The organism is Saccharopolyspora ipomoeae, assembly GCF_029952525.1.
In the GTDB taxonomy this organism is placed as follows: domain Bacteria; phylum Actinomycetota; class Actinomycetes; order Mycobacteriales; family Pseudonocardiaceae; genus Saccharopolyspora; species Saccharopolyspora ipomoeae.
Genome location: NZ_JASAOF010000012.1, coordinates 114834 through 168387 on the forward strand (window position 1 = coordinate 114834; position 53554 = coordinate 168387).

The 53554-nt window shown below is 70.7% G+C and carries 50 protein-coding genes (1 of these 50 running past the window's edge); 13 read left to right on the forward strand and 37 right to left on the reverse strand.

Going from position 1 to position 53554, the window contains the following annotated elements:
- The 6 genes from cysS to QFW96_RS19010 all read right to left on the reverse strand — a co-directional run.
- Positions 1 to 157 carry the 5' portion of a cysteine--tRNA ligase gene (gene cysS / locus QFW96_RS18985; RefSeq protein ID WP_281457031.1) on the reverse strand. It extends 1232 nt beyond the left edge of the window, so the window shows 157 of its 1389 coding nt (coding positions 1-157); the start codon lies at positions 155 to 157; its stop codon lies beyond the left edge, outside the window.
- Between the two features lie 245 nt (positions 158 to 402).
- A complete protein-coding gene (locus QFW96_RS18990; protein ID WP_281457032.1) occupies positions 403 to 1083 on the reverse strand; it encodes an HAD family hydrolase in 681 nt (226 codons plus the stop codon).
- A 195-nt stretch (positions 1084 to 1278) separates the two neighbouring features.
- On the reverse strand, positions 1279 to 1521 hold the full coding sequence (locus tag QFW96_RS18995; protein WP_281457033.1) for a hypothetical protein: 243 nt from the start codon (positions 1519 to 1521) through the stop codon (positions 1279 to 1281).
- A gap of 100 nt (positions 1522 to 1621) precedes the next feature.
- Positions 1622 to 2098, reverse strand: a complete 477-nt coding sequence (gene ispF / locus QFW96_RS19000) for a 2-C-methyl-D-erythritol 2,4-cyclodiphosphate synthase (protein ID WP_281457034.1) — start codon at positions 2096 to 2098, stop codon at positions 1622 to 1624.
- The gene (ispD, locus tag QFW96_RS19005; RefSeq protein WP_281457035.1) at positions 2095 to 2787 is read right to left on the reverse strand and encodes a 2-C-methyl-D-erythritol 4-phosphate cytidylyltransferase; all 693 of its coding nucleotides are present in this window, start codon (positions 2785 to 2787) and stop codon (positions 2095 to 2097) included. Before ispD ends, ispF begins: the two co-directional genes overlap by 4 nt.
- Before the next feature lie 20 nt (positions 2788 to 2807).
- Complete coding sequence (locus QFW96_RS19010; RefSeq protein ID WP_132623361.1) at positions 2808 to 3296, reverse strand: CarD family transcriptional regulator; 489 nt, start codon at positions 3294 to 3296, stop codon at positions 2808 to 2810.
- Positions 3297 to 3594: 298 nt separating this feature from the next.
- On the opposite strand from QFW96_RS19010, the gene QFW96_RS19015 reads away from it, so the two are divergent.
- Both QFW96_RS19015 and radA read left to right on the forward strand, forming a co-directional pair.
- Positions 3595 to 4173: a copper chaperone PCu(A)C domain-containing protein gene (locus tag QFW96_RS19015; RefSeq protein ID WP_281457036.1), complete on the forward strand. Its 579-nt coding sequence runs from the start codon at positions 3595 to 3597 to the stop codon at positions 4171 to 4173.
- A gap of 179 nt (positions 4174 to 4352) precedes the next feature.
- Positions 4353 to 5738: a DNA repair protein RadA gene (gene radA / locus QFW96_RS19020; RefSeq protein WP_281457037.1), complete on the forward strand. Its 1386-nt coding sequence runs from the start codon at positions 4353 to 4355 to the stop codon at positions 5736 to 5738.
- Positions 5739 to 5829: 91 nt separating this feature from the next.
- Here radA and QFW96_RS19025 read toward each other — a convergent pair whose 3' ends face one another.
- A complete protein-coding gene (locus QFW96_RS19025; RefSeq protein ID WP_281457038.1) occupies positions 5830 to 6417 on the reverse strand; it encodes a hypothetical protein in 588 nt (195 codons plus the stop codon).
- A 137-nt stretch (positions 6418 to 6554) separates the two neighbouring features.
- Here QFW96_RS19025 and QFW96_RS19030 point away from each other — a divergent pair, with 137 nt between their 5' ends.
- The 5 genes from QFW96_RS19030 to QFW96_RS19050 all read left to right on the forward strand — a co-directional run bounded on the left by QFW96_RS19030 (position 6555) and on the right by QFW96_RS19050 (position 11308).
- Positions 6555 to 7457, forward strand: a complete 903-nt coding sequence (locus QFW96_RS19030; protein ID WP_281457039.1) for an HhH-GPD family protein — start codon at positions 6555 to 6557, stop codon at positions 7455 to 7457.
- On the forward strand, positions 7457 to 7966 hold the full coding sequence (locus QFW96_RS19035) for a 2'-5' RNA ligase family protein (protein ID WP_281457040.1): 510 nt from the start codon (positions 7457 to 7459) through the stop codon (positions 7964 to 7966). Before QFW96_RS19030 ends, QFW96_RS19035 begins: the two co-directional genes overlap by 1 nt.
- Before the next feature lie 189 nt (positions 7967 to 8155).
- Entirely contained in the window at positions 8156 to 8836 is a 681-nt protein-coding gene (locus tag QFW96_RS19040) for an ATP-binding cassette domain-containing protein (RefSeq protein WP_281457041.1), read from the forward strand.
- A complete protein-coding gene (locus QFW96_RS19045) occupies positions 8833 to 10773 on the forward strand; it encodes a YhgE/Pip family protein (RefSeq protein WP_281457042.1) in 1941 nt (646 codons plus the stop codon). Before QFW96_RS19040 ends, QFW96_RS19045 begins: the two co-directional genes overlap by 4 nt.
- A gap of 226 nt (positions 10774 to 10999) precedes the next feature.
- On the forward strand, positions 11000 to 11308 hold the full coding sequence (locus QFW96_RS19050) for an antibiotic biosynthesis monooxygenase family protein (RefSeq protein ID WP_281457043.1): 309 nt from the start codon (positions 11000 to 11002) through the stop codon (positions 11306 to 11308).
- Position 11309: 1 nt separating this feature from the next.
- On the opposite strand, the gene QFW96_RS19055 is transcribed toward QFW96_RS19050, so the two are convergent.
- The gene (locus QFW96_RS19055; protein WP_281457044.1) at positions 11310 to 12308 is read right to left on the reverse strand and encodes an endonuclease/exonuclease/phosphatase family protein; all 999 of its coding nucleotides are present in this window, start codon (positions 12306 to 12308) and stop codon (positions 11310 to 11312) included.
- 195 nt (positions 12309 to 12503) lie between these two features.
- Between QFW96_RS19055 and QFW96_RS19060 the strand changes: the two genes are divergently transcribed.
- On the forward strand, positions 12504 to 13229 hold the full coding sequence (locus tag QFW96_RS19060) for a DedA family protein (protein ID WP_281457045.1): 726 nt from the start codon (positions 12504 to 12506) through the stop codon (positions 13227 to 13229).
- A 183-nt stretch (positions 13230 to 13412) separates the two neighbouring features.
- Here the strand turns inward: QFW96_RS19060 and QFW96_RS19065 are convergent, their stop codons facing one another.
- From QFW96_RS19065 to dacB, 22 genes are all read right to left on the reverse strand, one after another.
- Positions 13413 to 15962: an ATP-dependent Clp protease ATP-binding subunit gene (locus QFW96_RS19065; protein ID WP_281457046.1), complete on the reverse strand. Its 2550-nt coding sequence runs from the start codon at positions 15960 to 15962 to the stop codon at positions 13413 to 13415.
- A gap of 248 nt (positions 15963 to 16210) precedes the next feature.
- Entirely contained in the window at positions 16211 to 17065 is an 855-nt protein-coding gene (locus QFW96_RS19070; protein ID WP_281457047.1) for an ABC transporter ATP-binding protein, read from the reverse strand.
- The gene (locus tag QFW96_RS19075) at positions 17062 to 18156 is read right to left on the reverse strand and encodes a FecCD family ABC transporter permease (protein WP_281457048.1); all 1095 of its coding nucleotides are present in this window, start codon (positions 18154 to 18156) and stop codon (positions 17062 to 17064) included. The genes QFW96_RS19070 and QFW96_RS19075 overlap by 4 nt, the downstream gene beginning before the upstream one ends.
- Positions 18153 to 19226 (reverse strand): FecCD family ABC transporter permease, encoded by a 1074-nt coding sequence (locus QFW96_RS19080; RefSeq protein WP_281457049.1) that lies wholly within the window; start codon positions 19224 to 19226, stop codon positions 18153 to 18155. Before QFW96_RS19080 ends, QFW96_RS19075 begins: the two co-directional genes overlap by 4 nt.
- Positions 19227 to 19515: 289 nt before the next feature.
- Positions 19516 to 19875 (reverse strand): histone-like nucleoid-structuring protein Lsr2, encoded by a 360-nt coding sequence (locus tag QFW96_RS19085; protein WP_281457050.1) that lies wholly within the window; start codon positions 19873 to 19875, stop codon positions 19516 to 19518.
- A 249-nt stretch (positions 19876 to 20124) separates the two neighbouring features.
- Positions 20125 to 21579, reverse strand: a complete 1455-nt coding sequence (gene lysS / locus QFW96_RS19090) for a lysine--tRNA ligase (RefSeq protein WP_281457081.1) — start codon at positions 21577 to 21579, stop codon at positions 20125 to 20127.
- A gap of 288 nt (positions 21580 to 21867) precedes the next feature.
- Positions 21868 to 22665: a type III pantothenate kinase gene (locus tag QFW96_RS19095; RefSeq protein ID WP_093415572.1), complete on the reverse strand. Its 798-nt coding sequence runs from the start codon at positions 22663 to 22665 to the stop codon at positions 21868 to 21870.
- Positions 22666 to 22885: 220 nt separating this feature from the next.
- Complete coding sequence (gene panD, locus QFW96_RS19100; RefSeq protein WP_281457051.1) at positions 22886 to 23350, reverse strand: aspartate 1-decarboxylase; 465 nt, start codon at positions 23348 to 23350, stop codon at positions 22886 to 22888.
- A gap of 24 nt (positions 23351 to 23374) precedes the next feature.
- The gene (gene panC / locus QFW96_RS19105; protein WP_281457052.1) at positions 23375 to 24244 is read right to left on the reverse strand and encodes a pantoate--beta-alanine ligase; all 870 of its coding nucleotides are present in this window, start codon (positions 24242 to 24244) and stop codon (positions 23375 to 23377) included.
- Positions 24245 to 24278: 34 nt separating this feature from the next.
- Complete coding sequence (locus QFW96_RS19110; protein ID WP_281457053.1) at positions 24279 to 25172, reverse strand: Rossmann-like and DUF2520 domain-containing protein; 894 nt, start codon at positions 25170 to 25172, stop codon at positions 24279 to 24281.
- Positions 25173 to 25307: 135 nt separating this feature from the next.
- Positions 25308 to 26540 (reverse strand): PrsW family intramembrane metalloprotease, encoded by a 1233-nt coding sequence (locus tag QFW96_RS19115; protein WP_281457054.1) that lies wholly within the window; start codon positions 26538 to 26540, stop codon positions 25308 to 25310.
- Positions 26541 to 26599: 59 nt separating this feature from the next.
- Positions 26600 to 27499: a DUF6779 domain-containing protein gene (locus QFW96_RS19120; RefSeq protein WP_281457055.1), complete on the reverse strand. Its 900-nt coding sequence runs from the start codon at positions 27497 to 27499 to the stop codon at positions 26600 to 26602.
- 118 nt (positions 27500 to 27617) lie between these two features.
- Positions 27618 to 28079 (reverse strand): DUF3180 domain-containing protein, encoded by a 462-nt coding sequence (locus tag QFW96_RS19125; RefSeq protein WP_281457056.1) that lies wholly within the window; start codon positions 28077 to 28079, stop codon positions 27618 to 27620.
- Between the two features lie 269 nt (positions 28080 to 28348).
- The gene (gene folK / locus QFW96_RS19130) at positions 28349 to 28843 is read right to left on the reverse strand and encodes a 2-amino-4-hydroxy-6-hydroxymethyldihydropteridine diphosphokinase (protein ID WP_281457057.1); all 495 of its coding nucleotides are present in this window, start codon (positions 28841 to 28843) and stop codon (positions 28349 to 28351) included.
- Entirely contained in the window at positions 28840 to 29229 is a 390-nt protein-coding gene (gene folB, locus QFW96_RS19135) for a dihydroneopterin aldolase (RefSeq protein ID WP_281457058.1), read from the reverse strand. Before folB ends, folK begins: the two co-directional genes overlap by 4 nt.
- Positions 29222 to 30070: a dihydropteroate synthase gene (gene folP / locus QFW96_RS19140; protein WP_281457059.1), complete on the reverse strand. Its 849-nt coding sequence runs from the start codon at positions 30068 to 30070 to the stop codon at positions 29222 to 29224. The genes folB and folP overlap by 8 nt, the downstream gene beginning before the upstream one ends.
- A complete protein-coding gene (gene folE / locus QFW96_RS19145; RefSeq protein WP_281457082.1) occupies positions 30070 to 30642 on the reverse strand; it encodes a GTP cyclohydrolase I FolE in 573 nt (190 codons plus the stop codon). Before folE ends, folP begins: the two co-directional genes overlap by 1 nt.
- A 118-nt stretch (positions 30643 to 30760) precedes the next feature.
- A complete protein-coding gene (gene ftsH, locus QFW96_RS19150; RefSeq protein WP_281457060.1) occupies positions 30761 to 33058 on the reverse strand; it encodes an ATP-dependent zinc metalloprotease FtsH in 2298 nt (765 codons plus the stop codon).
- Between the two features lie 201 nt (positions 33059 to 33259).
- The gene (gene hpt / locus QFW96_RS19155; protein ID WP_281457061.1) at positions 33260 to 33811 is read right to left on the reverse strand and encodes a hypoxanthine phosphoribosyltransferase; all 552 of its coding nucleotides are present in this window, start codon (positions 33809 to 33811) and stop codon (positions 33260 to 33262) included.
- A gap of 76 nt (positions 33812 to 33887) precedes the next feature.
- Positions 33888 to 34874, reverse strand: a complete 987-nt coding sequence (gene tilS, locus QFW96_RS19160; protein ID WP_281457062.1) for a tRNA lysidine(34) synthetase TilS — start codon at positions 34872 to 34874, stop codon at positions 33888 to 33890.
- 50 nt (positions 34875 to 34924) lie between these two features.
- Entirely contained in the window at positions 34925 to 36016 is a 1092-nt protein-coding gene (locus tag QFW96_RS19165) for a zinc-dependent metalloprotease (RefSeq protein ID WP_281457063.1), read from the reverse strand.
- Positions 36017 to 36168: 152 nt separating this feature from the next.
- Positions 36169 to 39480 (reverse strand): D-alanyl-D-alanine carboxypeptidase/D-alanyl-D-alanine endopeptidase, encoded by a 3312-nt coding sequence (gene dacB, locus QFW96_RS19170; protein WP_281457064.1) that lies wholly within the window; start codon positions 39478 to 39480, stop codon positions 36169 to 36171.
- A 146-nt stretch (positions 39481 to 39626) separates the two neighbouring features.
- Between dacB and QFW96_RS19175 the strand changes: the two genes are divergently transcribed.
- Positions 39627 to 40115, forward strand: a complete 489-nt coding sequence (locus QFW96_RS19175) for an inorganic diphosphatase (RefSeq protein WP_132674525.1) — start codon at positions 39627 to 39629, stop codon at positions 40113 to 40115.
- A gap of 164 nt (positions 40116 to 40279) precedes the next feature.
- Here QFW96_RS19175 and QFW96_RS19180 read toward each other — a convergent pair whose 3' ends face one another.
- Positions 40280 to 40540 carry a hypothetical protein gene (locus QFW96_RS19180; RefSeq protein WP_281457065.1) on the reverse strand — a complete coding sequence of 87 codons (261 nt, stop codon included), beginning with the start codon at positions 40538 to 40540 and terminating at the stop codon, positions 40280 to 40282.
- A gap of 155 nt (positions 40541 to 40695) precedes the next feature.
- Here QFW96_RS19180 and QFW96_RS19185 point away from each other — a divergent pair, with 155 nt between their 5' ends.
- Positions 40696 to 43266 (forward strand): PEP/pyruvate-binding domain-containing protein, encoded by a 2571-nt coding sequence (locus tag QFW96_RS19185; RefSeq protein WP_281457066.1) that lies wholly within the window; start codon positions 40696 to 40698, stop codon positions 43264 to 43266.
- Between the two features lie 240 nt (positions 43267 to 43506).
- Here the strand turns inward: QFW96_RS19185 and QFW96_RS19190 are convergent, their stop codons facing one another.
- From QFW96_RS19190 to QFW96_RS19200, 3 genes are all read right to left on the reverse strand, one after another.
- Positions 43507 to 44499 (reverse strand): hypothetical protein, encoded by a 993-nt coding sequence (locus tag QFW96_RS19190; RefSeq protein WP_281457067.1) that lies wholly within the window; start codon positions 44497 to 44499, stop codon positions 43507 to 43509.
- A gap of 164 nt (positions 44500 to 44663) precedes the next feature.
- Positions 44664 to 45494: a DUF4231 domain-containing protein gene (locus tag QFW96_RS19195; protein ID WP_281457068.1), complete on the reverse strand. Its 831-nt coding sequence runs from the start codon at positions 45492 to 45494 to the stop codon at positions 44664 to 44666.
- A 333-nt stretch (positions 45495 to 45827) separates the two neighbouring features.
- Positions 45828 to 46334, reverse strand: coding sequence for a M23 family metallopeptidase (locus QFW96_RS19200; RefSeq protein ID WP_281457069.1), 507 nt, complete (start codon positions 46332 to 46334; stop codon positions 45828 to 45830).
- 545 nt (positions 46335 to 46879) lie between these two features.
- Between QFW96_RS19200 and QFW96_RS19205 the strand changes: the two genes are divergently transcribed.
- From QFW96_RS19205 to QFW96_RS19215, 3 genes are all read left to right on the forward strand, one after another.
- Positions 46880 to 48034 carry a trans-sulfuration enzyme family protein gene (locus QFW96_RS19205; RefSeq protein ID WP_281457070.1) on the forward strand — a complete coding sequence of 385 codons (1155 nt, stop codon included), beginning with the start codon at positions 46880 to 46882 and terminating at the stop codon, positions 48032 to 48034.
- A gap of 86 nt (positions 48035 to 48120) precedes the next feature.
- Positions 48121 to 49416: a DUF1266 domain-containing protein gene (locus tag QFW96_RS19210; RefSeq protein ID WP_281457071.1), complete on the forward strand. Its 1296-nt coding sequence runs from the start codon at positions 48121 to 48123 to the stop codon at positions 49414 to 49416.
- Positions 49417 to 49592: 176 nt separating this feature from the next.
- Positions 49593 to 50666, forward strand: a complete 1074-nt coding sequence (locus QFW96_RS19215; protein ID WP_281457072.1) for a DUF2637 domain-containing protein — start codon at positions 49593 to 49595, stop codon at positions 50664 to 50666.
- A 14-nt stretch (positions 50667 to 50680) separates the two neighbouring features.
- Here the strand turns inward: QFW96_RS19215 and QFW96_RS19220 are convergent, their stop codons facing one another.
- The 3 genes from QFW96_RS19220 to QFW96_RS19230 are packed head-to-tail and all read right to left on the reverse strand — an operon-like array spanning position 50681 to position 53465.
- A complete protein-coding gene (locus QFW96_RS19220; protein ID WP_281457073.1) occupies positions 50681 to 51841 on the reverse strand; it encodes an NAD(P)/FAD-dependent oxidoreductase in 1161 nt (386 codons plus the stop codon).
- A 16-nt stretch (positions 51842 to 51857) separates the two neighbouring features.
- Positions 51858 to 52481: a TetR/AcrR family transcriptional regulator gene (locus tag QFW96_RS19225; RefSeq protein WP_281457074.1), complete on the reverse strand. Its 624-nt coding sequence runs from the start codon at positions 52479 to 52481 to the stop codon at positions 51858 to 51860.
- A 15-nt stretch (positions 52482 to 52496) separates the two neighbouring features.
- On the reverse strand, positions 52497 to 53465 hold the full coding sequence (locus QFW96_RS19230; RefSeq protein WP_281457075.1) for a threo-3-hydroxy-L-aspartate ammonia-lyase: 969 nt from the start codon (positions 53463 to 53465) through the stop codon (positions 52497 to 52499).
- Between the last annotated feature and the right edge of the window lie 89 nt (positions 53466 to 53554).

Here is a 53554-nt window from a genome sequence, read left to right on the forward strand (position 1 = left end):
GGCGCAGCACGTCGAAGTTCAGCCCGCTGCGGACGTGACCGACGTGCGGAACCCCCTGCACGGTGGCACCACAGACATAGATCGACGCCACTCCGTCGCAGCGCGGGTGGAACTCGCGCGTCGTGCGGGTCGCTGTGTCATGTAGGTGCAGGCTCACGACCCCGATGGTACGGGGAAGGGCTTCAGGGCAATCACGACAGGCCGACCGAGCTGATGGTGGTCACCCTGCTTGGCGGTGCGGGTAGCGGAACCTGAGCGCTGCCGTGGACTCCGTGCGCCGCTCCTTATGTATGCCAATACGCGGCGTCACGGCGTACTCGCCACGAAAGCGCTCAGAACCCGCGGCGGTGCAGGTTGCTTAGGTGGGGCACAGAGAAAGCACCTTCGGTGCTTGCCTGACGGTCAGCGCAGCAGATCGCCCACCGCGTCGATCAGGCCGGTCGGGCGTTCGCTGGTCGGAGCGGGGTCGACGATCGCGACCTCGCACCCGACACCGGCCGCGCCGCCGTCGGCCTCCTCGCTGTCGCCGACCATGAGCGCCTCCTCCGGGGCGACGCCGAGGCGCTCGCAGGCCCGCAGGAAGATCTTCGGATCCGGCTTGATCACCTCTTCGAGGTACGACAGCAGGAACTCGTCGACGTGCCGGCTGACGCCGAGGCGGTCGAAGGCCGGGCGGATGTCGAAGGCGATGTTGCTGATCACACCCACCTTCACGCCCTGCTCGGACAACCGGCGCAGCACCTCGGCGGCGTCCGGGTACGGGGTCCACTGGTCGGGGTCGATCAGCCGGGCGTAGAGGCCGTGCGCCTGCCGGTCCGGGACGCCGGAGCTGCGCAGGACCTCGACGTAGACCTTGCGGTGCAGCTCGGGGTCGAGGTCGCGCTTCTCCCACGCGTCCAGGAACTCATCGCCGAGCTCGACGATCCGGCCGGTCGGTGCGGTCATCCGCCGCATGATCTCGGCCTGGGCGGAGAGGTCGAAGGGGGTTCCGTCGGAGTCGGTGAGGTCGGAGTACCAGGACGGGTTCTCCTCCAGTCGGAACAGGGTGCCGGAGAAGTCGAAGATCACCGCTCGCAGAGTCACACGGCCACGGTATGCGCGCCGGGCGAACCCGACATGAACATGCGGCCTAGCTCACGACCAGGGGCGGAGATTTCCCCCGTTCGCCGGGCTCCCGGGTCGCCGGAGTACGGGTCTCCTGGGAATCGTCCCCGGCGAGAGGACAGTTTTAGCCAGAACTGTCCGGACAAAACGGACTTCGATCATGGGCAGTTCTGGCTAAAACTGCCCGCACTGGAGTGATGATTCCGCACTGCGGAAACGATCTCGGTCGGAGTCGTCGTTCTTCATCGGGAGGACGATGGCCGCGACGCTCGCCGCGGCGCTCAGCCACAGCAGCACGACCGCCAGCGCCAGGTCGAGCTCGTCGCCCAGCGACCACAGCACGACCGACACCGGCCACAACACCAGCGGCTGCACCACGAGCAGCCGACGCACCCACCGGTTCCGCTCGATCACCATGCTTCGAGGATCGCGCGCGGGCGCCCCCGATCAGAAGGGTGCGAGCCCTGAGTTTTCCCCGACTCCAACTACCCGTCACACCGGGGTAGCCGGCCGTTACTCAGCGGAAAACCAGCGCGGTCGCGACCGCCGCGATGCCCTCGCCGCGCCCGGTCAGACCGAGCCCGTCGGAAGTCGTGCCGGACACCGACACCGGCGCCCCGACCGCCTTCGACAGCACCTCCTGCGCCTCCTCGCGGCGCTTGCCGATGCGCGGCGCGTTGCCGATCACCTGCACCGTCGCGTTGCCGATCGCGAAGCCCTCGGCGGCGATCCGCGAGCGGACCTCCTCCAGCAGCTCCGCGCCGTGCGCGCCGGCCCAGCGATCGTCGCCGGTGCCGAACACCGCGCCCAGATCACCCAGGCCCGCGGCCGACAGCAGCGCGTCGCACAGCGCGTGCGAGGCGACGTCGCCGTCGGAGTGACCCGCGCAGCCGTCGGCGTCCGGCCACCGCAACCCGGCCATCCAGCACTCGCGTCCGGCCTGCACGGGGTGCACGTCGACGCCCTGCCCGACGAACGGCAGACGATCAGTCACTTCGGGGAACTCTCCTCGGCGGCCAGGACGGCCTCGGCGACCGCCAGGTCGAAGGCGGTGGTGATCTTCAGGGCGTCCGGGTGGCCGTCGACGGTGTGCACCTTGCCGCCGACGCGCTCGACCAGCCCGGCGTCGTCGGTGGCGATGTCGCCCGCGGCGGCGTAGGCCTGCCGCAGCACGTCGATGTTGAAGCCCTGAGGGGTCTGCACCGCTCGCAGCGGTGCGCGGTCGACGGTCTCCACGACCGCGCCCGACTCGTCGACCCGCTTGATCGTGTCGGTCACCGGCAGCACCGGGATCACGGCGGGCGCACCGGCCTCCACCGCGGACACGACATCGCGGATGACGCTCGCCGGCGTGAAGCACCTCGCGGCGTCGTGCACCAGCACGACGTGCGCGTCCGGGGCCACGTCGGCGACGGCGCCGAGCGCCAGGCGCACCGAGTCCGTTCGCTCGGCACCACCCGGCACCACGTGCGCGTTCGGCAGCGTGGCGAGCTCGGCCGCCACGACCTCGACCTGGTCGGGCGGCGAGGCCACCACGACGTGCTGCACGCGGTCCGAGCCCAGCAGGCCCCGGACCGCGCGCAGCAGCAGAGATTCACCTTTGACCGGAACCAGCGCCTTGGGCACGTTCAACCCCAGGCGCACCCCACGACCAGCGGCGGGGACCAGCGCGACAACGCTCACGCTCTAGCCGTTCCGATCACTCACACCGCAGCGGCGAGGACTTCGTCCAGCAGCGTTTCCGCTTTGCCCTCGTCAGTGCCCTCGGCCAGCGCCAGCTCGCTGACCAGGATCTGACGAGCCTTCGCCAGCATTCGCTTCTCGCCTGCGGACAGGCCACGATCCTTCTCGCGTCGCCAGAGGTCGCGCACCACTTCGGCCACCTTGTTCACATCGCCCGAGGCGAGTTTCTCCAGGTTGGCCTTGTACCGACGAGACCAGTTCGTGGGCTCCTCGGTGTGCGGGGCCCGCAGCACGTCGAAAACTCGATCCAGACCCTCTTGACCGACTACGTCCCGAACACCGACGATCTCGGCGTTGTCCGCGGGAACGCGCACCGTCAGGTCACCCTGCGCAACCTTGAGGACGAGGTACTGCTTCTCCTCGCCCTTGATCACACGAGTCTCGATTGCTTCGATGAGCGCGGCACCGTGGTGCGGGTAGACGACGGTCTCTCCGACCTTGAAAACCATGTGTCCTCTGCCCCTTTCGCTACCCCTACTTTAACACGTAGGGCAACCGGGCTTCGACCACCTCACCATCCGTAATCGCAGGTCAGAGCGTGGGCGGTACTTGACAAGAAGCGCTCCGACGTGCAAGGCAGCCCCTTTCGGCCCTGTGAAACCGTCCATAATGGACCGTCCGTACGGGTGGTTCTGCGGGCCTGTCGCAGCCGCCGATACGTAGTTCGGCAAGCCCCTGCGCGACCCCCGGCGGACGGGGACTAAGCTCCACGTGGTTGTCCGGCAATCAGGAAGGGACGCTGCAACCGTGAGCCGCCCTCAGCACCTCAAGGCCGTCCGCCTGCGGTTGATCCCGGCCGCACTCGGACTCGGCGCCGTCGTCGCCCTCGCCGGCTGCAGTGCCGGTCAGGTCACCGAGACCGACACGCAGGTTGCCGCCGTCAACGGCGGTAGCGGCGATGCGCAGCAGGTCGCCGTCCGCAACGCCACGCTCGCGTTCCCGACCGAGGGCGCGTTCTACCGCGCCGGCTCGTCGGCCCCGCTCGAGCTGGTCCTGAGCAACACCGGCCCGAACGACAAGCTCGTGCAGGTCACGAGCCCGTTCGCGGCGTCCGGCCAGGTCGGCGGCACGACCGACCTGCCGACCAACACCTCGCTGCACGCGTCGGGCCCGACGGCCAAGCCCGCGGGCAACGACCAGCGCACCGTGCAGATCGCGCTGAACGGCCTCAAGCAGGACATCACGCCCGGCGTGACGGTCCCGGTGACCTTCGTGTTCGAGAAGGCTGGCCCGGTCACCGTCCAGGTCCCGATCGGCGCGGACCACAACCCGCGCCCCGAGCACGGCAGCCCAGCCGAAGGCCAGCACGCCGGCGGCGGTCACTGACCCAGACCTTCCCAGCGCGAAGGCCCCCGGAGCCCGGCTCCGGGGGCCTTCGTCGTCCCCGCCCCCGTCACGTCGAAGCCCCCGGTTTCCACCGGTCGGATGTTGCGGTTCTCGACCTCCGGAGCGGTGCGGGTGAGTCGGTGGGGGTGATCGTCGGGGTGGGTGGATAGCCTCGCGGCGTGCCTCCCAAGACCTCTCGTTCCCGTCCTGCGTTCCGGTGTGCCGACTGCGGCCATGAGGTCGCCAAGTGGGTGGGGCGGTGTCCCGGATGCCAGGCGTGGGGGACGATCGAGGAGGCCGCTGCCGCCCGGCCCGCGCTGGCGAAGGTCTCCGCCGGGGCGCCGAGCACTCCGGCGCGGCCGATCGCCGAGGTGGACCTCGACTCGGCCCGATCCGTGTCGACCGGGATCGGCGAGCTGGACCGGGTGCTGGGCGGCGGGATCGTGCCCGGGGCCGTCGTGCTGCTGGCCGGCGAGCCCGGTGTGGGGAAGAGCACACTTCTGCTGGAGGTCGCGCACCGCTGGGCCTCCGGCGCCTCCCCCGGCGCTTCGCTGTACGTCACCGGTGAGGAATCCGCAGGTCAGGTGCGCCTTCGTGCGGAGCGGACCGACTCGGTGCACCCGGAGCTCTTCCTCGGCGCCGAGAGCGACCTGTCCGCGGTGCTGGGGCACGTCGACGCGGTCAAGCCCGGCCTGCTCATCGTCGACTCGGTGCAGACCGTCCAGTCCCCCGACGCCGACGGCAGCCCGGGCGGGGTGACGCAGGTGCGCGCGGTGACCACGGCGCTGGTGGCGCTGGCCAAGGAGCGCGGGCTGCCGGTCGTGCTGGTCGGGCACGTCACCAAGGACGGCGCGGTCGCCGGGCCGCGCGTGCTGGAGCACCTGGTGGACGTGGTGCTGCAGTTCGAGGGCGACCGGCACTCCTCGCTGCGGATGCTGCGCGGCGTGAAGAACCGCTTCGGCCCGTCCGACGAGGTCGGCTGCTTCGAGCAGCGCGATGACGGCATCGCCGAGGTCCCGGACCCGTCGGGCCTGTTCATCAACCGGCAGGAGGCCGCCGTGGACGGCACGGCGGTGACGGTCATGGTCGAGGGCAAGCGGCCGCTGCTGGTGGAGATCCAGGCGCTGCTGATGAAGACCGAGATGGCGATGCCGCGCCGCTCGGTGAGCGGCCTGGACTCGGCCCGGGTGTCGATGATGCTGGCGGTGCTGGGCAAGCACGGGCACATCCCGACCGGCTCGCACGACGTGTTCGCCGCGACCGTGGGCGGCACCAAGATCGGCGAACCGGCCGCGGACCTGGCGATCGCGATGGCGGTCGCGTCCTCGCAGACCGGCCGCCCGCTGCCGCCGAACCTGGTGGTGATCGGCGAGGTCGGGTTGGCGGGCGAGATCCGCCGCGTCAACGGCGTCGGGCGACGTCTCGCCGAGGCCGCCCGGCTCGGCTTCGACCGCGCCCTGGTCCCGCCTGACCCGGGCCCGCTGCCCAAGGGCATCAAGGTCACCGAAGTCGCCACGATCAAGGACGCGCTCAAGCTGGTCCGCCGCCGCAAGCAGGAGGACTAGGAGCTGTTGATCTCTCGCCCTGCGTGGCGGTGCGGGTGGCGGAGCCTGGGTGGCGGAAGAGAATGCGGCTCCGCCGCATGCCTCAACAGCCTCAGGGCACGACCTTGAACGGCACGGGTGCGCTGGTGATCGAGGTGAGGCGCGCGACGACCTGGTAGTCGCCCGGCGGGACGGGCTTCTGACCTTCGACGGCGCAGCCGGGAACCGAGGTCAGGCCGGACCACAGCACGTCGTTGCGGACGGGCTTGCCGGGTTCGAGGACGGGCTGCTCGTTGGTCGACTCGGCGTAGCAGTCGTTGCTGGACCACACGTGCCGTCCGGCGGGAGTGGTCACCTCGATCTCGCGGAGCATCCGGTTGAGGTCGCGCCCGCAGCGCTGCGGGCCGGTGTTGGTGACGGTGGCGGCCAGTCCGATCCGCTCACCGGCCCGGAAGGCGGGCTGCCCGACCTCGGCCGCGACGCGCACCACCTCGTCGGGACACGCCTGCGGCGCGGTGTCGGCGGCGATCGCCAGAGGCGCGCCCGCCGCCTGCGGGACCGGTTCGGGCTGGCCGGGCCCGGCGATCAGGGCGATCACGCCCCACCCGACGAGTCCGACCGCTAACAGGGCCGCCGAGACCGCCACGGCGCGGCGACGCCAGTACACCGCGGGTGGCAACGGACCGTTCGGATCAAACACGAACCGACAGTAACGTGTCGGATACTCTGAATGGACCCCTCAATGATCGCCCGATGGGGCGCATCCGTTGCCGCGCTCGGTGATCGCCGGGCTTCTTCCGGGTGATCATCGAGCGCCTGGCAGGATCTGCAGACGCCATGAACAGTCCCACCACCGCAGCCGACACCCGTCTCGACCTCGACGCGCTGTCCGACTGGTTCACCGCCACCGCCCGCCCGCTGCCGTGGCGCGCCGCCGGCGTGACCGGCTGGGGCGTGCTGGTCAGCGAGACGATGCTGCAGCAGACCCCGGTCAACCGCGTGCAGCCGATCTGGGAGGAGTGGATGCGCCGCTGGCCGCACCCCTCCGACCTGGCCGCCGAGCCGCAGGGCGAGGTCCTGCGCGCCTGGGGCAAGCTCGGCTACCCGCGCCGCGCGCTGCGGCTGCACGAGGCCGCCGCGACCATCGCCGCCGAGCACGACGACGTCGTTCCGTCCGATGTGGACACCCTGCTCGCGCTGCCCGGCATCGGGGCGTACACGGCCCGCGCCGTCGCGGCCTTCGCCTACGGCAGGCGCGCCCCGGTCGTCGACACCAACGTCCGCCGGGTGGTGGCGCGCGCGGTGCACGGCGCCGGTGACGCGGGCCCGCCGTCGACCAAGCGCGACCTGGCCGACGTGGACGCCCTGCTGCCCGACGAGGACGAGCCGGCCGCGCTGCTGTCGGCGGCGCTGATGGAGCTCGGGCAGGTCGTGTGCACGGTCCGCTCGCCGAGCTGCGAGGCGTGCCCGATCGCCGCGGACTGCGCGTGGCAGCACAACGGGCGCCCGGCCTACGCGGGACCGCCGAAGAAGGTGCAGAAGTTCGCGGGCACCGACCGCCAGGTGCGCGGCAGGCTGCTGGACGTGCTGCGCGGCTCGACCGGCCCGGTCACCCGCGAGCAGCTCGACGCGGCGTGGAACGAGGCCGGTCAGCGCGACCGGTGCCTGGACTCGCTGCTGGTGGACGGCCTGGTCGAGCAGACCGACGACGGCCGCTTCGCCCTGCCCGGGGAGCGCTGATGGCCGACGCGCTGGTCTGCCACTTCGACGACGAGACCGAGTCGAGCCTGCGCGCGCTGCGGGAACGGCTCGGCGAGGCGGGGATCGACGTCCCGGACGAGCGCCCGAGCGTGACGATGGCCCGGGCCGGGAGCATTCCCGCCGCCGCCCGCAAGGCGCTGCGCGGCGAGCTGGAGCTGCTGTCGATCCCGGACCTGTGGCTGCACGCCCTCGGCACGCTGCCCGGCGACGAGCGGATGCTGCTGCTGGGCGCGGTCGTCGACACCGAGCTGCTGGCGGTGCACTCGGCCGTGCACGACGCGCTGGCGGGCAAGGTGAAGAACCCGTCGGCCTACTACTTCCCCGGCGCCTGGATCCCCTACTGCGCGCTGGCGCGCGGTCTCGACACCGACCAGCTCGCCCGAGCGTTCACCGCCCTCCTGCCGCCCGAACCGGTCCGCGCGGCGGTGCGGGAGATCAGCGTCGTCGACACCAGGACCGGAGACGCGGAAACCCTCCTGACGCGCTGAGAAATGTTGAGGACCTGCGTTGCTCAGCGGTGCGGGTAGCGGAACCGGTGCCTCAGGTGGTGGAGGAGGATTCGGCTCCGCCACATCCATTGACCGCCCCCATGTCGGGCAGATCAATACGAGTTGCCGATCAGCCCTGCAGCGGCCACTTTGGACGTGCACTGCCTCCACGAGACCGGAGGAGGGTTCATGTACGTCCTCGGCGCGGGAATCCTCGCGCACGGGATCGCCGCGAAGGGCCCGGAAGGCGTGGTGTTCGCCAACCTGGATCTCCGCGTCGAGCCCGGTTCGCTGACCGTGGTGACCGGGCCCAGCGGTTCCGGGCGCACGTCGCTGCTGCTGGTGCTGTGCGGGCGGCTGCGGATCATCACCGGTGAGCTGGACGTGGACGGATTCCCGCTGCCGCGCAAGGCCGCTCGGGCGCGCAAGCTGATCCGCCCGGCGCGGCTGCGGCCCGGCTGCGAGCTGGAGGACCGGCACCGGGTCCGGGAGGCGATCACCGAGCGCAGGCTGATCAGCGGCACCAACAAGGCCTCCATCGAACTCGGCCTGGAGCTCGTCGGTCTGGACGTGGACCGGTCGCTGCTGATCGGCGAGCTGCCACCGGAGGAGCAGCTGCTGCTCGCCATCGGGCTCGCCGCGGCTCCGGCGCCCGCCGGGATCGTCGTGGACGACGTCGACGCCGGGCTCACCCGGGCCGGCCGGGCGCGGGTGTGGGCGGCGTTGCGCGAGGTCACCGGGATCGGCATGACGGTGATCGCCAGCACCACCGATCCCCCGGCGGGCGACCTCAACGTGGTGCGACTGCCCGCGGGGCGGTTCCCCGAGCCGACCGCGGAGATCGAGCTCCCGGGCAAGGCCGGCCGGTGAAGGCCGTCAGGCTCGCCTGGCTGGAACTGCGGCGCTTTCGCGGCTCGCTGCTCCGGCTGGTCCCGCTCGTGCTGATCCTGGTGCCGCTGCTGTACGGGGCGCTGTACCTGTGGTCGAACTGGGACCCCTACGGCAAGCTCGACCGGGTTCCGGTGGCGGTGGTCAACAACGACCGGGCGGTGGACGCGCGGGGCGAGCACCTGGACGCGGGCGTGCAGTTCGTCAAGCAGCTCAAGGTCAACGACGTCTTCGACTGGCGGTTCGTGCGCGGCACCGACGCGCGGCGCGGACTCGCCGAGGGGCGCTACTACTTCATCATCGAGGTCCCGACGGACTTCAGCGCGAAGCTCGCCGCCGCGGCCGACGGGAACCCGCAGCGGGCGGCGGTGCGGCTGACGAAGAACGACGCGAACGGCTACATCGCCGGGATCATGGCCGACACCGTCAAGACCGAGCTGCAGAACCAGATCAACGCCGCCGCGCACGCCAGCTACGCCCGCGCCCTCTACGGCGAGCTCGGGCAGATGCGGGAGAAGTTGCAGGTCGCCTCGGAGGCGTCGAAGCAGCTGGTGGACGGCACGGCGCTGAGCCAGCAGGGCACGGCCGCGCTCACCCGCGGGCTCGGCGGGGTGCGGGACGGAACGAGCCTGGTCTCGCGCGGGGTGGAGGACATCTCGCAGGCGACGGGCCAGTTGGACCGGCAGCTGGGCAGCATCGCCGACTTCGCCGCCGATCAGCTGCCGGGCGCGGTGAACTCGCTGGTCAACGCCAGCGGTGTGGCGGTGAGCAGCCTGACGTCGATCTCGACGGCCACGGCGATGATGGAGCAGCAGGCCGCCGACGGGTACTCGGCCGTGCAGGGGCTGGGCTCGGCGCACCCGGACCTGCGCGGCGATCCGGCCTACGAGCAGGCGCTGGACACCTCGCGCCGACTCGCCGCCGGCGCGTCGGAAACCGACTCGCGGGCGCGCGAGGCGCTGCGCACGGCGGAGGAGGCCAACCGCCGGGCCCGGGCGGTGCAGAGCAGCATGGGCCCGCTGCAGGAGCGGGTCCGGTCGATCACCGCGCCGGTGGACACGCTGCACTCCGGCACCACGCAGGTCACGTCGGGCTCGCAGGGCATCGCGGGCGGGCTGAACTCGCTGGTGGCGGGCAGCACCGTGCTGCAGAACGGGGCGGGTCAGCTCAACGACGGGTCGCGCGAGCTGCGGACGATGATCAACGACACGCTGAACAAGATCCCGCCGACGAACCCGACGGAGGTCTCCCGCGCAGCCGACGTGCTGGGCTCGCCGACCGAGATCCGCACCGACAACCTCAACCCGGCCCACGTCTACGGGCGCGGCCTGGCGCCGTTCTTCTTCGCGATCGCGCTGTGGGTGTTCGGGCTGTTCGCGTACCTGCTGCTCAAGCCGGTGAACCTGCGGGCGCTGGCGGACAAGGTCAACCCGTTCACCATCGCGCTGGCCGGGCTGCTGCCCGCCGCCGCGCTGGGGGTGATCGGCGGGATGGTGCTGTACCTGGTGGTCGACCTCGGCCTGGGTCTCGCGCCGGTGAGCATCGGCTGGACGATCGGGTTGCTGTCGCTGGCGGCGGTGACGTTCGTGGCGATCGACCACCTGCTGCGCACCGCGTTCGGCGCGGTCGGCGACCTGCTGTCGCTGGTGCTGCTGATCGTGCAGCTCACCGCGTGCGGCGGCCTGTACCCGATGGAGACGGCGCCGATGCCGTTCCAGGCCGTCCACCCGTTCCTGCCGATGACGTACCTGGTCGACGGCCTGCGGGTGACGATCTCCGGCGGCCTGGCCTCGCACCTCTACCGGGACCTGATCGTCCTCGGCGGCGTCCTGGCGGTGGTCCTGCTCCTCACGACCCTCGTGGTCCATCGACAGCGCACCTGGACCCTCGCCCGCCTCCACCCCCAGATCGAGATCTGAGGGTCGGGGAAGTTTTCATGAAAACTGTCCCCGCAGACGACCACGAGACACCCCTCGATGTCCTCCCGTCCCCACGAGAGGGGAAGTTTTCATGAAAACCTCCCGGTCTCCGGGGGTGGACGGTTTTCATGAAAACTGTCCCCTCCACGAGAGTCGGGAGGACTTCCACCTTCGGTGAGATCGAGGAGACAGGGTGCGCCGGGGCGTTCGCTCGTAGGGTGGGTCCATGGCTGTTGTGAAGATCAATGCGATCGAGGTCCCCGAAGGTTCCGGCCCGGAGCTGGAGAAGCGCTTCGCCTCCCGCCACGGCTCGGTCGACGACGCGCCCGGCTTCCTCGGGTTCGAGCTGCTGCGCCCCGTCCAGGGCGACAACCGCTACTTCGTCTACACGAAGTGGGAGACCGAGGAGGACTTCCAGAACTGGGCCAACGGCCCGGCCAAGGAGGCCCACGCGGGCGAGCGCAAGAACCCGGTGGCGTCCGGCTCCAACCTGCTGGAGTTCGAGGTCGTCCTGGGCTCCTACCCGGAGAAGTGAGTCACCCGGCGACGCGCAGGGTCGTGAACACGGCCCTGTGGTCGCTGCCGGGCACGTCGACGACCTCGTAGTCCTCCGGCCGCACCCCGCCGGAGGCGAGCACGTGGTCGATGGTGACCGGCGGCGCCGTCCAGCCCGACGGCCACGTCGGCGTCAGGCCCTGCCCCAGCGCTCCGGCGGCGTCGACGTAGCCGCGCCCGATGAGGTCCTTGAGCCGGGTGTGGTCGAGCGTGGCGTTGAAGTCGCCCGCCATCACCCGCGGCTGCCCGGTCAGCGACGGCTCGGGCAGCGCGGCCAGGTCGCGCGCCCAGACCTCCGCGGTGCCCTCCCCCATCGGGTAGAGCGGGTGCACCGCGACGAACTCCACGTCCCGCCCCACCGGCACGTCCACCAGCGCCGACGGCTGCGCCAGCGTCGTCGGCGGGACCAGCGCGAGCTCGCGCAGCGGGTGACGGGAGACGATGCCGGTGCCGTCGGCCTGCGGCCCGGCGTGCAGCACCCGGTTCGGCAGCGCGGCGAACAGGCCCGCGGCGTCCAGCTCGGCGACCATCTCCGGGGTGAGCTCCTGGAGGCTGAGCACGTCGACCCGCCGGGTCCGGACCTCGTCGACGATCGCGGCCGCGTCGGCGCGGCCGAAGTAGGTGTTGACCGACAGCACGCGCAGCGGCTCGCCCTCTGCGGCGATCCCGTCCGGGACCGCCCTCGGCGCGACCGTGTAGACGAGCGCGGCCGTGGCGAGCAGCGCGATGAGCACGTTCAGCCAGCGCCGCAGCACCATGCCCAGCAGCACCAGGACGACGCCGACGATCACCGCGTACTGCGCCAGGGCGGTCAGCGCGACCGTGTAGCGCTCGACGTCGAGCTCGACGACCGGTAGCGCCGCCCAGGCCGCGAAGGCCAGCGTGAGCAGCGACAGCAGGGCCGTCGCGCATCCTCCGCCTGGTCGGCGGGCGACGTCGTCCTCCACCTCGTCGGGCACCTCGTGCGCCACCCGCGTCATCGCCGCCTCCGTCTTCCCGGGCCCCGAACTCCGCCATGTGGACGTCCGACGTCCACGCATGGTTGTGCCACCAGACTTCCAGAGGTCAACGGACACGCCGGAGAGTGCCGCAGCTCACACCCGATCAAGGCGAAACGCCCGAATCCGCTGGAATCATGGAAGAAACGGACACTCGACCTCGGAGTTCAACCCCGCATGGATCTGACGACGACAGCCGCCACGTCCGCCCAGCCCACAGGCTTCACGGCCTGGGTGATCGGGGTGATGGAAACCCTCGGAGGCCCCGGCGCGGGCATGATCATCGCGCTGGAGAACCTCTTCCCGCCGATCCCGTCGGAGCTGATCCTGCCGCTGGCCGGGTTCACCGCGAGCCAGGGCGACATGTCGCTGCTCGGCGCGATCCTGTGGACCACGATCGGCTCGCTCGTCGGCGCCCTGGCGCTCTACGGGCTCGGCGCCTCGCTGGGCCGCGAGCGCACGCGGGCGATCGCCGCGAAGCTGCCGCTGGTGAAGCTCTCCGACGTGGACAAGACCGAGGCGTGGTTCGCCAAGCACGGGGTGAAGGCCGTGTTCTTCGGCCGGATGATCCCGCTGTTCCGCAGCTTCATCTCGCTGCCCGCCGGGGTCGAGCGGATGCGGCTGAGCACGTTCGCGCTGTTCACGACGTTGGGCAGCCTGATCTGGAACAGCGTTTTCGTGATCGCCGGCTACCTGCTCGGCCAGCACTGGTACCTCGTCGAGGAGTACGCGGGCCTGCTCTCGCGGGCGGTGGTGATCACCGCGGCGCTCACCGTCGTGGCGTTCGTGGCGATCCGCATCCGCAACAACCGCCGCGAGCAGGCGAGCGCTGAGGCCCCCACCGTCCAGTTCGCCCGCGTCCCGGCGGACCAGCCCACGGAGGAGATCCGCCGCCTCCGCTGATCCGGCTGGAGCCCTCCCGGGCGGCGGACAGTTTTAGCCATAATTGCCCATGATCAATGTCCGAAATGTCGGGACAATTATGGCTAAAACTGTCCCACTGCCCAGGGCTCGCGAGCCGCACCCCGGAACGCGAACGGCCCCCGCACCGAGGTGGTGCGGGGGCCGTCGTCGTGGGGTCCTGGGTCAGGACTCCGCGTTGCCGTTGTTCTGCTGGTCCTCGCCCTGGGCGGAGACGCCGACCGGCGGGGTGTCCGGGACCGCGGACGGCTTCGGCTCACCGCGGAAGGTGAACACGGCCTTGTCGTCCGGGCCTTCGCCTTCCCAGCCCTCGACGTCCACGATGACGATCTGCCCCGGCTCGACCTCGCCGAACAGGATCTTCTCGGACAGCTTGTCCTCGATCTCCCGCTGGATCGTCCGGCGCAGCGGCCGCGCACCCAGCACCGGGTCGAACCCGCGCTTGGCCAGCAGCTTCTTCGCGTTCTCGGTGAGCTCCAGGGCCATGTCCTTGCCCTTGAGCGCCTTCTCCACGCGCCCGGAGAGGAGATCGACCATCTGGATGATCTCGTTCTCGGTGAGCTGGTGGAAGACGATCACGTCGTCGATCCGGTTGAGGAACTCCGGCCGGAAGTGCTTCTTCATCTCCTCGTGGACCTTGGACTTCATCCGCTCGTAGTTGGACTCAGCGCCCTGACCACTGGAGAAGCCCAGTCCGACGGCCTTGGAGATGTCCTGCGTGCCGAGGTTCGAGGTGAAGATCAGCACCGTGTTCTTGAAGTCCACCGTGCGGCCCTGGCCGTCGGTCAGGCGACCGTCCTCCAGCACCTGCAGCAGCGTGTTGTAGATCTCCTGGTGGGCCTTCTCGATCTCGTCGAACAGGACCACGGAGAACGGCTTGCGGCGGACCTTCTCGGTGAGCTGGCCGCCCTCCTCGTAGCCGACGTACCCGGGCGGGGCGCCGAACAGCCGCGAGGCGGTGTAGCGGTCGTGGAACTCACCCATGTCGATCTGCACGAGCGCGTCGTCGTCGCCGAAGAGGAACTCCGCCAGCGCCTTGGACAGCTCGGTCTTACCGACACCGGACGGACCGGCGAAGATGAACGAACCGGACGGGCGCTTCGGGTCCTTCAGGCCGGCGCGGGTGCGGCGGATCGCCTGCGAGACGGCCTTGACCGCGTCGTCCTGGCCGATGATCCGCTTGTGCAGCTCGTCCTCCATGCGGAGCAGACGGGTGGTCTCCTCCTCGGTGAGCTTGAAGACGGGGATGCCGGTCCAGTTGGCCAGCACCTCGGCGATCTGCTCGTCGTCGACCTCGGCGACGACGTCCAGGTCACCGGCCTTCCACTGCTTCTCGCGCTCCTCCTTCTGGCCGAGGAGCTGCTTCTCCTCGTCCCGCAGGCGGGCGGCCCGCTCGAAGTCCTGCGCGTCGATCGCGGACTCCTTCTCGCGGCGGACCTCGGCGATCTTCTCGTCGAACTCGCGCAGGTCCGGCGGAGCGGTCATCCGGCGGATGCGCATCCGGGCACCGGCCTCGTCGATCAGGTCGATCGCCTTGTCCGGCAGGTACCGGTCGTTGATGTAGCGGTCGGCCAGGCTGGCCGCCGACACCAGCGCGCCGTCGGTGATCGACACGCGGTGGTGCGCCTCGTAGCGGTCCCGCAGGCCCTTGAGGATCTCGACCGTGTGCTCCAGCGACGGCTCGCCGACCTGGATCGGCTGGAAGCGGCGCTCCAGGGCCGGGTCCTTCTCGACGTACTTGCGGTACTCCTCCAACGTGGTGGCACCGATGGTCTGCAGCTCGCCGCGGGCCAGCATCGGCTTGAGGATGCTGGCGGCGTCGATCGCGCCCTCGGCGGCACCCGCACCGACCAGGGTGTGGATCTCGTCGATGAACAGGATGATGTCGCCGCGGGTCTTGATCTCCTTGAGCACCTTCTTCAGGCGCTCCTCGAAGTCACCGCGGTAGCGGGAACCGGCGACCAGCGAACCCAGGTCGAGGGTGTAGAGCTGCTTGTCCTTGAGGGTCTCGGGCACCTCGCCCTTGACGACCTGCGAGGCGAGGCCCTCCACGACGGCGGTCTTGCCCACACCGGCTTCACCGATGAGCACCGGGTTGTTCTTGGTGCGCCGCGAGAGGACCTGCATGATCCGCTCGATCTCCTTGTCCCGGCCGATGACCGGGTCGAGCTTGCCCTCGCGCGCCGCCTGGGTGAGGTTGCGTCCGAACTGGTCCAGCACCAGCGACGACGACGGGGTGCCCTCGCCGCGGCCGCCGGCCTCGGCGGGCTCCTTGCCCTGGTAGCCGGACAGCAGCTGCAGGACCTGCTGGCGCACGCGGTTGAGGTCCGCACCGAGCTTGACGAGCACCTGGGCGGCGACGCCCTCGCCCTCGCGGATCAGCCCGAGCAGGATGTGCTCGGTGCCGATGTAGTTGTGGCCGAGCTGCAGCGCCTCCCGAAGCGACAGCTCCAGCACCTTCTTGGCCCGTGGGGTGAACGGGATGTGTCCGCTGGGGGCCTGCTGCCCCTGGCCGATGATCTCCTCGACCTGCTGGCGCACGCCCTCCAGCGCGATACCCAGCGACTCCAGCGCCTTGGCGGCGACACCCTCACCCTCGTGGATCAAGCCCAGGAGAATGTGCTCGGTGCCGATGTAGTTGTGGTTGAGCATCCGGGCCTCTTCCTGGGCCAGGACAACCACCCGCCTCGCGCGGTCGGTGAACCTCTCGAACATTCGCACTCCCTGACTGCTGCGCCGGCGGTCTAGTTCCGGGACACGGCTTTAGCGCTACGCCGCGATCCACGACGGGTTCAGCACTCTTGGGGACCACTGTAGTAGCCAACCCCGGTCGCGGTCCGTGCCCGCTGCGCCACATTCTTGCGCGGCACACTGCCCAACGGCGCGTTGGCCTGCAGGATTCCTGATCTCGGCCCCGTTCCGCTGAGCGCGAACAGCGCGCGTCGGAACGTCACGCACCGTGTTCACGCCTCGGTCCCGACTCCTTCTCCGGCCCGCCGTCCCCCGATCGGGACCACCATCGGGGTACCCGCAACCGGATCGGGAATCACGCGGGCGCGAAGATCGAAAACGTCGGCCAGGAGCTCCTCGGTGAGCACATCGCCGGGCTCGCCGGACGCGACGACGGCGCCGTCCTTCATCGCGACCAGCCGGTCGGCGTAGCGGGCCGCCAGGTTGAGGTCGTGCAGCACCATCACCACGGTGCGCCCGCTCTCGTCGTGCAACCGGCCGACCAGCTCCAGCACGTCCACCTGGTGCGAGAGGTCGAGGTAGGTCGTCGGCTCGTCGAGCAGCAGCAGGTCCGTGCCCTGCGCCAGCGCCATCGACAGCCAGGCGCGCTGCCGCTGCCCGCCGGAGAGCTCGTCGAGGGTGCGCTCCGCGAGGTCGCCGATGCCGGTCATGGCCAGCGCCTCGGCCACCGCCGACTCGTCGTCGCTGGACCACTGCCGGTACCAGGACTGGTGCGGGTGCCGCCCGCGCGCGACCAGGTCGGCCACCGTCAGGCCCTCCGGGGCCTGCGGCGACTGCGGGAGGACGCCGAGGATCCGGGCGACCTCCTTGGTCGACATCTTGTGGATCTGCTTGCCGTCCAGCAGCACCTCGCCGCGCTGCGGCTGCAGCAACCGGCCCAGGGCGCGCAGCAGGGTCGACTTGCCGCAGCCGTTCGGGCCGATCACGGCGGTGATCGTGCCGCCCAGGACCTCGAAGTCGAGGCCGTCGACGACCACCCGGTCGCCGTAGCCCAGCTTGAGGTCGCGGGCCCGCAGGCGGTCGGTGGTCTGGGTCTGCTCGGTCTGGGCAGAGGTGGACGCGGTCATGCTCGGACCTCCCGGTACCGACGAACGAGCAGGTAGATCAGGTACGGGGCGCCCAGGATCGCGGTCACGATGCCGACCGGGAGCTCCAGGGTGCCGAACGCGGTCCGGGCGATGACGTCCGAACCGACCACCAGCGCCGCGCCGAGCACGGCCGACGTCAGCAGCGGCGGGCGCGAGGTGCGCGCGACCCGCAGCGCGATCTGCGGGGTGGCCAGCGCGACGAACTGGATCGGCCCGGCCGCCGCGGTGGCGATCGAGGCCAGCACGACCGAGGCGAACAGCAGGAAGCCGCGCGCCAGGTCCATCCGCACGCCCAGACCGCGCACCGTGTCGTCGTCGAACTGCAGCGCGCCCAGCACGTGGGCGCCGACGAGCGTGAGCGGGATCAGCACGGCCAGCGCGATGCCGGTGGGCACCACGTGCTCCCAGCCGCGCGCGTTGAGGCTGCCGGTCAGCCACACCATCGCCCGGCCCGCGTCGTTGACGTCGCCGACGGTCAGCAGCCAGTACACGGCGTTGCCCGCCAGCGCGCTGACGCCCACGCCGACCAGCACCAACCGGTAGGAGTCCACGCCGCGCCGGTAGGCCAGCAGGTAGACGGCGATGCCGGTGATCAGGCCGCCGGCCAGCGCCACCACCGGCAGCCCGTAGTCCGACAGCGCACCGGCGAGGCTGCCCGCGGTCCCGGCGAACACGATGATCGCGACCGCCGCGCACCCGGCGCCCCAGGTGATGCCGAGCATGTCCGGGCTGGCCAGCGGGTTGCGGGCGAGCGCCTGCATGATCGCGCCCGCCAGGCCGAGGGCGGCGCCGACGAACAGGGCGGTGAGCCCGCGCGGCATCCGCAGTTCCCAGATGATGATCGACTGCGCCCGGTCGCCGCCGCCGAACAGCGTGCTGAGCACCTCGGGCGGGCTGATCTGGTACTCGCCGATGCCGACGTCGAGGACGAACACCGCCAGCAGCACCGCCAGCCCACCGACGAGGGCCAGCATCGGCCGCATCCGGATCACGCCGGAGAACGGGCCGAGCCGCAGCGGTCGCCGCCCGGCGACCTGCTCGACCGGCCGGTCCTGAACGGTCGCCGTCATAGCCGCACCAACTTCCGGCGTCGCACGAGCGCGATGAAGAACGGGGCGCCGACCATCGCCAGCATCACGCCCACCTGCACCTCGGCGGGCCGGGCGACGACGCGGCCGAGCACGTCGGTCAGCAGCACCAGAGAGGCGCCGAGCAGCGCGGCGAAGGGCAGCAGCCAGCGGTAGTCGGCACCGGTGAAGTAGCGGGCCACGTGCGGCACGACCAGGCCGACGAAGCCGATCGGCCCGCAGATGGCGACCGCGGCGCCCACCAGGACGCTGACCGCGGCGATCCCGGCGCGCCGCGCCCAGGCCACCCGGTGGCCCAGCGAGCTGGCCACGTCGTCGCCCAGCGACAGCGCGTTGAGGCTGCTGGCGTTGGCCAGCCCCAGCACCAGGCCGATCACCAGGAACGGCGCGACCTGCGGCAGCACCGAGGCGTCGGTGATGGCGATCGAGCCGACCTTCCAGAACCGGTAGGTGTCCATCGTCTGCTGGTCGGTGAGCACCAGCGCGGAGGTGATGGCGTGCAGCAGCGAGCTGATCGCCGTGCCGGCCAGGGCCAGCGTCACCGGCGTGGGCCCGCCGCGACCCATCGAGCCGATCGCGAACACCGCGACGGCGCCGAGGAGCGATCCGGCGAAGCCGAACCAGATGAAGCCGAACAGGGTGGAGATGCCGAAGGTGTAGACGGCGAGCACGACGCCGAGGCCCGCGCCCTGGGTGATGCCGAGGATGCCGGGGTCGGCGAGCGGGTTGCGGGTGTGCCCCTGCATCAGCGCCCCGGCGAGGCCGAGCGCGACGCCGGCGAGCACGCCGGCCAGCGTCCGCGGGATCCGCAGCTCCTGGATGATCAGGTCGTTCTCGCTGCCGCCGGGCGCGACCAGGCCGCTCCAGACCTCCGCGAGCGGGATGGTCTTGGCACCGACCGCGACGCTCAGCACGGCGCTGACGACCAGCACGAGCACCAGGATCCCGATGCCGGTGAGGCGCCGGGAGCGCCTGCGCTGGAGGCGCTCGCCCGGTGCGGCGGACGCGGTTTCCGACGTGGGCGGCTCGGCGAGAGCCTCCGTTCGAGCCACGTCCCACTCCCCTTCGGTGTTCACCCGGACGTCGCCCAGGTTAGGACAACCTAAGCCACACCGACAGGGCGGGTTCGAATGTCCGCCGTCACAGTCGGACACCCGGAGTTGTTCCGCTCCAGGTCAGAAAAGATGAACAACCGTTGCGGAGCCGGCGCCCGGGCCGTCGGGGCGCCGATTTCCGGGAAAGTTGATCAATACCGGTTTCACCGTGGAAATGAGTTATCCGAACGCAACAAGAGGCGTTCACCGGGCCCCGACGGCCCGGCAAACGCCTCTTGTCCGCGATTCAGTTCGCCTGGTGGTACTGCTCGACGATGTCGGCCGGGATGCGACCGCGGTCGGAGACCTTCAGGCCCCGCTTCCGCGCCCATTCCCGAATGGCCTGGTTCTGCTCGCGGTCCGCGCTGGTGGAACCGCCACCAGCCGAGGAACGCTGCGCGGAACCCGGACGCGGGCCCGGCTTCTTCCGGCCTCCCGCGCGCCGCGCGTTGGAGACGTAGTTCGCCAGCGCCTCCCGCAGGTCTCCGGCATTGTCGGCGGAAAGGTCGATCTGGTACGACACGCCGTCCAATCCGAACTCAACGGTTTCGTCGGCCTGCCCACCGTCCAGATCGTCGACAAGGGTGACAGTGACCTTCTGCGCCATCTTCGAAGTCCTCCCCGAGCAAAATTGTGCATTAGCGGGACAGCAACCATCTGCCGGGAGCGGAAACCCCCTCGCCAGAACGCCAGCCGCACTTGGCGAGCACCTCGGCCGCACTTGTACGAGTGCGGCCGACACAAGGACAAGTACGTCAAAAGCCGTCGCCGACACATTCTGAGGTCAGGTTAGCGCAGCAACTCCGATAATGCACTCATCCTGTCCACAAAATTCTGTTGAGCCACCCTGATCGGGTCATTCCGGGCGGACCAAGGGGAACAGGATCGTCTCCCGGATACCGAGACCGGTCAGCGCCATCAACAACCGGTCGATACCCATTCCGACGCCGCCGCTGGGAGGCATTCCGTACTCCAGAGCGCGCAGAAAGTCCTCGTCGACCGGCATGGCCTCGTCGTCCCCGGCGGCCGCGAGCCTCGCCTGCTCCTCCAGGCGCTGCCGTTCCACCACGGGATCCACGAGTTCCGAGTAACCGGTCGCGAGCTCGAAGCCGCGAACGTAGAGATCCCACTTTTCCGCGACGCCGTCCTTCTCCCGGTGCTGCCGGGTCAGCGGCGAGGTCTCGACCGGGAAGTCGCGAACGAACGTGGGAGCCGTCAAATGGTCGCCGACGGTGTGCTCCCACAGCTCTTCCACGAGCTTGCCGTGACCCATCTTCGGATCCACCTGCAATCCGAGCGCATCGGCGTGCTTGCGCAGCGTCTCCGCAGGAGTTTCCGGAGTGACCTCGGATTCCAGGGCTTCGGACAACGACTCGTACATGGTCAGCGTCGCCCACTCGCCGGAGAGGTCGTACTCGGTTCCGTCGAACCACGTCACGACCTGCGAACCGGAGACGCGTTCCGCCGCTTCCTGGATGAGCGACCTGGTCAGATCGGCCATGTCGTTGTAATCGGCATAGGCCTGGTAGAACTCCAGCATCGCGAACTCGGGCGAGTGGGAAGAATCACTGCCCTCGTTGCGGAAGTTTCGGTTGATCTCGAAAACCTTCTCGATCCCACCGACAACGCAACGCTTCAGATACAACTCCGGCGCGATGCGCAGGAACAGGTCGATGTCGAAGGCGTTGGAATGCGTGGTGAACGGACGAGCGGCCGCACCGCCCTGCAACGTCTGCAGCATCGGGGTTTCCACCTCGACGTATCCGCGGCCCTCGAAGGAATCGCGCAGCGAGCGCTGCACCGCGGCGCGAGTGCGGACCGTGTCGGCCGCCTGCTTGCGCACGATGAGGTCCACGTAGCGCTGCCGGACGCGCATTTCCTCGCCGAGTTCCTTGTGCATGACCGGAAGCGGGCGCAGCGACTTCGCCGCCATCCGCCATTCATCGGCCATCACCGAGAGCTCACCGCGCCGCGAGGTGATGACCTCGCCGTGCACGAACACGTGGTCTCCGAGGTCGACCTCGGCCTTCCAGCGGGTCAGCGATTCCTCGCCGACCTGCTTGAGGCTGAGCATCGCCTGCAGTTCGGTCCCGTCGCCCGCGCGCAGCGTGGCGAAGCAGAGCTTGCCGGTGTTGCGCAGGAACATCACGCGGCCGGCCACGCCGACCTGCTCGCCGGTCGCGGTGTCGGGCTCCAGCCCGTCGTGGGCGGAGCGGATCTCGGCGAGCCCGTGCGTGATGGGCAGCGTCACCGGGTACGGGTCGACTCCGGCGTCGAGCAGGCGCTCCCGCTTCTCCCGCCGGATCCGCATCTGTTCCGGCAGGTCTTCGACGCCGTCAGCGCTGGTTGCCGGGGGATTGGAAGTGTCCTGGTCAGTCACGCGAAACAGGGTACGGAGTGACAGGAGAGGGGAGTTGACCGGCCTGCTTAGCGGTGCGGGTGGCGGAACCTGAGCGCCTTCGTGGACTCCGTGCGCCGCTCCTTGAGTATTCGAATACGCGGCGTCCCGGCGTACTCGCCACGAAGGCGCTCAGAACCCGCGGCGGTGCCGGCTGCTCGGGTGGTGAAGGAGGAAGCACCTTCGGTGCTTGCCTGACGGTTAGCGGAAGTTGCGGTCGTAGACCAGGCGCAGGCCCAGCAGCGTGAGGTCCGGGACGTGGTGGGTGATCGTGGTCGATTCGGAGAAGACCAGCGGCGCCAATCCTCCGGTCGCCAACACCGTCGTGGGTCCTCCGTGGGTGGCTTCGAGCTCGTCGACGATGCGCCGGACGAGACCGTCGACCTGACCCGCGAATCCGAAAAGAATTCCGGATTGGAGGCATTCCACGGTGTTCTTTCCGATGACCGACCGCGGACGCACCAATTCCACCTTGCGCAGCTGAGCCGCGCGCGACGCCAGCGCGTCCAGCGAGATCTCCACACCGGGCGCGAAGGCCCCGCCCAGGAACTCCCCCTTCGCCGAGATCACGTCGACGTTGGTCGAGGTCCCGAAGTCGACCACCACGCAGTTCGTGGAGTGCAGGTGGTGCGCGGCCAAGGTGTTGATCACGCGGTCCGCGCCGACCTCCTTCGGGTTGTCCACCAGCAGCGGGACACCCGTGCGCACACCCGGCTCGACGACCACCCGGGGGACGTCGGTCCAGTACCGCTCCAGCATCACCCGCAGCTCGCGCAGCAGCGCCGGGACGGTCGACAGCGCCGCGATGCCGGTGACCTTCTCGGCGTAGTCGCCGATCAGGCCCCGCATCGTCAGCGCCATCTCGTCGGCGGTCATGCGGGGCTCGGTCCGCATCCGCCAGTCGCGCACCAACGTCGCGGCGAGATCCGGCGGGTCATCGACGTCGTCGTACAGACCGAGAACGATGTTGGTGTTTCCGACGTCAATGGCCAGCAGCAAGGAACGTTCCCTTCACAAAGCGCACGTCAGGCAACCGGCGAAGCCGGTTTCTCAGTGCCCCACCTAAGGCGCTCGCACCGCCGCGGGTTCTCAGACGTCTTCTGGTGAGGACAGCCGACACGCCGTGTATTGGCATACATAAGTCTCGGATCCCGGAGCCAGAAGGCGTCTGAGGTTCCGCTACCCGCACCGCCAAGCAGCAGGACCACAGAGTTCTTGATCAGTTCTCCGGCTGCTGGAGCAGAGCATCGAGCTTGGCGGCGTCGTCAGTCTCCGCGTCGGCTTGAGAGGACAAGAGACCCGATCCCTCCGGCGCATGACCAGGGTTCGTCCCCAGCTCAACCGGCTTGTTATCAGCGTCGACGAAGATCACCTTGGGCTGGAAGGACCGGGCTTCGAGCTCGTCCATCACGCCGTAGGCGATGAGGATGACGATGTCCCCGGGCTCGATCAGGTGCGCAGCCGCACCGTTGATCCCGATGACGCCGGACCTCCGCTCGCCGGTGATCACGTACGTCTCCAGCCGAGCACCGTTGGTGACGTCGACGATCGCGACCTGCTCGCCCTCCAGCAGGTCGGCGGCCTCCATCAGGTCCTTGTCGACGGTCACCGAGCCGACGTAGTGCAGGTCGGCCTGGGTGACGGTGGCCCGGTGGATCTTGGACTTCAACATCGTGCGGAACATCGCTGACCTCCTAGGGGCCGGACTTCACTCGCCGAGCAGGACCATCGCGTTGTCGAGCAGCCTGGTGGAACCGACCTTCGCCGCCACCAGCAGCCGCGCCTCGCCGGACTCCGGGGTCGGTCCCAGCTCCGGGTCGCGCAGCTCCAGGTAGTCCGGCTGCACCAGGGGTTCGGTGGCCAGCACCTCGCGGGCCGCCTTGAGCACCGCCTCCGGGCCGCCGACCGCGGCGTGCGCGCCGGCGGTCAGCGACGCCGAGATCGCCAGGGCGGCGCGGCGCTGCTCCTCGTCGAGGTAGACGTTGCGGCTGGACAGGGCCAGGCCGTCGGACTCGCGGACGGTGGGGATGCCCTGGATCTGCGAGTCCAGGTTGAACTGCCGCGCCATCTTCCGGATCAGCACCAGCTGCTGGTAGTCCTTCTCGCCGAAGAACGCCAGGTCCGGGCGCACGATGTTGAGCAGCTTGAGCACGACGGTGAGCATCCCGTCGAAGTGCCCCCGGCGGGTCGCGCCCTCCAGCTCATCACCCAGCGGCCCGGCCTGCACCGCCAGCTCGCGGCCGTCCGCGTACATCGCGTCGACGGTCGGCGCGAACACCAGACCCACCCCGGCCTCGCGGCAGGCCTCGACGTCGGCCTCGAAGGTGCGCGGGTAGCGGTCGAAGTCCTCGTTCGGGCCGAACTGCAGCGGGTTGACGAAGATCGACACCACCACGACGACGTTGGCGTCCTTCGCCCGCTTGATCAGCTCCAGGTGGCCGCGGTGCAGCGCGCCCATCGTGGGCACCAGGTGCACCCTGCGGCCGGTCGCCCGCAGCGCGCGGGTGACCCGCGCGAGCTCCGCCGGATCGGTGTGCACGGTGAGCTCTCCGGCCTGGTAGCCGGGGTTGTTCGTCATCGTCGACTCCATGTCTTCGCCGCGACGTGCGCGGTCAGGCCTGTTCCTCGTCGAGGGCCTCGCGCACGCGCGCGGCGACGTCGCCGCGCAGCAGGCCGCTCCGCTCGGCCCGCAGCGCCGTGCGCCGGGCCAGCTCCCGATACCCCGGCACGACGTCCGGGTCGGCGTCGGACAGCGCGCGCAGGTGCCCGCGCACGGTTCCGGAATCGCCGCGCACCACCGGGCCGGTGTAGGCGCGGTCGCCCAGGCGCAGCGCGTTGTCCAGCGACGCCGACAGCAGCGGCGCCATCACCCGCCCGGGCACCTCCACCCCGGCGTCGCGCAGCAGCTGCTGGCACTCGTTGACCAGCGTGATCAGGTGGTTCGCCCCGTGGGTGAGGGCCGCGTGGTAGAGCGGGCGGGACTCCTCGTCGATGCGCACCGGCTCCATGCCCAGCTCGATCGCGATGCTCTCGGCGACGCTCCAGCCGGTGAGCTCGGTCGCGGTGATCACCATGCAGGCGTCGGAGAGCCGGTCGACGTCCTCCGGGCGACCGGTGAAGGTCATCGCCGGGTGCAGCGCCATCGTCAGCGCGCCGATCGCGGCGGCCGGCTCCAGCGCGGTCACGCCCTGCGAGCCCGAGGTGTGCACGACCAGCTGCGACGCGTGCAGCGCGTCGGCGGAGACCAGGCCCTGCACCATGCCGGGGATCGCGTCGTCCGGGATGGCCAGGACCAGCAGTTCGGCGTTCTTGGCGACCGCGTCCGGCGGCTCGATCGGCACACCGGGCAGCAGTTCCTCCGCGCGGCGCAGCGAGGCGTCCGAGACCGCGGAGACCGCGACGACCTCGTGCCCGATCCGCTGCAGCGCGGCGCCCAGCACGGCACCCACCCGACCGGCGGAGACGATCCCCACCCGCAGTCGAGGGCCCGTGGGTTCAGCAGACATCGCCACGTGTTCCTCCAAAACCGTTCCAGTCCCGATACCGGGTACCAGACAGCGCCGCGAGAGTAGCCCCAACACCCCGGTCAGGGGCCACCCCAAGACGGCTAAAGGTGGCGAGAACCACGCGAACGTGCCCGCTCACTCGCGGGGTTTGGGCACGCGTCGGGTCAGCTCGTCGATGTTGATCTTGGCGGTGTGGATGGCCTCCTGGCGGCCCGCCGCCGAGCGGCGCGCCTGCTTGAGGTCGGCGATCAGCTTCTCGCGGCGAGCCCGGCGCGCGGCGCTGGTGGTGCGGCCCGCCTCCGAGCGGTGCTGCAGGAACGCCAGCTCGGTCACCGCGATCTGGTAGTCGCGCACCGACTTCGCGGCCTGCGCGCCCGCGCGCTTCCTGACCTTGCTCTGCCAGCCCTGCCTGCCGGTCAGGCTCGCCAGCAGCTCCATCTCGCTGCGCGCGATCAACCCGGCCCGCTCCAGCTTCGGCAGCTGCTCGATGACGATCCGCTGCTCCCGCTTGCGCTGCCACATGATCAGCGCGAACGTGCCGAGGAACACCGGGACCATGATCAGGAAGTAGACGTTGATGAACCCGGTGCCGCCCAGGAACGTCGCCGAGTTCCACACCGCGTGCAGCAGCACCGCCACCAGGTAACCGCCGAGCAGCCAGCCGAACTGCTGCAACCGCGTCCGCGCACCCCACGCGAAACCGACCGCGATGCCGAACATCGACGTGAACAGCGGGTGCGAGAACGGGGCCAGGACACCGCGCAGCACGAACAGCGCCACGACCGCTCCCCCGGTCACACCACCATCGGCGAATGCCTTGCCGAAGTACAGGATGTTCTCGGTGAAGGCGAAACCGGCGGCGGTCAGCGAGGCGTAGACGATGCCGTCGACCAGGCCGTTGAACTCCGCGCGGCGGCGCATCCACAGGCCGACCACGAACACGGCCTTGGCGGCCTCCTCCACCACCGGGCCCATCACCGCGGTCAGGAAGAAGCGGTGATCGGTCTGGCCCAGGAACAGGTTCGCCACCGACTCCGAGGTGCTGTTGAGCAGCAGCGAGCAGGCCGTCGCACCGCCCGCGCCCCACAGGAACGCGCCGATCATCAGCATCGGCGGCTCGGGTTCCCAGCGATCGATCCACACCGTCGCGGCCACCACGATCCCGACCGGCAGCAGCGCGGCGACCGCGCCGAACACGGCGGGCATCGCACCGACCCGGGACGTCGTGATCCCCAGCATGACCAGCCCGATCATCCCGAGCAGGATCAGACCGGCGATGGGCCAGCCGACGGCGTGGTGCTTGCGGCTCTGCAACCGGCGCGCGCGGGAGACGTCAGCGACCGGCTCCGCGTGATCAGGACTCGACACGCCCCAGACCCTATTGGGCTCGCTTCGCGGCTGACCGAATGGTCGCCTTCTCGCAACCTTCAGGCACGGCGACGGCGGCGCCGCTGCACGTCCGGCGCACCGCCGTAGGCGGCGATGAGGTCGTTGACCGACGTGCCCGAGCCGGTGTGCGCGCCCGACGGGTCGGGCTCGGCCGGCTTCTCGTAGGCCGAGCGGTCGGGCCGCCTCGGCGCGCTCGGAACCGGTTGCGCGGCTTGCGGTTTCGAATCCCGCGGGGCGGTCTGCGGCTTGGCGGCCGGGGTCTCGGTCAGCGGGACCTCACCGGAGAGCTTGGCCATCACGTCGGTCTTCGCGGCGGCCGGGACCGGCTCCGGCTGCTTCTTCGGCCGCACCGGCTGCTGGATGGCCGTCTTCTGCTGCTGGACCGGCTTGGCTTGCTGGACCGGCTTGGCCTGCTGGACCGGTTTGGCCTGCTGGGGGCGCAGGAACTTCGTCTCGCCCTGCGAGCGCTCCGGCAGCGAGCGGACCCGGGTGGACTCGGCGCGCAGCGCGACCCGCTCGAAGAGCACGTCACCGCCGATCACCTGCTCCAGAGTGGTGCGCAGCTTGGTCAGCTCGGCCTGCAGCGCGCGGATCTGCGTGTCGGAGTTCTCCGACGCGCGGCGCTGGGCCTCCGCCTCGGCCTCCAGCTCGAACTCGCGGCGCGCGGCGATCTCGCGCTCCAGCTCCAGTTCGTAGATCCGCTGCCGGTCGGCGACCGCCTGCTCGCTCTCGACGACCCGGTGGCGCAGCCGCGCCACGGCGAACGCGCCCAGCAGCGCGGCCCACAGCGCGGCGATCAGGCCGAGGCGCAGCAGCCGCGCGTCCTCGCTGAGGATGAGGACCGACGTGGCGGCTGCGGCGAGCACGAGCGCGCCGCCCCACAGGACGTGGGAGCGCCCGCTGTCGGGGTCGGTCTCGGTGGTGCCGCGCTCGGACATGGCGCCCACCGTACAAGGCGGTTATCAGTTCGAGACCTGAAGGTGTGCCAAACCGTTCGCACGTTGCGCAGGTCAGCTGAGCGGTGACTGCTCCGAACAGCGCAGTGCGTGGGCGGTTTCACTCGTCCTCGTCGAGCTCGTCCGGGTCGTCCGGGTTCCGGAGGCAGTGCTCCAGCCACAGTCCCGCGCCGATCAGCGCGGCCGCGCTGATCAAGCCGACGACCGCCGCGAGCGTGTCCGACCGCGCCGCCTGCACCGTGTTCATGATCGGCAGCAGGTACCCGAGCAGGCCGATCCACACCCCGGCCATGATCGCCCCGGCCAGCGACGACGCCTTCGCCAACGCCACCGCCCGAGCCGCCGTCAACGCCTCCACGGGCTCCACCCCGGGCTTCCGCTGGACCCGCGGCCGCAGCACCAGGGCCAGCGCGACGTCCACGACGGCGATCAACAGCAAGGTCGCCCCGGCCAGCAGCGGCAACGGGGGCAGATCCCCGTAGCTCAGCTGGCAGGCCAGGAACACCACCACGGCCGCCACCAACCCCGAGGCCACCAACTGCCCGGGCTTGGTGAACGACATCTGCTCAGTACGTCGAGGCGACACACCCCCAGCATCCCACCTGACCCAACTCCACGTTCCGGTCCCCAACCCCGCGTTCCGGTCCCCAACCGCGGATTGCTCCCGCAATCCGGTGACGGAGAACGGGAGCAATCCGCCTCCCCGAGGTGAGTGGTTCCGGGGGTACCGATTACTGCCGTAATCCGTGTGCGGAATACGGCAGTAATCCGGGTGCGGAATACCGGCGTTTTCCGTCCGGGACCTGGCCGGGCCGCGGCTGGTGGGGTTCGTCAGCGGAGGGTGAGGTCGTCCCGGTGGTGGACGTCGTTGATGTCCGACTCCGGGAGGGCCGCGAGGAGGTCCGCGACCCGGCCGTGGCCGGGGACGGTGGCGTCCGGGTCGATCGCCAGCCAGGGGATGAGGACCGTGGCTCTCGACGGGGTGCCCGGGTGCGGGAGGAGGAGATCGGGGTGGGTGCTGCGGACGTCGTCGACCGCGACGACGTCGACGTCGAGGGTGCGGGGACCCCAGCGCTGCTCGCGGACCCGTTCCGCCTGCTGTTCGAGAGCTTGGGCGCGGCGCAGCCAGTCCCACTCGTCGAGGTCCGGGGAGTCGGCGATGACGACCGCGTTGAGGAAGTCCGGCTGGTCCGTCACACCCCACGGGGCCGTCTCGTAGACCGGGGAGACCGCGACCAGCACGTCGGCGAGGCCCTCGACCGCGAGCCGCAAGTAGCTCAACCGGTCGCCGAGGTTCGACCCCAGCGACAGCACCGCCCTGCTCACGCCGGCACCACGTTCCCCCGCCCGCCCCGGCGGGAGCGGCGGATGGTGACCGCGACGTCGGCGAAGGCCAGCGGGATCGGCGCGTGCGGCTTGTGCAGCGTGACCTCGGTGCCGTAGGCCCGCTCGTCCTCCATCACCCGGTCGGCGATCTCGGCGGCGACCGTCTCGATGAGGTCCCGCGAGGGGCCGCCGACGATCCCGGCCGCCATCTCGGCGAGCTCGCCGTAGTGCAGCGTCTTGGTGAGGTCGTCGGTCGAGGCCGCGTCGGCCAGGTCGAGCCAGACCGTGATGTCGACCAGGAAGTCCTGGCCGTCCCGCTTCTCGTGGTCGAAGACGCCGTGGTTGCCGCGCACCGCGAGCCCGGTCAGCGTGATCCGATCAGCCAAGGCACTCTCCCCCGCTGCGCCAGGCGGCCGTGGTCGCGACCGCGTCCAGGGACCGCTGCACGTCGTGCACCCGCACGCCCCACGCGCCCCGGTCCGCGGACAGCGCGGAGACCACGGCGGTCGCCGTCTCCCTGCCGTCCGGCGGGCGCGGCGCACCGTCGTCGTCGGCCAGCAGCGCGCCCAGGAACCGCTTTCGGGAAGCCCCCACCAGAACGGGAAATCCCTGGTCGACGAGGCTGTCGAGGTTCTGCAGCAGCTGCCAGTCCTGCCTGCCGGTCTTGGCGAAGCCCAGACCCGGGTCGAGCACGATCGCCTCCTCGGCCACGCCCGCGCGCACCGCCGCCTCGACCTGCCGCAGCAGCTCGTCGCGGACGTCGGTGACCACGTCGTCGTACTGGGCGAGCGCGTTCATGTTCTTGCTGTGACCCCGCCAGTGCATCAGCACCCACGGCAGGCCGGTGTCGGCGGCGACGTGCGCCATCTCCGGGTCGGCGAGCCCGCCCGACACGTCGTTGATCACCGAGGCGCCCGCGCCCGCGGTCGCCGCGGCCACCTCGGCCCGCGTGGTGTCCACGCTGACCGGCACGCCCGCCGCGACCAGCTCCCGCACCACCGGCAGCACCCGCTCGATCTCGGTCGCGGCGTCCACCCGCTCCGAGCCTGGCCGGGTGGACTCGCCGCCGACGTCGACGATGTCGGCGCCCATCCGGTGCATCTCCACGCCGTGCGCGACCGCCGCCGCGCGGTCCAGGTAGCGCCCGCCGTCGGAGAACGAGTCCGGCGTGACGTTGAGGATGCCCATCACGGCGCAGCGCGCCGGGCAGGGCAGCTTGGCGTGCATCAACGCCCCCTGATCAGGGCCAGCGCCTCGGAACGCGAGGACGCCGAGCTGCGGAAGATGCCGCGCACCGCCGACGTCGTGGTGGTCGATCCGGCCTTGCGCACACCGCGCATGCCCATGCACAGGTGCTCGGCGTCGATCACCACGATCACGCCGCGCGGCTCCAGCCTGCGCGCCAGCGCGTCGGCGACCTGCGACGTCAGCCGCTCCTGCACCTGCGGGCGCTTGGCGTAGAGATCGACCAGCCGAGCCAGCTTCGACAACCCGGTCACCCGCCCCTGCTCGTTCGGGATGTACCCGATGTGCGCGGTGCCGTGGAAGGGGAGCAAGTGGTGTTCACACTGTGAATACACCGGGATGTCCCGGACGAGGACGAGTTCCTCGTGCGCCTCGTCGAAGGTCTTGTCCAAGACCTCGTCCGGGTTGGTGTAGAGCCCCGCGAACAGCTCGCGGTAGGCGCGGGCGACGCGCTGCGGGGTTTCCCGCAGACCGTCGCGGTCGGGGTCCTCACCGGCTGCGATGAGCAGTTCCCGGATCGCGGCCTCGGCGCGGGCCTGGTCGAACTGGGGCATGTGAAAAGAGCCGTCGGGGCGGGAGTTGCCCGCCCCGATCGGCTCGTCGACCGCATTGGTCACAGTTGCTGTCCTCCACTGGCTTCGCAGCGCCCGGCGGGCGCTGCGCCCGCCAGTATCAGCGGCCGTTGTTGCCGCTGCCGTTCTCCCTGGCCGAATCCTGGCCCTCCGGCCGGTCGGATTGCGGTTCGCCCTGCTCCGAGGACTGCTGACCGCGCTCCCAGGAAGGCGTCCAGTTGTAGTTCGAACCGGACGGGTTGGTCGCCGGGGTCCATCCAGGAGGAGCACCGTAGTTCGGCGGCACCGCGGAGGGAACCTGCTGACCGGACTGCGGCTGCTGGATCTGCACCGTGCCCTGGTTCGCCCCGGCGCCCGCCGGGGTCTGCTCCTGGGCCGGGGTCTGCTCCTGAACCGGGGTGCCGTTCTGCTCGGCACCGGTGGCCTGGGCGGACGGCGCCGGGGTCGGCTCCTCCACGACCGGGGGCCACGGCTCGCCGCGCTCCTTGGCCAGCTCACCCGGGGTCTTGATCGGCGGCTTCTCCGACGGGGTGCGCCCGCCGAAGTCGTTGAACGCGGTGATCCGCGGCCGCTTCTCCACCCGCGAGAAGATCCGCTCCAGGTCCTTGCGGTTGAGCGTCTCCTTATCGATGAGCTCCAGCACGAGGTCGTCGAGGACGTCGCGGTAGGTGTTGAGCACCTCCCACGCCTCGGTGTGCGCGGCCTCGATGAGTCGGCGCACCTCCTCGTCGATCTCGTGCGCGACCTCCAGCGAGTAGTTCGGCTGCTGACCGGCGGTGCGGCCCAGGAACGGGTCGCCCTCCTCCTTGCCGTACTTGACGGCGCCGAGGCGAGCGGTCATGCCGTACTCGGTGACCATCGCGCGAGCGATCTTGGTGGCCTGCTCGATGTCGCTGGAGGCGCCGGTGGTCGGCTCGTGGAACACGAGCTCCTCGGCGGAGCGGCCACCCAGCGCGAACACCAGGCGACCGATCATCTCCGAGCGGGTCATCATGTCCTTGTCGTCCTCGGGGACGACGAGCGCGTGACCACCGGTGCGGCCGCGCGGCAGGATCGTGAGCTTGTAGACCGGCTCCAGGTCGGGCATCGCCCACGCGGCCAGGGCGTGTCCGCCCTCGTGGTAGGCGGTGATCTTCTTGTCCCGCTCCGAGATGATCTTGCTCTTGCGGCGCGGGCCGCCGACGACGCGGTCCACCGCCTCCTCCATCGCGGAGGCGTTGATCAGCTGGCCGTTCTCGCGGGCGGTGAGCAGCGCGGCCTCGTTGACCACGTTCTCCAGGTCCGCGCCGGAGAAGCCGACCGTGCGCTTGGCCAGGCCGTCCATGTCGACGTCCTGCGCGAGCGGCTTGCCCTTGGAGTGCACGCCCAGGATCGCCTTGCGGCCCCGCAGGTCCGGTGCCGAGACCGGGATCTGGCGGTCGAAGCGGCCGGGGCGCAGCAGCGCCGGGTCCAGGATGTCCGGGCGGTTGGTGGCGGCGATCAGGATGATGCCGCCGCGCGAGTCGAAGCCGTCCATCTCGACGAGCAGCTGGTTCAGCGTCTGCTCGCGCTCGTCGTGACCACCGCCGAGACCGGCGCCGCGCTGGCGGCCGACCGCGTCGATCTCGTCGACGAAGATGATGCAGGGCGCGTTCTGCTTGGCCTGCTCGAACAGGTCGCGGACGCGGGAGGCACCGACACCGACGAACATCTCGACGAAGTCCGAACCGGAGATCGAGTAGAACGGCACCCCGGCCTCGCCGGCGACCGCGCGGGCCAGCAGCGTCTTACCGGTACCGGGCGGGCCGTAGAGCAGCACGCCCTTGGGGATCTTCGCGCCCAGGGCCTGGTAGCGGCCCGGGTTCTGCAGGAAGTCCTTGATCTCGTGCAGCTCCTCGACGGCCTCATCGGCGCCGGCGACGTCGCCGAAGAGCGTCTTGGGCATGTCCTTGGTGAGCTGCTTGGCCTTGGACTTGCCGAAGTTCAGGACGCGGTTCCCGCCGCCCTGGACGTTGTTCATCATCCACATCAGCAGCAGCACGAGCAGGCCGATGGGCACGAGGTAGAACAGCATCTGCACCCAGAACGAGTCCTGGGTGACCTTGGTGTTCCAGGTCGGCACGTGAGCGTTGCGGATCTCGCCGACGACCTGCTCGGTGGAGCCGGCCGGGTAGTTCGCGATCAGCTGATTGCTGCCCTGGAAGTTCTGGCCGTCGTTGAGGGTCAGCCGGACCCGCTGCTCCTTGTCCTCGATGGTCGCTTCCTTGACCTTGCCCTGGGCGATCTGTTCCAGGGCTTGCGAGGTGGAGACTTCGCGGTAGGCGCGAGTCTCGTCGAAGAGCACGCTGAAGGCGTAGACCAACAGGAACGCTGTCAGGATCCACAGCAGCGGGTTGCGGAGCAGGCGCTTTCGGTCCATTCACTTGCGGCCGACGGGCGGCCTCGACCCTCCCTGACTGTTACTTCGGGTGACGACCCCTGATGCGGACACCCGCCGTCAACCCCTTCAGACCAGCGTACCGGCCGATGCGCGCGCACGACCATGCCGCGCCCAGCACAGGGCGCCCAGATTACTAGGACCGCCCCGCCTCACGTGGGCGGGACGATCCTGCACCGAGCATCACACGCCCGAGGTGTACACCTTCGGATCGAGAGTGCCGATGTAGGGCAGATCACGATAGCGCTCTGCGTAGTCGAGACCGTAGCCGACGACGAACTCGTTCGGGATGTCGAATCCGACGTAGCGCACCGGCACGTCCACCTGCACCGCGTCCGGCTTGCGCAGCAGCGTGCAGACCTCCAGCGAGGCGGGGTTGCGCGCGTTGAGGTTCTTGAGCAGCCACGACAGCGTCAGGCCCGAGTCGATGATGTCCTCGACGATCACCACGTGCTTGCCCGCGATGTCGCGGTCGAGGTCCTTGAGGATCCGCACCACACCGGACGACGAGGTCGACGAGCCGTACGAGCTGACCGCCATGAACTCCAGCTGCGCGGGCTGCGGGAGCGCCCTGGCGAAGTCGGTCATGAACATGACCGCGCCCTTGAGCACTCCGACCAGCAGCAGATCACCGCCCTGCCGGTAGTCCTCGTCGACCTGCTTGGCCAGCTCCGCGACCTTGTCCTTGATCTGCTGCTCGGTGATGAGCACAGAAGCGATATCGCCGTCGTACACGGCTCGGCTTCCCCTCTTGTCGGATCAACAATTCCCCAAGCCGGAGACCCGCCCCGACGTTCGTGCCGGTGCACCGTCAGCCATTCGGCGGCTTGCGGTCCGCCGTCTCCACCCGCAGCCTGCCATGCGCCCGGCGCAGCACAAAGTCGCCCGGCAGCGCAGGGCCGCCCTGCCCGCGCCAGTCGGCGATGAGCGCATCGGCCGAGCGCAGGTGGGAATCGGTCATTTCGGGCACGCCTTCGGCGGTGAGCCACTCCCGCAGCACCCGCCGCCGCACGGCCGCCGGCAGCAGCCGGAGCTCGGCGCAGTCGAGGCCGTGATCGGCGCGGACGCGGGACAGCTCGGCGGCCGCGACCTCCTCCAGCGCGTCGGAGTCCTCCCGCAGCTGGCGAGCGGTGCGGGCCAGCGCTTCGGCGACGCCGCCCTGCAGCACCTCCTCCAGCAGCGGCAGCACCTCTGTGCGCAACCGCACACGCGTGAACCGGGGGTCGGCGTTGTGCGGGTCCTGCCAGGGTTCGAGGCCCTGGGCGCGGCAGGCGGCTTCGGTGGTGGCGCGCCGGACGCCCAGGAACGGGCGGGCCCACGGCGGGTCCAGCGGGCGCATCCCGGCGATCGAGCGCGAGCCCGAGCCTCGGCCCAGCCCCAGCAGCACCGTCTCCGCCTGGTCGTCGAGGGTGTGGCCGAGCAGCACCGGGGCGCCGCTCGGGCGCTCGGCCCGCAGCGCCGTGTAGCGGGCCTTGCGGGCGGCGGCCTCCAGACCGCCCATCCCGTCGACGGCGACCTCCACGACCTGCGCGGACATCCCGATCCGGGCCAGCTGCTCGACGGCGCGTTCCGCGATCGCGCCGGAGCCCACCTGCAGGCCGTGATCGACCACGATCGCCTGGGCGGGGACCCCGAGGCGCCGGGCGACGTGCGCGGCGGCGGCCGCGAGCGCCAGCGAGTCCGCGCCGCCGGAGCAGGCCACGACCAGCGGTGATCCCCGGAACGGCGCCGCCTCGGGGGACTCCAGCAGCCGCCGCACGGCGGTTCGGGTCTCGCTCACGGCGGGCTCGGGAGGCATCCCCCGATTGTCCCCGCCCGCCGGGAACCCGCTCGTCCCGGCCGCTGCGGTCAGCCGTGGACCCGGCGGATCCAGGCGTCCGGGTCGGTGATCTCCGACCTGGTCGGGAGGTTGTCCGGATGCGCCCAGACGGCGTTGAAGCCGGACATGCCGACCCGGTCGACGACGTGGTCGGTGAAGGCCGCGCCCTGCGCGTACTGGCGGATCTTGGCGTCCACCCCCAGCAGGCTGCGCAGGATGCGGTCCAGAACGCCGCCGCCCGCGCGGCGCTCGGTGAAGCGGCGGCGGATCGTGCCGACGCTGGGCACGACCTGCGGGCCGACCGCGTCCATCACGTGATCGGCGTGGCCCTCCAGCAGCGTGGAGATGGCGATGATCCGGTCCAGCGCGGCCCGCTGCTCCGGCGACTGCAGCAGCTCCAGGAGCCCGACCACGCCCGGGCTGGAGTCGGCGCGGCGGGCCGTGCGGGCCTCGCGGATCACGTTCGGCAACCGGGTCAGCAGCTCGCCGGTACCGCCCTCCATCTGCGTCAGCAGCTCCCCGAGGCCGGCGGCGAAGTGCTCCCGCAGCCACGGCACGGCGTTGAACTGCAACCGGTGCGTCGACTCGTGCAGGCAGACCCACATCAGGAAGTCGTCGGCAGGCACGCCCAGCGACTGCTGCGCGGCCACGATGTTCGGCGCGACCAGCAGCAACCGCCCGCGCTGGCCCTCCACCCCGGACTCGCCGTAGGGGTCGAACTGGCCCAGCACCTTGCCGCCCAGGTAGGCCAGAACGACACCGGCCTGCACCCCGGCGCTGCGCGCGCTGACCTCCCCCAGCAGGTCACCGCCGCGCAGCGCCTGCGAATCCACGGTGGCCAGGGCGGCGCTGGTCATCTCGGACAGGCCGAAGGCGGCACCGCGCACCCAGTCGGGCCGGTCCACCACGTCGCCCTCGGCGATCGGCAGGTCCAGGCCCAGACCGGTCCGCTCGCGCACGTGCGACTCGGCCTCGGCGCTGAACCGGCGCAGCGAGCGCACGGCCCGCGCGGCCTCGGCCTTGGGCACCTCGGGTCCCGGCTTCATCAACCGCACCGCGGTGCCCACGGCGACGTTCCAGTCCAGCGTCCGGGGCGCCTCGACGGCGGAAGTGGCGTTCACCTCACCGACCGTACCCGCCGGAACGCGCCCCGGACATCAGGCTTTCGTGCTGTGACCAGGTGTTAGGAACCAACGGGACTCACCGTGCGCGGCGGTGCGGGTGGCGGAGCAGCTCGCTCGGGTGTGGAGAACGCCGCTCCGCCGCACGCCCCCTAACGGCATCCGCAGCCGCGGAGGGCGTCGGCGAGCTGGTCCAGTGCCGGGCGCGCCTGCGAGGAGCTGGTGCCGTTGGACATCATCGCGAACACCAGCAGCCTGCCGTCCTGGGTGACGACCGAACCGGCGAGGCTGTTGGCGCCGTCGAGCGTGCCCGTCTTGGCGCGCACCCAGCCCTGGCCGGGGCTGTCCTGGTACCGGTCGGCGAGGCTGCCGCTGCCGCCCGCGACGGGCATGCCAGGCAGGAGGTCCCGCAGCTTCGCGGAGGACTCCGGCAGCACGCCGTCCGGCCCGGGCGGGGCGGTCGCCTTGTGCAGCAGCTGCCCGAGCAGCTGCGGCGTGATCCGGTCGTCCAGCGACAACCCGCTGCCGTCGGCCATCGCGGTGCCGCTGACGTCGAGGCCGTTGCGCTGCAGCACCTCGCGGACCGCCTGGGTGCCGCCCGCGAACGACGGCTCCTTCCCGGTGGCGATGGCGACCTCGCGGGTCAGCGCCTCGGCCAGCACGTTGTCGGAGTGCTGCAGCACGTTCTCCACCAGCTCCGACACCGGGGCCGACTGCACCTGGCCCAGGACCTGCGCGTTCGCCGGGGCGTTGCCGGGCGCTGCGCTCGCGGCGCCGAGCCGCTTCGCGAGCTCCTGACCGGCCTGCAGCGCGGGCGTCTGGGTGCGCGGGCTGTAGTCCACCGTCGGGTCGGCCCGGCCGCCGTCGAGCATCACCGGTTCCATCGGCGCGTAGAACCCGGCCGCCACGTCCTCCGGCAGCCAGCCCGGCGCCGCCGACGGACCCCGGTAGCGGCTGGTGTCGACCAGGACGGTGCTCACCGAACCGCCGGAGGCGGCCTTGACCTGCGCGACCAGGTCGTCGAGCTTCGCCGCGCCCCGGTACACCGACTCCCGATCGCCGGACAGCGCCGACAGCGTCGGGTCACCGCCGCCGACCAGCACCACAGTGCCCGGCTGACTGCCGCGCACCACCTTCGTCGTCAGCCGCGCGTCGTGGTCGAGGGTGAGCAGCGCGGCGCTCATCGCCAGCAGCTTGCCCGTCGAGGCCGGCATCAGCGGCTGGCCCGGGTTCTGCTGCCAGAGCACGTTGCCGGTTCGGGCGTCCATGACGATGCCGCCGAGCGTGCCCAGCGCCGGGTTCGCGGCCGGACCGGCCAGCGCGGCGCTGATCCCCGACTGCGCGGGCGTCGGCGCGTTCTGGCCCAGCGGGGTGATCTTCGGGTCGAGGCGGACCGGCGCGGGCGGGTCGGCGATCTGGGTCTTGCTCAGCAACGACGGACCGAACGCCGCGGCCGCGCCCAGCAGCACGACCAGGCCGATCGCGAGGCCGATCAGCGGCCCGCGGCCCCTGCGTCCGGTCTTCGCCCTCTCCGGCTGGAACGGGATGTGCTGCGGCACGGCCCGCGAGGCGACCGGGTCGGTCGTGTCCTCCGGCTGGTGCGGCGCGGACAGCCCCGCGAAGTCCTCCGGACTCGCGTAGGCCTGCGGGGCCTGGTGCCCCTGCGCGAGCGGTGCCTGCGGGTTCGGCGGCGCGAGGCCGACCGTTGGGTCGGCCTGCGGCACCGACAGCCCGGCGAAGTCGGACGCCGAGGCGGTGCGCGGCTCGTCGAAGTCGATCCGGTCGATCCACTGGGTGCGCTCGGCGGGTGCCTCCGAGGGCGCGGACTCGCGCAGCTGCTTGAGGTCGATCCGGGTCGTCTGCTCGGCAGCCGACTCCGGCGGCTCCTCCTTCTTCCCGTCCGGCTTCTTCTTCCCGTCAGGCTTCGCCAGCGCGGCGTCGAGGTCCGCCCGCGAGATCCGCTGGGTCCGCTCAGCGGCCTCCTCCTCGGGCTCCCCCGCGCCGGACCCGGTCTCGGATTCGGCCTGAACCTCGGGCTCGGAGTCGCTCGCGGTCTTCGGCTCGTCGTCGACGACGAGCCGCATCACCTGCGTCTGCTCAGCGGGCCACTCCGGTTCCACCGGCGTCCCGGCAGCGGGCGTCTCGTCCTCGTCCGCCTCCGACTCGGACGACGCCTCAGACTCGGAATCCGTCTCGGACTCGGTTGCGAGGACCGGGGAAGTTTTCATGAGAACTTCCCCACCCGAGGACCCTCGATCGGAGGACTCCTCCTCCTCGGCAGATCCCCCCTGATCAGAAGGATCCTCCTGGTCAGAAGACTCCATCCCCGGGGACTCCCGGTCAGAAGATTCCTCCGGAACCGAGGACTCGTCCTGATCGGGTGACTTCTGATCCGTGGTGGGGGTGGGGGAAGTTTTCATGAAAACTTCGCCGTCACCAGAAGACTCCTGCTCCGGGGAGTCCTCCTGGTCCTCGGTGTCGGTGCCCTGTTCGGTCGCGGGCTGCTCCGAGCCGTCCTCGGAGTCCGGGGACTCGGGCTTCTCGCTCTCAGGCTTCTCGGTCTCGGGTGCGGGGGCGTCTTCGTCCTTGTCGGGGAAGGCGGCCTCGGGCTCTGTCGAGGTGTCCTCGTCCGCGTCCTTCGAGTCCGTCGAATCCGCGTCCGTCGCGTCCTTCGAGTCCCCGTCCTTCGAGTTGGGCGCCTTCGGCTCGTCCGACTCGGACTTGTCTTCGGAGGAGTCTTCGGCGGGCTGCTCGTCCTCGTCGCCCGCGTCGGAATCAGCGGAGCCGGTCTCGTCGGAGGTGGAGTCGGTCTCGGTAGTGGCGGGCTCTGCTGCGTTCGCGTCCTCGGCCGGTTCCTCCGGGGTGGTGTCCTCCTCGCCAGACTCCTGCTGAGGACCTTCCTGATCTGCGGTTTCCGGCTCCGGCTTCGCTTCGGCGCTCTCGGCCGAGCCATCCGAGGTCGAGTCGTCCGAGGAGGGCTCGGTGAGCTTCTGCGTCTGGGCCGTGGCGCTCCGCACCGCGGACCTGGCGAGCTTCACCGTGCTCGACACCCCATCGCCGGACTCGCCATCGCTCCCGGATTCGCCGTCGCTGCCCGGGGCCCCGTCGTTCCTCGGAGCCCCGTCGTTCCCGGAGGCGCCGTCGAACAGGCTCCCGGCGACGCGAACGGTCGCCGTGGGGGTCTCGGCGGATGTGGTCTTGGTCCCAGAATCCGAGGCGCTCGGAGCGGTCTGACCCGATTCCGGTCCGGCGTCACCGGTCTCGTCGGCGGCAGAGCTCGCCGGGGGTTCCGCGGGGTTCACCGAAGGCTTCGCCGGGTCGCTTGCGGGCGGGGTGTTCTCCGACGTCTCAGCAGCTCGATCCGGGGACGGCGCAGCGGTGCGCGACCGGTTCCCCTGGTCCGGTGAGGCCGCTCGGACGTCGGTTTCGGACACCTCACCCCGGGTGTTCTGGGGTTCGGGCACGTGCTCCTCCTCGACTGGAGGTCAGACTGCCAGATTGCGAGCTCTCGCACTGCGGTGGGGCCCGGGGCCCGAGCGTGGTCCACACTAGACGTGGTCGCGCGCGCGAGCGTGCGGTTGCATCCGACGCAAGACGAGTGAGGAACCGCGTGGACTTCGACGTCACGATCGAGATCCCCAAGGGGAACCGGAACAAGTACGAGGTGGACCACGAGACGGGTCGTATCCGTCTCGACCGGACGTTGTTCACCGCCACGCAGTACCCGGCCGACTACGGGTTCGTCGACGACACCCTGGGTGAGGACGGCGACCCGTTGGACGCGCTGGTGCTGGTCCAGGAGCCGACCTTCCCGGGTTGCCTGATCAAGTCGCGCGCCATCGGCATGTTCCGCATGCGCGACGAGAAGGGCGGCGACGACAAGGTCATCTGCGTTCCTTCGGACGACCCCCGCCAGGAGCACCTGCAGGACATCCACCACCTCTCCGAGTTCTACAGGCTGGAGATCCAGCACTTCTTCGAGGTGTACAAGGACCTGGAGCCGGGCAAGAGCGTGGAGGGCGCCACGTGGGTCGGCCGTGCCGAGGCGCAGGCCGAGATCAAGAAGTCGTACGAGCGCGCCAAGGAAGCGGGCCACTGACGCTCCCTCCGGGCCACATCGGAAGACCCTCCTCGCAGACGCGCGGAGGGTCTTTTCGTGCCCCGAGGGGGCGCTCTGAAGTTCTGCACAGCCGAGTTCTCCACAGTTGTGGATGGATTCCCCCAGCCCTGTGGACAACTGGGGACAACCTTGTGGACGAACGCTCACCGGTACCGCATCTTCCCAGGTCGGGGCACTCTCCCCAGGGGTGAGCCGTCGGCCCGGCGGAGCACCACCATCGGCTCCTCGGACGCGTGTTTTCCACAGCCTCGGACGTACGGGCGCTGCTCGCGAGGTTGGTAGAACCAGCCCAGCTCGACCTTCGCCCGCGCCACCGATCTCCGCCGCACCAGGTGCCGCCGGAGCCACCGCGCCATCCCCACGGCCACGACTCCCGCCGCCGCGGCCAGCATCAACCACGCCATCGCTCTCCTTCCTCCGCGATGTAGGGATGCCCCGAGCCGAAGATCATGACGACCTCGCGCCCGGAGATCACCCTGATGGCCCCAAATTCAACGCCTGTTGAGCCGAGGGCCGGTGCGGAGTTACCGTCGAGGCGACGCACGAGGAGGTGGTCGTCGTGTCGGCGCTGCGGAGCGACCCGGTTCTGCCGATCGGCCGGGTTCTGGGGCTGGAGAAGGTCGACGCGGGAATGGGCGAGCTGGTCGGCGGGAAGGCCGCCAACCTCGGTGAGCTGATCGGCGCCGGGTTCCGGGTGCCGCCGGGCTTCGTGCTCACCACCGAGACCTGCGCGGCGGTCTGCCCGGTCGACGACCTGATCGGCGACCTGCCGGGCTCGGCCGCCCTCATCCGCGACCGGATCACGAGCGCCGAACTGCCGCCGGATCTGGTCGGCGCGATCACCGGCGCCCGCGACGAGCTAGGGGCGGGCCCGGTGGCGGTGCGCTCGTCGGCGACGGCCGAGGACCTGCCGCACGCGAGCTTCGCCGGTCAGCAGGACACCTATCTCAACGTCGTCGGCACCGAGGCGCTGCTCGACGCGGTCCGCCGCTGCTGGGCGTCGCTGTGGTCCGACCGCGCGGTCGCCTACCGGGAGGCCAACGGCGTCGAGCACGCCGCCGTGCGGATCGCGGTCGTGGTCCAGCGGATGGTCGACGCGCACGCCGCCGGAGTCCTGTTCACCGCGAACCCGGTCACCGGGGATCGGGCGGAGTGCGTCATCGACGCCAGCACCGGGCTCGGCGAGTCGGTGGTCTCCGGTGCCGTCACCCCGGACCACTTCGTGGTGCGCGGGGACCGGGTGAGCGCGCAGCCAGGCGACAAGCCGACCAGCGTCCGGGCCGTCCCGGGCGGCGGGGTGGAGACCGTCGCGCAGGACTCGGAGACCGCCTCGATCGGCGAGGCGCAGGCCCGCGAGCTCGCCGAGGTCGGCCGGCGGGTGGCGCGGCACTTCGGGACGCCGCAGGACGTGGAGTGGGCGATCGGCGCCGACGGCCTGTGGCTGACCCAGTCGCGGCCGATCACGACGCTGTTCCCGCTGCCCGCCGAGAGCGAGCGCGGGCTGCGGATGTACCTGTCGGTCAACGTCGCGCAGGGCGTGTACCGGCCGCTGACGCCGATGGGCGCGGCGACGCTGGGCCTGCTGGCCGCCGGGGTGCTGCGGGAGCTCGGGATCCCGTCGCCCGACTCGCGACCGGCGCCGCTGCGGGAGGTCGACGGGTGGGTGTTCCTGGACATCACCGGCACGACCGGCAACCGCATCGGCCGGGCGGTGCTGCCGCGTCTGCTGGCAGCGGCCGAGGCGCGCACCGGGCGGGTCTACGAGTCCATGATGGACGATCCCCGGCTGCCGCTGCGTCCCGGCGTGCCGTGGCGCGTGCTGCGCGGGCTCGCCGGGGTCCTGGCGCGCAACCGGATCCCGCTGCTGGTGGCCGGTGTGCTGCGCGATCCCGCCCGCGCCCGCGAGGAGGCGTTCCGCCGGGTCGATGAGCTGCGCGCCGATCTCGCCGCCGCGCGACCGGTCACCGCCCGGGAGCGGCTCGACGCCGCCCGGCACGCGCTGCGGCGGACCACCGCGCCGGTCATGGCGTGGGTGGCGCCGAGGATGATGCCGATCCTGCTGCTGAGCCGCCTGCTGCCGAAGCTCACCGGGGCGAGCGAGGCGGAGGTCCAGGTGGTGCTGTCCGGCGTCCCGCACAACGTGACCACCGAGATGGACCTGGAGCTGTGGGCGATCGCGCAACGCCTCGGCCCGGACGTCGACGACCTCGCCGCCCGCTACCGGGACCGGGACCTGCCGTCCGAGGTCCTGCGCGGGCTCGACGAGTTCCTGGCGCGGCACGGGCATCGCACCGCCGCCGAGATCGACGCGGGCGTCGCGCGCTGGTCCGAGCACCCCGAGAAGGTCCTGGCGCTGGTGGAGAACTACGCCCGCACCGGCTCGGCCGGGCACGACGCGGTGCAGCGCTTCCGCGCGGCGGCCGACGAGGCGGAGGTGATGGCCGCCGAGATCGTCGCCCGGCAGCAGAACCGCCCGCGCGCCCGCTTCACGGCCTGGCTGCTGAACCGGGTCCGGAACCTCATCGGGATGCGCGAGCTGCCGAAGTACTGCGCTGTCCTCGGAATCGCACACGCCCGCAGGCACATCCGAGGTATCGGTGCGGAACTCGCCGAATCCGGTTGGATTTCCGATCCGGACGACGTGTTCTTTCTGAACTACGAGGAGCTCTCGGACGTCATCGACGGGGCGGACCACCACGACCTCATCGCGACCCGCCGCGAGACCCATGCCCGCGAACTCCGCCGCAAGCACCTGCCGAGGCTCCTGCTCTCCGACGGAACGGAACCGGAAACCCTTCTCCCCCAGCAGAACTCGGAGAACACCCTGCGCGGCACGTCGGCCTCACCGGGCACGGTCACCGGCACGGCCCGGGTGATCCACGACCCGGCCCACGCCCGCCTCCAACCGGGCGAGATCCTCGTCGCCCCCTCCACCGACCCGGGCTGGACCCCGCTGTTCCTCACGGCCTCCGGCCTGGTGATGGAGATGGGCGGCCCCAACTCCCACGGCGCCACGGTCGCCCGCGAGAACGGGATCCCCGCCGTCGTGGGCGTTCCGCACGCCACCACCGCCATCCCCGACGGCCGCACCATCACCCTCCACGGCTCCACCGGCACCGTCGACCTCTGACCCGTTCGAAAACCCCGGTTTTCGCGCGATGAATGTTGCGGTTCTTGACGTGGGTGAGGGGTGAGGACGCGAAAAGGGCGGTGCGCGACGGGAAACGCGCACCGCCCTCAGCGGTCTCAGACTCGCCGGGAGGGGCTGGGCGAGGTCTGGATGTCGTCGTGACGGGGGCCGATCACCCGAATCGTCCGGCGGGGAAGGGGATGCGCCGGGACCGAGAACGGGTTGGCGGGTTCGGGGATGTCAGTTGCCGAGCTGGGTGGCGCTGCCGAGCGGGCCGTGCGAGACGACGTCGTTGACCTTGTCCAGCGGCGAACCGGCCTTGCCGGTGATGCCCTGGACGTCGCTGACGACGGGAAGTCCGCCCGCGAGACCGCCGACCGGGTCGCCGGCCTTGCCGGTGGGCAGCGCGCTGCCGCCGACCTCGGTGTTGTTCTCCAGCACGTTGCTCACGGTGTCGCCCACGATGTTGGTGGGAACCGGGGTGGCCTGCTGACCGGGCTTGGTCTGCGGGGCGCTCTGGGTCACCTGGTCCAGGGTGCCGGTGAGGGTGGTGGGCAGGGCGCCGGTGGGCAGGGCGTCCGTCGCACCGCTCTTGCCGACGGGCAGCGCACCGGCCACGGGCAGGCCGCCGCCGATGAGGTCGGTGACCGGCTTGAGGATGTCGGCGCCCGGCAGACCGCTCTTGCCGACCGGCAGGCCGCCGCCGACCAGGTCGGTGACCGGCTTGAGGACGTCACCGCCCGGCAGACCGCTCTTGCCGACGGGCAGCGAGTCGGCGACCGGCAGACCACCCGTGACGTCGGTGACCGGGCCGAGGGCGTCGAGCCCGGGCAGGCCGCTCTTGCCCGCGGGCAGGGTGGAACCGGTCGGCAGCGGGACCTCGTCGAGCGCGGACGCCGGGTCGAGGCTGTGGGTGTGCCCGGTGCTGGCGTCCTGGACCGCGTCGACGACCGGCTTGAGCAGGGTGCCGGCGGGGGTGCCGCTGACGACCTGGCTGACCGGGTCACCGGAGCGGCCGGTGAGCTGCTGGTCGAGCGGAACCACGTCACCGACGGTCTTCTGGGCCGATGCGAGGGTTCCGGCGGCGTGGAACGCGGTGTTGGCCACGCCGTTGTCGGTGGGCAGCGATGCCGGCAGCTGCGGGCTCTCGGCAGCTGTGGCCGTGGCCGCGAAGCTGACGGCGCCGGCGCCACCGACCAGTACGGCGGCCGCCGCGGTAAAGGTGCGCTTCATCGCAATGCTCCTCTCTGCACAGGCCGAGTCCTGTGCGCCCGGCGGAGGTTACGGAAGAAACACCTGCCACTATTCAGCGATCACTTAAGAAGGAAATATCAACAACGCGTGATCAAAAATCGCGGAACTTTCTTCACTATCGAGGGAAGGCCCACCGGACTTGATTACTGCATGAGCCCGTCATTGACTGCCGACGGCAACCGGCGGGCGCGTTCGGCGCGCAACGCCTCGACCGCTTCGGCGAATTCGGCGTAGGCCTCGCGCTCGGAACCGAAGCGGCGGTAGCGGCCGACGCGCAGTTCCACGGCCTCGTACTCGCGCTCCAGGGCGTCGGCCGTCTCCTGCCAGGAGGCGCTGCGGTCGCGGTGCTTGGCGTAGCCCGCGTACGCCGCGGCCACGGCCACCAGCAGGCTCAGCACGATGGCGACCCAGCGGATGTCCGGGACGGAGGCCGCGGTCGCCGTCGCGGTGGCGGCGATGATCGAGCCGCCGATCACCACGGTCTGCAGCGCGCTGTCCTTCCAGCGGTCGCCGCGCGCCTCGTGGCGGTAGCGCTCGATGAGCTCCGGCAGCTGCGCCCGGTAGCGCTTGTGCGCGTCGAGCAGGTCGCCGGTCCCCAGTTCGTCCAGCAGTTGTTCGCGGTGCGCACCTTCGAGTGCGCGCAGGTCGGTGTCCACCGCGCGAACCCTAAAGTGCTGGCGGTACACGTACACCGCCGCCACGCCCGCCGAGGTCGCGGCGACGAAGAACGTCACCGCCGCGGGCACCACCGAGGCCGATAACGCCAGCAGCGTCACCCCCACCGCCGCCAGCAGCAGGTTCCCCGGGACGGCCCACGCGAGCAGCAGCCGCTGCACGATGCGCTCCCGGTAGAGCTCCTCGGAGCGCTGCGCGATGCGGCGCTCCCAGTCCCCCTGCTGGAGGCCGTCCCCCTGCCGGTGATCCTCGGCGAGCACCCCACCGCCGACGATCCCGGCCGTACTCACTCGCTCCATCACATGTCCTTCCAGCGCGTTAGTGCGATCGAAGTGTCTCCCGGAGTTCCACGACAATCGGCCAGGAGGGTGACTCTCGACTAGGCCTAAAGGTCCACTACCGGCTGCGCCGAGTGATCATCGCTGGGCTCGAACGCCGCGAACCCCGCAATACCCGGCAGTGATAACAGTGAGTGGCGCGATGCCGGGGAGCGCTGCGCGGTTCCGGGTTCCGGGTTCCGACACTGTGGCAGCGCCGCCGGAACTCCGCTCCACCGGGTGGGCAGAACGGCGTTCCGGCGGCGCCGGTGCGCTGGATCTTTCGCGAGCGGCGCGAGAAAGCGCGCGCTCCTCCTAGTGGTCGGGCCAGTCGGTCAGCATCCGCGAATCGCCGTAGAAGGAAACGGGATCGACCGCCTGCCCCTTGATCTCGATCTGGAAGTGCAGGTGCGGCCCGGTGGATTGACCGCGATTGCCCATCGCGGCGATGAGATCACCCGAGTGGACCTTTCGGCCGACTTCCACGTAGGCCGAATCGATGTGGCCGTAGGTGGAAACCGTGTCGTTCGGGTGCGCGATTCGGACCCACAGCCCGTACCCGCTGGCCGGACCGGAATCGATGACGGTGCCGGCCGAGGCCGCGCGGATGGGTGTGCCGACGTCGTTGGCGATGTCGACGCCCTTGTGCATCTCGCCCCACCGCATCTCGAAACCGCTGCTGATCACGCCGCGCGTCGGCGCGACCCACGGCGCGGGCCGGGGGGCTGGTGGTCCGGAGTCGATCGGGGGGATCGCGGCGGGGTGCGCGACCGGTCGTACTGCTGGGATATTCCGCTCGGGGTGGGCATCCTGCACAGCCACCGCAGCGGCGGCGATTCCTCCGGCGCAGAGTCCGGCGCTGAGCAGGATTCCGAGGACCTCATTGATGACGGGTCTTTCTCGCAATGCCATTGTGCTTCACTCCTGGCGCCCCGGCGCTTTTCACGCCGCGGCTCGGTGAATTCCGGTGGCATACGCCGGTCTATTCGTTTCCGGCGTCGGGGCTGCCCGCACAAGATTGGAGCCGAGTTCGTCGCGGCGTGCATTTCCGCATTCGCCGAGCGGTTTCCCGACTTGTGCTCTTCGCCGTCAACTGGATCGGTTCGCCAATCCACCACAGGAATCACACCGGACACCGAGCGTCCACTGTGGTCGTGATTTCCGGTGCACGATCCGGGGCCGGTCCCGCACGGTCCGGGGAGGCGGCACGGAGGGTGCATGGGAATGAAGGAGTTTCCGGTTAGCGGCCCGGAACGCCTTACCACCCGACCGATAGTCACCCGATCAGGTCAAAACCGATCGTCTTCCCGGCGCGTCGCCGCGTTCCTAGGCTGACGAGCAGGTCGAGCGCAGGGAGGGCCCGAAACATGGACTACGACCGGATCGAGACCCGCGCGGTGCACGGCGGCGAGCGCCGACCGGGACCCGAGGGATCGGTGGTGTACCCGATCTACCAGGGCACGGTGTACTCGGTGCCGAGCGGGACCGACTACCACGACCTCCGCTACATCCGGCTCAACTCGACGCCGTCGCAGTCCTACCTGCACGACAAGCTCGCGGCGCTGGAGGGCGCCGAGGCCGGGCTCGCCACCGCCTCCGGGATGGCGGCGATCTCGACCGCGCTGCACAGCGTCCTGCGCAGCGGCGACCACCTGCTGGTCGGCGACTGCCTCTACGGCGGCACGCACGACTTCCTCACCCACCACGCCGCCGACTTCGGCTGGGACGTCACCTTCATCGACCCGCACCGCCCGGACACCTGGGAGGCCGCGCGCACCCCGCGGACCAAGGCGGTGCTCGTCGAGACCATCACGAACCCGCTGGTCAGGGTGGGAATGCTGCCCGAGGTCGCCGAGTTCGCGCGCGCCAACGGGCTGGTCAGCCTGATCGACAACACCTTCGCCACACCGGTGAACTTCCGGCCGGTGGCGGCGGGTTTCGACCTGGTGCTGCACAGCGCGACGAAGTACCTCAACGGGCACTCGGACATCGTGGCCGGGGCGATCGTCGGACGGGCCGAGCACGTCGAGCGGGCGCGGACGACCTCCAACCACTTCGGCGGCAGCCTCGACCCGCACGCCGGGTTCCTGCTGGCCCGGGGCCTGAAGACGCTGGCGCTGCGGGTGCGCGCGCAGAACGAGAACGCGCTGCGGCTGGCCGAGTTCCTGGCCGGACGGACCGAGATCGCCCAGGTCAACCACCCCGGCCTGACGTCGCACCCGGACCACGAGCGGGCGGCGGCGCTGCTCGACGGCTTCGGCGGGATGCTCAGCATCCGCCCGGTCGGCGGGGTCGCCGCCGCGCAGAAGCTCATCGACGCGCTGCGGCTGCCGTTCGACGCGCCGAGCCTCGGCGGGGTCGAGTCGCTGATCACCCGCCCGGCCGCGACCTCGCACGCGGGCATGAGCGAGCACGACCGGCTCGCGCTCGGCGTCACCGACGACCTGGTCCGCATCAGCGTCGGCGTGGAGAGCCCGGAGGACCTCATCGCCGACTTCGACCAGGCCCTCGCGACCCTGTGACCACCCGGACGTGATCTGACGACGGCCGGTGGCAAGTTGTCGCAGACGACGGCTTCGTCCGCTGCGTCCTCGGTAGGTTCCTCGGTGTGACTCCTCCGCTCGGCGGGGCTTCTGGCCCGTACTACACCGTGGGTGAGGTCGACGACCACGACGAGGTCGTCCCGTTCATCCCCAGGGATCAACCGTTCGTTCCGCCGACCGCCGTCGAGAGGGAGCTCCGCGCCGCCGTCGTCGACGAGGACCCGTGGTCGTACCTGTGCGTGCTGGCCGCGGTCGGCGCCTACCACCCGGTGGCGCTGGTGCACGCGCACCGCAACCCCGCGAAGCGGCAGATGGTGACCTCGACGCTGGGCGACGGACGGGTCGCGACGTTCGTCTACACCCAGGACATGCTGCCGCGGCCGCATCCGTACCTGGTCTACGAGTTCTCCTCGGTGCGCACGCTGGCGGAGATCGTGCCGGACGAGGTCGAGGTGCTGGCGGTCAACGCGAACACCCCGTGCGAGCTGTACCTGGAGGTCACCGACGACGAGCGGGCGCGCTGGCAGGAGGCCCACGAGCGCTACGGCGCACCGGGTTTGAGCGGCAACCGGCTGGTCACCCGGATGAGCCGGGGCGCCGAGCCGACGGAGCTGCTGCACGGTCTGGCCTGCGGCGCCCACCTCTGCTACCTCAACGGCGACGCGTGGAACAACCTCGACTGGCACGGCCTGGGCTACAGCGGCGAGGTGGAGCGGCTGGCCGAGGGCTGGGGCGTGAAGGTCCGGCAGGACTGGATCACCCTGCAGAACCGGCTGATCAACTGCGACGTCAGCACCTCCGACTGGGATTTCGTGCTGGGCGGGCGCACCTTCCTGATCTCCACCGAGGGCCCGCAGGTCGACCCGCAGCGCTGGCGGGAGTGCGTGGACACCACGATCCGCAACAACATCGCCGCGAACGTCCCCGGCGCTTCCGCCGAGCGGGGAGGCAGTCCGGAAGTCGATTCCTACGCCGAGTTCCTGTGCGGGCTGGTCGGCAAGATCGTCCGGTACGAGGCCCGGTTCCGCGCCGACGAGCTGCTGCCGCCGGACGGTCACGTGCGCACGGTCGCGGCCTGGGACCTGGGGCGAGCCTCGACGATGGCCCGCTGGGGCCGCGGCGCGCGCTACGCGACGCAGGCCGAGATGTACGAGGCGCTGGACCTGGTCGGCCGGGAGACGCGGTCGCGCTACTCGTCGTGGGAGGAGTTCTCGGTCGGCTACGTCCTGGGCCGCTGCCTGCACTTCGACGACGAGGCGTTCGGCCCCACCTACACCGACGTCCTCGAAGCCCACCGGGCGCTGCTCGCGGAGAGCGAGAGCCCTTGGCTCACGGTTCCGTTCCACCTGGCGGAGCGTTGAGGATCACTCCTGTCCCGGCGTGCCTGCCGGGGTCGCTCTGAGCTGGGCGCTTCGCGCGATTGGCGAGAAGTCGACAAGATCAAGGCAAGTCCACCCCGCTCTGGCTGTCACCTGATCGGGTGGTGTTTGTCTAGGATCAGCGGGTCCCGCGATGACCCGGCTGCATTGGACCGACGTTGAGCGAGCAACCGAGTACGAGATCCGGCCACGGGCTCTGGCTGTCCCGCGCCGCGCTGGGCTTCGTCGCCCTCGCCGCGCTCATGGGTTGGGGCGCCAGCTTCGTCGGCCTGCACGCCTACGGCCAGGACCAGATGGTCGGTTTCAGCTACTGGACCGCGTGGCTGATCCCGGCGACCTTCGACGGCGCCGCCTTCGGCGCCACGCTCATCACCTACCGCGCGTCGATCTACGGGCGCAGCGCCGTGCGCGGACGGCTGCTGATGTGGATCTTCACCGCGATCTCGTCGTGGATCAACTGGATCCACCAGCTCACCCCGGAAGCCCGCATCGTCGCCGCCGGACTGCCGGTCGCGGCCGTCGCGGTCTTCGACGTGGTGCTCGCCGAGCTGCGCGCGGACTTCGAGGAGCGCCACGGCAAGCGCCGACTGCGGCTTCGCCCGGGCCTGCTCGTGCTCCGCTGGCTCGTCGACCGCGACGGCACCTCGGGCGCCTTCCGCCGCCAGGTCACCGACATCCCGGTCTCGGAGATCGCCGGGCTCAGCGTGCAGGACGAGCACCGCGCCGCGATCACGCCCGCGCCCGACCCGAAACCGGCGCCCGACCCGAAACCCGAGCCCGCGCCCGAGCCGGTGGTCGCGGCGGCACCGAAGCCCGAGCCCGCGCGCGAGACCCCGCCGCACCGGCCCACCCAGGAACTCCCGAAGCAGCCGGACGAAACCCCTTCTCCTGCAACGGAAACGAGCGATCCCGAAACCCCGGTCGCCGAGAACCCGCCGGAGCACGCGGAGTTCGCGGCCGAATCCCAGGACGTCGACGAGCACCGGCCGAGCCCGTCCGAGCAGACGCTCACGCTGCCGCCGGTCCCGGCCGACCCGCTGAGCGACGAGGACAAGCGGACCTTCGCCCGCCGCGACTACCGGCTCTCGCTGGAGATCGGCGAGCCGATCACCGGTGCCCAGCTCGGCCACCGCTACGGCTTCTCGGAGCGCTGGGGCCGCCGCCAGATCGCCGCGGTCCGGGTCGAGATGGAGCAGGAGGACGAGGAGGCCGAGCTGGTCGCGGCCCGCTGATCACCCTCACCCGATCACGAGGTGAGGGCCTCCACCAGGGCCTTGCGGTGCTGGCGGGTCTGCTTGGGCATGTTCCAGCCCAGCACGCCGACCGGCCGGCCGTCGCGGTGGTGCAGCTCCACGAAACGCCGCTCGGCGCGGTCGCCTTCGACCACGGTGACCTCGTCGTCAGGCGAGAGCACGCCGTGGACGTGGATCTTCGCGTCGAACTGGTCGGTCCAGAAGTACGGGATCGGGCTGTAGGCGCGGTCGCCGCCGAGGACGTTGTCCGCGACGGTCATCGCCTGCTCGCTCGCGTTGGTCCGGTTCTCCAGCCGGATCACGCCGAACTCCGGGTGCTCCCAGCGCGCCACGTCGCCGACCGCGTAGATGCCCTCGGCGGCGCGGCAGCGGGAGTCGCAGACCAGTCCGCGCTCGACCTTCAGGCCGCTGCCCTCCAGCCAGTCCGTCGCCGGGTCGGCGCCGATCGCGACCACCACGACGTCGGCGGGCAGCACCTCGCCGGAGGCGAGCCGGACCCCGCCGACGCGGTCGCCGTCGGCGACCAGACCGTCCACCGCAGCGCCCAGCCGGAGCCGAACGCCCTGGTCGGCGTGCAGTTCTCCCAGCGCCGCACCGGCTCCCGGTCCGAGCTGGGCCGCCATCGGGGAGGCGAGCGGGCCGGTCAGCGTCACGTCGAGCCCCATGCCGCGCGCGGTCGCGGCGATCTCGCTGCCGAGCACGCCCTCCCCGACCACGACGAGCCGCCCGGCGTTGAGCAGGTCGGCGCGCAGCGCGACGCTGTCGTCGAGGGTGCGCAGCACGTGCACCCCGGCGAGCCCGTCGTGACCGGGCAGCCGGCGCGGCCGGACACCGGTGGCCACCACGATCGACTCGGCTCGCAGCTCCCGGCCGGAAGCCGTGCGCACGGTGCGCTCGGCGGCGTCGAGCGCGACGGCCGGGTCGCCGAGCAGGAACTCCGCGTCCAGCTTCTCCAGCGCCTCGGCGCTGCGGAGGCCGGTCCGCTCGACCTCCCACTGCCCGGCCAGCACCTGCTTGGACAGCGGCGGCCGGTCGTAGGGCAGGTGCGGCTCGGCGCCGAGCACCGTCACCGCGCCGTCGAAACCCTTGCGCCGCAAGGCGTCCGCCGTGGTCAACCCGGCTGCCGCGGCTCCCACGACCAGCACTGCGCTCACGTCGTCGTTCCCCTGTTCACTCGGTGACGGGCGCCAGCCACAGGCCGGTGAGCGCGTCGATCACGTTCTGCGCGGTTTCTTCCCAGGTCAGACGGGCTGTTCCGTCGGCGAGGGCGCGTTCCTGCTCGGCCATCATGTGCACCAGCACGTGGCGGGTCATGTCGTTTCGCACGATCTTGGCGCGCAGCGGCAGGTCGGGAAGGCAGTTGTTGAGGCCGTCCATGACCCGCATCAGCGTCGGGCCGGACATGGTCTCGGCGACGACGAGCTCGCGCAGCGACGGGTCGCTCATCAGCTGGGCGCTGAAGCGCGCCATCGTGGAGTCGCTCAGCGAGGCGTGGTGCTCGACCGAGGGCCGGACCAGGCAGACCAGCCAGTCGCGGACGTCGCGGGAGTCACCGCACTCGGCGACCAGCTGCTCCCGGCGCGCCTCGATAGGCTCGGCGTGCCTGCGCACGATGGCGCGCAGCAGGTCGGCCTTGGTCCCGAAGTGGTAGCCGACGGCGGCGTTGTTGCCCTGACCTGCGGCTTCGCTGATCTGCCTGTTGGACACGGCGAAGACGCCCTGCTCGGCGAAGAGCCGCTCGGCGACGTCGAGGATGCGCTCCTTCGTGGCACTGGCCCGGGAGGTCGCATTCATGACGCCCAGCTTAAGTCAGGTGACTGATCCTGTGCTACCCAGCAGAGTCGCATATCGCTCCAGGTCGACGTTGCCTCCGCTGATGATGACACCCACCCGCTCGCCCTCGATCTCGGCGGCGGCGTTGCGGGCGGCGGCGAGCCCGAGGCAGCCGGTGGGCTCGACGACGATCTTGAGGTAGGTCGCGAACAGCCGCATCGACTCGACGAGCTGGGCGTCGGTCGCGGTCCGGATGTCGTCCACGGCGTTCCGGATGATCGCGAAGGTGTGCTCGCCCAGGTGCTGGGTCTGCGCCCCGTCGGCGATCGTCCGGGGCGTGTCGATGTGCACGATCTCGCCGCTGCGCAGCGACCGGCGACCGTCGTCACCGGCCTCCGGCTCGACCCCGAACACCCGGCACCCCGGCGACAGGGCCCTGGCGGCCAGGGCTGTTCCGGACAGCAGGCCACCGCCGCCGAGCGGCACGAACAGCGCGTCGAGCTCACCGACCTCCTCGAAGAGCTCCTTCGCGGCGGTGCCCTGCCCGGCGATCACGTCCGGGTGGTCGTAGGGCGGGATCAGCGCGAGGCCCTGCTCGTCGGCGAGCGCGGTCCCGATCGCCTCGCGGTCCTCGGCGTAGCGGTCGTAGCGCACGATCTTCCCGCCGTAACCGCTGGTCGCGGCCACCTTGGAGGCCGGTGCGTCGTGCGGCATCACGATCGTCGCCGGCACCCCGAGCAACTGGCAGGACAACGCGATCGCCTGCGCGTGGTTCCCCGAGGAGAACGTCACCACGCCCCGCCGCCGCTGCTCCTCGGGGAGCGACGCGACGGCGTTGAACGCTCCCCGGAACTTGAAAGCCCCCATCCGCTGGAAGTTCTCAGCCTTGAAGAACACCTCGGCCCCCACGACCTCGTCCACCAACCGAGACCGCAGCACGGGAGTCCGATGAGCCACCCCCGCCAACCGACCCCCGGCAACCACCACGTCCTGGAACTCGACCATCCCGCCCCCTTCGCACGTCACGGTGAGAGCCCTCCCGGGCCGCGGACAGTTTTAGCCATAATTGACCGGACAAAAGGGACATTGATCAT

Excerpts from the sequence above, each read along its gene's own strand:
- QFW96_RS18995 (WP_281457033.1), bottom strand. The coding sequence starts at position 1,521 with ATGGTGATCGAGCGGAACCGGTGGGTGCGTCGGCTGCTCGTGGTGCAG.
- QFW96_RS19010 (WP_132623361.1), bottom strand. The coding sequence starts at position 3,296 with ATGGTTTTCAAGGTCGGAGAGACCGTCGTCTACCCGCACCACGGTGCC.
- QFW96_RS19030 (WP_281457039.1), top strand. The coding sequence starts at position 6,555 with ATGAACAGTCCCACCACCGCAGCCGACACCCGTCTCGACCTCGACGCG.
- QFW96_RS19035 (WP_281457040.1), top strand. The coding sequence starts at position 7,457 with ATGGCCGACGCGCTGGTCTGCCACTTCGACGACGAGACCGAGTCGAGC.
- QFW96_RS19040 (WP_281457041.1), top strand. The coding sequence starts at position 8,156 with ATGTACGTCCTCGGCGCGGGAATCCTCGCGCACGGGATCGCCGCGAAG.
- QFW96_RS19050 (WP_281457043.1), top strand. The coding sequence starts at position 11,000 with ATGGCTGTTGTGAAGATCAATGCGATCGAGGTCCCCGAAGGTTCCGGC.
- QFW96_RS19055 (WP_281457044.1), bottom strand. The coding sequence starts at position 12,308 with ATGACGCGGGTGGCGCACGAGGTGCCCGACGAGGTGGAGGACGACGTC.
- QFW96_RS19060 (WP_281457045.1), top strand. The coding sequence starts at position 12,504 with ATGGATCTGACGACGACAGCCGCCACGTCCGCCCAGCCCACAGGCTTC.
- QFW96_RS19065 (WP_281457046.1), bottom strand. The coding sequence starts at position 15,962 with ATGTTCGAGAGGTTCACCGACCGCGCGAGGCGGGTGGTTGTCCTGGCC.
- QFW96_RS19070 (WP_281457047.1), bottom strand. The coding sequence starts at position 17,065 with ATGACCGCGTCCACCTCTGCCCAGACCGAGCAGACCCAGACCACCGAC.
- QFW96_RS19075 (WP_281457048.1), bottom strand. The coding sequence starts at position 18,156 with ATGACGGCGACCGTTCAGGACCGGCCGGTCGAGCAGGTCGCCGGGCGG.
- QFW96_RS19085 (WP_281457050.1), bottom strand. The coding sequence starts at position 19,875 with ATGGCGCAGAAGGTCACTGTCACCCTTGTCGACGATCTGGACGGTGGG.
- lysS (WP_281457081.1), bottom strand. The coding sequence starts at position 21,579 with ATGCGGATCCGGCGGGAGAAGCGGGAGCGCCTGCTCGACGCCGGAGTC.
- panD (WP_281457051.1), bottom strand. The coding sequence starts at position 23,350 with ATGTTCCGCACGATGTTGAAGTCCAAGATCCACCGGGCCACCGTCACC.
- panC (WP_281457052.1), bottom strand. The coding sequence starts at position 24,244 with ATGACGAACAACCCCGGCTACCAGGCCGGAGAGCTCACCGTGCACACC.
- QFW96_RS19110 (WP_281457053.1), bottom strand. The coding sequence starts at position 25,172 with ATGTCTGCTGAACCCACGGGCCCTCGACTGCGGGTGGGGATCGTCTCC.
- QFW96_RS19120 (WP_281457055.1), bottom strand. The coding sequence starts at position 27,499 with ATGTCCGAGCGCGGCACCACCGAGACCGACCCCGACAGCGGGCGCTCC.
- QFW96_RS19125 (WP_281457056.1), bottom strand. The coding sequence starts at position 28,079 with ATGTCGTTCACCAAGCCCGGGCAGTTGGTGGCCTCGGGGTTGGTGGCG.
- folP (WP_281457059.1), bottom strand. The coding sequence starts at position 30,070 with ATGCACGCCAAGCTGCCCTGCCCGGCGCGCTGCGCCGTGATGGGCATC.
- folE (WP_281457082.1), bottom strand. The coding sequence starts at position 30,642 with ATGCCCCAGTTCGACCAGGCCCGCGCCGAGGCCGCGATCCGGGAACTG.
- ftsH (WP_281457060.1), bottom strand. The coding sequence starts at position 33,058 with ATGGACCGAAAGCGCCTGCTCCGCAACCCGCTGCTGTGGATCCTGACA.
- tilS (WP_281457062.1), bottom strand. The coding sequence starts at position 34,874 with ATGCCTCCCGAGCCCGCCGTGAGCGAGACCCGAACCGCCGTGCGGCGG.
- QFW96_RS19180 (WP_281457065.1), bottom strand. The coding sequence starts at position 40,540 with ATGGCGTGGTTGATGCTGGCCGCGGCGGCGGGAGTCGTGGCCGTGGGG.
- QFW96_RS19190 (WP_281457067.1), bottom strand. The coding sequence starts at position 44,499 with ATGAAGCGCACCTTTACCGCGGCGGCCGCCGTACTGGTCGGTGGCGCC.
- QFW96_RS19195 (WP_281457068.1), bottom strand. The coding sequence starts at position 45,494 with ATGGAGCGAGTGAGTACGGCCGGGATCGTCGGCGGTGGGGTGCTCGCC.
- QFW96_RS19205 (WP_281457070.1), top strand. The coding sequence starts at position 46,880 with ATGGACTACGACCGGATCGAGACCCGCGCGGTGCACGGCGGCGAGCGC.
- QFW96_RS19225 (WP_281457074.1), bottom strand. The coding sequence starts at position 52,481 with ATGAATGCGACCTCCCGGGCCAGTGCCACGAAGGAGCGCATCCTCGAC.
- QFW96_RS19230 (WP_281457075.1), bottom strand. The coding sequence starts at position 53,465 with ATGGTCGAGTTCCAGGACGTGGTGGTTGCCGGGGGTCGGTTGGCGGGG.